The organism is Fodinicola acaciae, from assembly GCF_010993745.1.
Lineage (GTDB): Bacteria > Actinomycetota > Actinomycetes > Mycobacteriales > HKI-0501 > Fodinicola > Fodinicola acaciae.
Map to the genome: position 1 here is coordinate 1310527 of NZ_WOTN01000002.1, position 57671 is coordinate 1368197.

The 57671-nt window shown below is 67.2% G+C and carries 51 protein-coding genes and 1 riboswitch (2 of these 52 only partly in view); of the genes, 30 read left to right on the top strand and 21 right to left on the bottom strand.

All coding sequences use genetic code 11. From position 1 onward, the window contains the following. Positions 1-584, top strand: partial view of a DMT family transporter gene (locus GNX95_RS21385; RefSeq protein ID WP_163509168.1) — the 3' portion only. It extends 334 nt beyond the left edge of the window; only the last 584 of its 918 coding nucleotides appear in the window; its start codon lies off the left edge, out of view; its stop codon occupies positions 582-584. A gap of 160 nt (positions 585-744) precedes the next feature. Here the strand turns inward: GNX95_RS21385 and GNX95_RS21390 are convergent, their stop codons facing one another. From GNX95_RS21390 to ngcE, 5 genes are all read right to left on the bottom strand, one after another. Beyond that, on the bottom strand, positions 745-2163 hold the full coding sequence (locus GNX95_RS21390; RefSeq protein ID WP_163509169.1) for an alpha-L-fucosidase: 1419 nt from the start codon (positions 2161-2163) through the stop codon (positions 745-747). 100 nt (positions 2164-2263) lie between these two features. Beyond that, positions 2264-3502 (bottom strand): PucR family transcriptional regulator, encoded by a 1239-nt coding sequence (locus GNX95_RS21395; protein WP_222853799.1) that lies wholly within the window; start codon positions 3500-3502, stop codon positions 2264-2266. A gap of 91 nt (positions 3503-3593) precedes the next feature. After that, the gene (locus GNX95_RS21400; RefSeq protein WP_163509171.1) at positions 3594-4673 is read right to left on the bottom strand and encodes a PucR-like N-terminal domain-containing protein; all 1080 of its coding nucleotides are present in this window, start codon (positions 4671-4673) and stop codon (positions 3594-3596) included. A gap of 188 nt (positions 4674-4861) precedes the next feature. Then, positions 4862-5785 (bottom strand): NADP-dependent oxidoreductase, encoded by a 924-nt coding sequence (locus tag GNX95_RS21405; RefSeq protein ID WP_163509172.1) that lies wholly within the window; start codon positions 5783-5785, stop codon positions 4862-4864. A 102-nt stretch (positions 5786-5887) separates the two neighbouring features. Then, a complete protein-coding gene (ngcE, locus tag GNX95_RS21410) occupies positions 5888-7309 on the bottom strand; it encodes an N-acetylglucosamine/diacetylchitobiose ABC transporter substrate-binding protein (protein WP_163509173.1) in 1422 nt (473 codons plus the stop codon). Between the two features lie 182 nt (positions 7310-7491). On the opposite strand from ngcE, the gene GNX95_RS21415 reads away from it, so the two are divergent. Together GNX95_RS21415 and GNX95_RS21420 are read left to right on the top strand one after the other, a co-directional pair. Further along, a complete protein-coding gene (locus GNX95_RS21415; RefSeq protein WP_246281692.1) occupies positions 7492-9105 on the top strand; it encodes a Na+/H+ antiporter in 1614 nt (537 codons plus the stop codon). Between the two features lie 81 nt (positions 9106-9186). Next, on the top strand, positions 9187-10071 hold the full coding sequence (locus tag GNX95_RS21420; protein WP_281356935.1) for an LLM class flavin-dependent oxidoreductase: 885 nt from the start codon (positions 9187-9189) through the stop codon (positions 10069-10071). Positions 10072-10207: 136 nt separating this feature from the next. On the opposite strand, the gene GNX95_RS21425 is transcribed toward GNX95_RS21420, so the two are convergent. Continuing rightward, the gene (locus tag GNX95_RS21425; protein ID WP_163509176.1) at positions 10208-11287 is read right to left on the bottom strand and encodes an amidase; all 1080 of its coding nucleotides are present in this window, start codon (positions 11285-11287) and stop codon (positions 10208-10210) included. Continuing rightward, positions 11284-11703, bottom strand: coding sequence for a DUF1772 domain-containing protein (locus GNX95_RS21430; protein WP_163509177.1), 420 nt, complete (start codon positions 11701-11703; stop codon positions 11284-11286). Before GNX95_RS21430 ends, GNX95_RS21425 begins: the two co-directional genes overlap by 4 nt. 154 nt (positions 11704-11857) lie before the next feature. Here GNX95_RS21430 and GNX95_RS21435 point away from each other — a divergent pair, with 154 nt between their 5' ends. Beyond that, the gene (locus tag GNX95_RS21435) at positions 11858-12550 is read left to right on the top strand and encodes a GNAT family N-acetyltransferase (protein WP_163509178.1); all 693 of its coding nucleotides are present in this window, start codon (positions 11858-11860) and stop codon (positions 12548-12550) included. On the opposite strand, the gene GNX95_RS21440 is transcribed toward GNX95_RS21435, so the two are convergent. The 3 genes from GNX95_RS21440 to valS are packed head-to-tail and all read right to left on the bottom strand — an operon-like array spanning position 12519 to position 16876. Continuing rightward, positions 12519-13142: a class I SAM-dependent methyltransferase gene (locus tag GNX95_RS21440; protein ID WP_163509179.1), complete on the bottom strand. Its 624-nt coding sequence runs from the start codon at positions 13140-13142 to the stop codon at positions 12519-12521. The two genes, GNX95_RS21435 and GNX95_RS21440, sit on opposite strands and share 32 nt — an antisense overlap. Positions 13143-13199: 57 nt before the next feature. Beyond that, a complete protein-coding gene (locus GNX95_RS21445; protein WP_163509180.1) occupies positions 13200-14333 on the bottom strand; it encodes an acyl-CoA dehydrogenase family protein in 1134 nt (377 codons plus the stop codon). 8 nt (positions 14334-14341) lie between these two features. Continuing rightward, entirely contained in the window at positions 14342-16876 is a 2535-nt protein-coding gene (gene valS / locus GNX95_RS21450; RefSeq protein WP_222853800.1) for a valine--tRNA ligase, read from the bottom strand. An 855-nt stretch (positions 16877-17731) separates the two neighbouring features. Here valS and GNX95_RS21455 point away from each other — a divergent pair. Then, a complete protein-coding gene (locus tag GNX95_RS21455) occupies positions 17732-18217 on the top strand; it encodes a heme-binding beta-barrel domain-containing protein (protein WP_163509181.1) in 486 nt (161 codons plus the stop codon). Here GNX95_RS21455 and GNX95_RS21460 read toward each other — a convergent pair. Both GNX95_RS21460 and GNX95_RS21465 read right to left on the bottom strand, forming a co-directional pair. Then, the gene (locus GNX95_RS21460) at positions 18201-18920 is read right to left on the bottom strand and encodes a maleylpyruvate isomerase family mycothiol-dependent enzyme (RefSeq protein WP_163509182.1); all 720 of its coding nucleotides are present in this window, start codon (positions 18918-18920) and stop codon (positions 18201-18203) included. The two genes, GNX95_RS21455 and GNX95_RS21460, sit on opposite strands and share 17 nt — an antisense overlap. Continuing rightward, positions 18869-19459, bottom strand: coding sequence for a D-alanyl-D-alanine carboxypeptidase family protein (locus GNX95_RS21465; protein ID WP_163509183.1), 591 nt, complete (start codon positions 19457-19459; stop codon positions 18869-18871). The genes GNX95_RS21460 and GNX95_RS21465 overlap by 52 nt, the downstream gene beginning before the upstream one ends. A 153-nt stretch (positions 19460-19612) precedes the next feature. On the opposite strand from GNX95_RS21465, the gene GNX95_RS21470 reads away from it, so the two are divergent. The 5 genes from GNX95_RS21470 to GNX95_RS21490 all read left to right on the top strand — a co-directional run bounded on the left by GNX95_RS21470 (position 19613) and on the right by GNX95_RS21490 (position 23172). Then, positions 19613-20317, top strand: a complete 705-nt coding sequence (locus GNX95_RS21470; protein WP_163509184.1) for a phosphatase PAP2 family protein — start codon at positions 19613-19615, stop codon at positions 20315-20317. Positions 20318-20324: 7 nt separating this feature from the next. Continuing rightward, positions 20325-21014: a response regulator transcription factor gene (locus GNX95_RS21475; RefSeq protein ID WP_163509185.1), complete on the top strand. Its 690-nt coding sequence runs from the start codon at positions 20325-20327 to the stop codon at positions 21012-21014. Continuing rightward, on the top strand, positions 21011-22438 hold the full coding sequence (locus tag GNX95_RS21480) for a sensor histidine kinase (RefSeq protein ID WP_246281693.1): 1428 nt from the start codon (positions 21011-21013) through the stop codon (positions 22436-22438). The genes GNX95_RS21475 and GNX95_RS21480 overlap by 4 nt, the downstream gene beginning before the upstream one ends. Continuing rightward, entirely contained in the window at positions 22435-22899 is a 465-nt protein-coding gene (locus GNX95_RS21485) for a hypothetical protein (RefSeq protein ID WP_163509186.1), read from the top strand. Before GNX95_RS21480 ends, GNX95_RS21485 begins: the two co-directional genes overlap by 4 nt. An 87-nt stretch (positions 22900-22986) precedes the next feature. Further along, positions 22987-23172, top strand: a complete 186-nt coding sequence (locus GNX95_RS21490) for a hypothetical protein (RefSeq protein WP_163509187.1) — start codon at positions 22987-22989, stop codon at positions 23170-23172. 266 nt (positions 23173-23438) lie between these two features. On the opposite strand, the gene GNX95_RS21495 is transcribed toward GNX95_RS21490, so the two are convergent. After that, a complete protein-coding gene (locus GNX95_RS21495) occupies positions 23439-24635 on the bottom strand; it encodes an ROK family transcriptional regulator (protein WP_163509188.1) in 1197 nt (398 codons plus the stop codon). Between the two features lie 110 nt (positions 24636-24745). Between GNX95_RS21495 and GNX95_RS21500 the strand changes: the two genes are divergently transcribed. The 6 genes from GNX95_RS21500 to GNX95_RS21525 all read left to right on the top strand — a co-directional run bounded on the left by GNX95_RS21500 (position 24746) and on the right by GNX95_RS21525 (position 32099). Further along, a complete protein-coding gene (locus tag GNX95_RS21500; protein ID WP_222853801.1) occupies positions 24746-26074 on the top strand; it encodes an extracellular solute-binding protein in 1329 nt (442 codons plus the stop codon). A gap of 7 nt (positions 26075-26081) precedes the next feature. After that, positions 26082-27026 (top strand): carbohydrate ABC transporter permease, encoded by a 945-nt coding sequence (locus GNX95_RS21505; protein ID WP_222853802.1) that lies wholly within the window; start codon positions 26082-26084, stop codon positions 27024-27026. Further along, positions 27023-27880, top strand: a complete 858-nt coding sequence (locus tag GNX95_RS21510; RefSeq protein ID WP_163509189.1) for a carbohydrate ABC transporter permease — start codon at positions 27023-27025, stop codon at positions 27878-27880. The genes GNX95_RS21505 and GNX95_RS21510 overlap by 4 nt, the downstream gene beginning before the upstream one ends. Further along, positions 27877-28803, top strand: a complete 927-nt coding sequence (locus tag GNX95_RS21515; RefSeq protein ID WP_163509190.1) for a carbohydrate kinase family protein — start codon at positions 27877-27879, stop codon at positions 28801-28803. The genes GNX95_RS21510 and GNX95_RS21515 overlap by 4 nt, the downstream gene beginning before the upstream one ends. A gap of 64 nt (positions 28804-28867) precedes the next feature. Beyond that, entirely contained in the window at positions 28868-31606 is a 2739-nt protein-coding gene (locus tag GNX95_RS21520; protein ID WP_163509191.1) for a glycosyl hydrolase 2 galactose-binding domain-containing protein, read from the top strand. A gap of 193 nt (positions 31607-31799) precedes the next feature. Next, positions 31800-32099 (top strand): hypothetical protein, encoded by a 300-nt coding sequence (locus GNX95_RS21525; RefSeq protein ID WP_163509192.1) that lies wholly within the window; start codon positions 31800-31802, stop codon positions 32097-32099. A 43-nt stretch (positions 32100-32142) separates the two neighbouring features. Here the strand turns inward: GNX95_RS21525 and GNX95_RS21530 are convergent, their stop codons facing one another. Next, positions 32143-33054, bottom strand: a complete 912-nt coding sequence (locus GNX95_RS21530; protein ID WP_163509193.1) for a TetR/AcrR family transcriptional regulator C-terminal domain-containing protein — start codon at positions 33052-33054, stop codon at positions 32143-32145. 158 nt (positions 33055-33212) lie between these two features. Between GNX95_RS21530 and GNX95_RS21535 the strand changes: the two genes are divergently transcribed. Then, a complete protein-coding gene (locus GNX95_RS21535) occupies positions 33213-33881 on the top strand; it encodes a DUF2306 domain-containing protein (protein WP_163509194.1) in 669 nt (222 codons plus the stop codon). A gap of 31 nt (positions 33882-33912) precedes the next feature. On the opposite strand, the gene GNX95_RS21540 is transcribed toward GNX95_RS21535, so the two are convergent. Beyond that, positions 33913-34905: a substrate-binding domain-containing protein gene (locus tag GNX95_RS21540; RefSeq protein WP_163509195.1), complete on the bottom strand. Its 993-nt coding sequence runs from the start codon at positions 34903-34905 to the stop codon at positions 33913-33915. 92 nt (positions 34906-34997) lie between these two features. On the opposite strand from GNX95_RS21540, the gene GNX95_RS21545 reads away from it, so the two are divergent. The 10 genes from GNX95_RS21545 to GNX95_RS21590 all read left to right on the top strand — a co-directional run bounded on the left by GNX95_RS21545 (position 34998) and on the right by GNX95_RS21590 (position 46782). Further along, positions 34998-35624: a PadR family transcriptional regulator gene (locus GNX95_RS21545; protein ID WP_163509196.1), complete on the top strand. Its 627-nt coding sequence runs from the start codon at positions 34998-35000 to the stop codon at positions 35622-35624. A gap of 465 nt (positions 35625-36089) precedes the next feature. Then, positions 36090-36220: riboswitch (cobalamin riboswitch) on the top strand. 30 nt (positions 36221-36250) lie between these two features. Next, positions 36251-37159 (top strand): cobalamin biosynthesis protein, encoded by a 909-nt coding sequence (locus GNX95_RS21550; protein ID WP_163509197.1) that lies wholly within the window; start codon positions 36251-36253, stop codon positions 37157-37159. Continuing rightward, positions 37156-38664, top strand: coding sequence for a cobyric acid synthase (locus GNX95_RS21555; RefSeq protein ID WP_163509198.1), 1509 nt, complete (start codon positions 37156-37158; stop codon positions 38662-38664). The genes GNX95_RS21550 and GNX95_RS21555 overlap by 4 nt, the downstream gene beginning before the upstream one ends. A 35-nt stretch (positions 38665-38699) precedes the next feature. Further along, positions 38700-40589 carry a magnesium chelatase subunit D family protein gene (locus GNX95_RS21560; protein ID WP_222853923.1) on the top strand — a complete coding sequence of 630 codons (1890 nt, stop codon included), beginning with the start codon at positions 38700-38702 and terminating at the stop codon, positions 40587-40589. After that, positions 40589-41203: a cob(I)yrinic acid a,c-diamide adenosyltransferase gene (gene cobO / locus GNX95_RS21565; RefSeq protein ID WP_163509200.1), complete on the top strand. Its 615-nt coding sequence runs from the start codon at positions 40589-40591 to the stop codon at positions 41201-41203. The genes GNX95_RS21560 and cobO overlap by 1 nt, the downstream gene beginning before the upstream one ends. Beyond that, on the top strand, positions 41197-42516 hold the full coding sequence (locus tag GNX95_RS21570; protein WP_163509201.1) for a cobyrinic acid a,c-diamide synthase CobB: 1320 nt from the start codon (positions 41197-41199) through the stop codon (positions 42514-42516). Before cobO ends, GNX95_RS21570 begins: the two co-directional genes overlap by 7 nt. Continuing rightward, entirely contained in the window at positions 42513-43892 is a 1380-nt protein-coding gene (gene cobC / locus GNX95_RS21575; protein WP_163509202.1) for an Rv2231c family histidinol phosphate aminotransferase CobC, read from the top strand. The genes GNX95_RS21570 and cobC overlap by 4 nt, the downstream gene beginning before the upstream one ends. Continuing rightward, positions 43889-45517, top strand: a complete 1629-nt coding sequence (gene cobT / locus GNX95_RS21580) for a nicotinate-nucleotide--dimethylbenzimidazole phosphoribosyltransferase (RefSeq protein ID WP_163509203.1) — start codon at positions 43889-43891, stop codon at positions 45515-45517. Before cobC ends, cobT begins: the two co-directional genes overlap by 4 nt. Further along, positions 45514-46314, top strand: coding sequence for an adenosylcobinamide-GDP ribazoletransferase (locus tag GNX95_RS21585; RefSeq protein ID WP_187369671.1), 801 nt, complete (start codon positions 45514-45516; stop codon positions 46312-46314). Before cobT ends, GNX95_RS21585 begins: the two co-directional genes overlap by 4 nt. Positions 46315-46365: 51 nt before the next feature. Next, on the top strand, positions 46366-46782 hold the full coding sequence (locus GNX95_RS21590; RefSeq protein ID WP_163509204.1) for a nuclear transport factor 2 family protein: 417 nt from the start codon (positions 46366-46368) through the stop codon (positions 46780-46782). Here GNX95_RS21590 and GNX95_RS21595 read toward each other — a convergent pair. Further along, positions 46760-47506, bottom strand: a complete 747-nt coding sequence (locus GNX95_RS21595; protein ID WP_163509205.1) for an SCO4651 family lipoprotein — start codon at positions 47504-47506, stop codon at positions 46760-46762. The genes GNX95_RS21590 and GNX95_RS21595 overlap by 23 nt on opposite strands. A gap of 205 nt (positions 47507-47711) precedes the next feature. Here GNX95_RS21595 and GNX95_RS21600 point away from each other — a divergent pair, with 205 nt between their 5' ends. Continuing rightward, entirely contained in the window at positions 47712-48230 is a 519-nt protein-coding gene (locus GNX95_RS21600) for a VOC family protein (RefSeq protein WP_163509206.1), read from the top strand. A gap of 85 nt (positions 48231-48315) precedes the next feature. Continuing rightward, a complete protein-coding gene (locus GNX95_RS21605; protein ID WP_222853803.1) occupies positions 48316-48894 on the top strand; it encodes an alpha/beta hydrolase in 579 nt (192 codons plus the stop codon). A gap of 169 nt (positions 48895-49063) precedes the next feature. On the opposite strand, the gene GNX95_RS21610 is transcribed toward GNX95_RS21605, so the two are convergent. The 5 genes from GNX95_RS21610 to GNX95_RS21630 are packed head-to-tail and all read right to left on the bottom strand — an operon-like array spanning position 49064 to position 56916. Then, entirely contained in the window at positions 49064-49822 is a 759-nt protein-coding gene (locus GNX95_RS21610; protein ID WP_163509207.1) for a BPL-N domain-containing protein, read from the bottom strand. Continuing rightward, entirely contained in the window at positions 49819-51291 is a 1473-nt protein-coding gene (locus GNX95_RS21615) for a heparan-alpha-glucosaminide N-acetyltransferase domain-containing protein (RefSeq protein ID WP_163509208.1), read from the bottom strand. Before GNX95_RS21615 ends, GNX95_RS21610 begins: the two co-directional genes overlap by 4 nt. Further along, a complete protein-coding gene (locus GNX95_RS21620; protein WP_163509209.1) occupies positions 51288-52013 on the bottom strand; it encodes a BPL-N domain-containing protein in 726 nt (241 codons plus the stop codon). The genes GNX95_RS21615 and GNX95_RS21620 overlap by 4 nt, the downstream gene beginning before the upstream one ends. Then, positions 52013-52804 carry a dimethylarginine dimethylaminohydrolase family protein gene (locus tag GNX95_RS21625; protein ID WP_163509210.1) on the bottom strand — a complete coding sequence of 264 codons (792 nt, stop codon included), beginning with the start codon at positions 52802-52804 and terminating at the stop codon, positions 52013-52015. Before GNX95_RS21625 ends, GNX95_RS21620 begins: the two co-directional genes overlap by 1 nt. Beyond that, complete coding sequence (locus GNX95_RS21630; RefSeq protein WP_163509211.1) at positions 52804-56916, bottom strand: Pls/PosA family non-ribosomal peptide synthetase; 4113 nt, start codon at positions 56914-56916, stop codon at positions 52804-52806. The genes GNX95_RS21625 and GNX95_RS21630 overlap by 1 nt, the downstream gene beginning before the upstream one ends. Before the next feature lie 490 nt (positions 56917-57406). Between GNX95_RS21630 and GNX95_RS21635 the strand changes: the two genes are divergently transcribed. Continuing rightward, positions 57407-57671 carry the 5' portion of a hypothetical protein gene (locus GNX95_RS21635; RefSeq protein WP_163509212.1) on the top strand. It continues 338 nt past the right edge of the window, so 265 of the gene's 603 nt are visible here — the first part of the coding sequence; its start codon is at positions 57407-57409; its stop codon lies beyond the right edge, outside the window.

A 57671-nucleotide genomic window follows, 5' to 3' on the forward strand; every position in this document is an offset into this window, starting at 1 on the left:
CCGGATCCGCCGAGCGGCTCACCAAAACCCGGTGGACCGGCCTGCTGATCGGCCTCGCCGGCGTCGCATTGCTGGCCGCGCCGGACCTGCGCGTCGGCAGCATGTTGCCGGTGTTGGAGGTGTTGCTGGTGGCCGTCGGATACGCCAGCGCGCCATTGATCGTCGCGCGAAAGCTGCCGGACGTGCCCAGCATCACGATGAATTTCGTCTGCCTGACCGGCGCTGCGCTGGTCTACACACCGGCGGCGATCGCGAGCTGGCCGGCGCAGCTGCCGAGTTTTCGCGCGTTGGCGGCGTTGGCCGGGCTCGGCGTGCTCTGCACCGCGATCGCGCTGGTGATTTTCTTCGCGCTCATTCGCGAGGTCGGACCGACGCGGGCGATGGTCATCACCTACTTCAACCCGGCGATTGCCGTTGTCGCCGGTGTTTCCCTGCTCGGAGAGCCGTTGACGGTGCCGATCGTGATCGCGTTCGCGCTCATTCTCGGTGGCTCGTTTCTGGCCACCTCTCGTACGCGCGAACCGGTCGACGGCGCCGCGATCTCAGGAGAGCCGGAGCCGGGGCTGGCCGAAAAGTCCGCCTAAGGCGTTTCTCCAAAACCAGGCACGCGATAGCCGAGCCCAAACGCCGGCTGCCAGCACCGGACGATGACCCACCATAGCGCTGCTATTTGGGCCATCGTCCGGCGCAGGCAGGCCGACGTTGGATCTCGACTCTCGAGCACCTGGATTTTGGAGACACGCCTTAAACCGGATCGGTTGCCGCGGTGGCCGGATGGAGCTCGACGGTCGTCGCGTACGGATCGCGGTGGCCGTCCGGCAGCCAGATCCGCGTGCCCTGCGGCGACTGCTGCCAACGCAGGTCGCGACCGTCCATGGCGCGGACGCGTGCGACGACCGGCAGGCGGACGTCAATGTCCACTGTGGACGACGGCGGCGAGCCTAGTACGGTCGCGTAGAGGCTCGATTTCGCCGTCGTGTAACGGATGTCCTGACCGTCGGTGGTGGCGCCCTTGGCACGGCGCCACGGCCGGCTGCCGTAGATGGCCTTTCCGTTCGTACGCAACCACCGCCCGAGACTCAGCAGCGGCACGGCCTGCCGCGCGACGATCTCACCTGTCTCGGTCGGTCCGACGTTGATGAGCAGGTTGCCGCCGGCGGCCACGATGTCGACGAAGAGGTGCAGCAACGCTCTCGCGTCCAGGTAGGTGCTGGCGTCCTCCTGGCGGTTGTAGCCAAACGAATAGCCGATGCCACGGCACGCCTCCCATTTCCGGCCTGCCGGCCCGTTGGTCTGCGCGTATTCCAACGTGACGAAGTCGGCGCGTGCCTTTCCGGTGCTCTGCCGGCCGACGTCGAAGCGGTCGTTGACAATGCCGTCCGGCACGGTTTTGGCGTACGCGCCGAAAAGCGCGTCGAGCCCATCATAGGGTTGGAAGCCGTAGTCGCTCCACAACACGCTCGGCCGATATTTGGCGATCAGCTCGCGCCAGTGAGCGTCCGCGTAGCGCAGATATTCCCTGCCGCGTGGCACAGCGGCGAAAAGCGACTCGCTGTCGACGATCGGAATGCCACCGAACGTCCAGTCCATCCCGGTCGAGTAGTATGTGCCGAAGCGGAGGCCGCGCTGCCGTACGGCCACCGCCAGCTCGCCGACGATGTCCCGGCCGGCCTGCCATTTCGCTTTGCGAGGATTGGCGTGCGCACTCGGCCAGAGCAGAAAACCATCCTCGGTCTTGGTCGTCAGCACGGCATATTTCGCGCCGTACAAACGAAACTGCTCGGCCCAGGCGGCCGGGTCGACGGCCGCGATCGACCGCAGGCGAAATCGCTCGACGAACGCGTCGTATGGCAGGCCGCCGTATTTTTCCTGGTGGTGCCGGCCGGTTTCACTGCCTGGCACCGCCATCGTGTTCTGATACATCTCGGCATACGGCAGCGCGCGCCACAGCTGTTGTTGCTGCCAGCGCGGCACGGAGCCGGGATCGCCGACGCTGGCGAGATTCGGCCGGACCAGCGGCGCGAATGCCGGAATGGACGCGGCGTTCCAGTGTATGAAGACGCCGAGTTTCGCGTCGTCATACCAGGAAGTCGAAGCGCTGGAGGGAATGGCCGTTGCCGCGATCCCGACCGCCGAAACTCCAAGAAATCCGCGCCGTGTCATCGGAAGCTGGGGGATATGCATAAGAAGTGACGATAGGATGGTGGTCCGTCGCGGAGAAAGCGCGATACGTCGGCCGATCGGCGACGATCGAAGTCTTGTGCTATCGACCGGAAGCTGGTAGGGCGTCCAACAGCCGCAAAGCGCGCAGTGACAGCTCGATGTCGAAGCGTTTGTTGGGATCCTGCAACCGGTCGCCGAACAGACCCTCCAGCTGGTGAAGGCGATAGCGTACGGTCTGCGGGTGGACGCCGAGCCGGGTGGCGATTTCCGGAGCACCGCTGTTGGTCTGCAGCCAGGCAAGCAGCGTCTCGGACAGCCGGAGCCGTTGTTTGTCGGTCAGTCCGGCCAGTGGCGCGAGCGCCTGGCTGGCGAGCGTACGCAGCAGCAGCTCGTCGGAAAGCATCAACAGCACGGAAAGATGGTCGGCGCAGTCGGTCACCGTGCGGTCCGGCAGTTGGCCGCGCTGCATCGCGTGCAGGGCGCGCTGGGCAAGCTGCCACGATTTCCTTGACTCGGCAGGAGAAACCGCCGGACCGACGACCGCGCGCCAGCCTGGCAGCTCGGCCGGCAGGTCGCCGGCGAACAGCCGCGGATCCTCGGCGATCAGGCACGGGTTGGTGCCTTCGAGGTCGACCAGCACGGCGTCGTCGAATGTCGGTGCCAGCTGCTCGCTGGCAGGTCGGCAGCGGTCCAACACCACCACGGAAAGGCGGTGCGGCAACGGCCAGTCCGCGGCGACAGCCAGATCCGCGAGTGCTTCCGGCGATGGCGGGGGATCGGCCAGCAACAGGTCGACCAGCCGCTTGCGACGACGGTGGATCGCGCCGGCCGTGCGCGCCTGCGCTGCCGTGTATCCTTCCACCGACAGCGTCGACAACTCTTCTATGTAAGCGAAAATCGACTCGGCCAGCAGGCAGAGAACGGCGGTCGGTACGCCGACCCGCTGGCACACCTCGGCCATCCGCCGCCACGCCGTACGCGCGCCGATCCGGTAGGCGGCCTGCAGGCTGTCCAGGCTGCGCCCCTCGCTGAACTCGAGTTTTCCCAGTGTGCGGAACAACTCCGCCTCGTCGGCCGGCAGGCCTTCGCGGCGGCCGAGCCGGTCGATGAACTGGACGATGGCCGACTCGACGCCGGCGGTGATGACCTCGCCGAACGGACCTTCCAGCGGACGCGCGTATTCCGGCACGCCGCGCTGGATCTCGCGGATGATGTCGCGCGCCGAGTCGGCCGCACGGGGCCGGAAAACCTTTCCGAGGTCAGCTGGCAACGCGGCCCACAGTCGGCGGGTGCGGTCCTCCCGCGCCGCGTCGGCCTCGATCCCGTTCGTCAGTCTCACCGCCATGGTGAACCAAATCTCCCCTGTGCACCTTATGCCAGGTACGTGGCGAGACTATTTTCCGATCAGCGGGAAGTCAATGCCTGCCGAGTCAGCCCAGACCCGGCATCCGCTTCTCCGCGATCCGCAGCGCGTACAACGGATGGTTGGCACCCAAGGCCGCTGGTGCCGCGTGATGCGAGTGTCCACTGTGGTCGGTCGGCCGGTGCACCGGTTCGGTGACCCACGGCACCAAAGTCTCACACAGCCTGGCGCGCTGGCGCTCCGACAACGCTCCGAGCGGCGTCGGCGACCGGTCGGTGGACGTGCGCCGGAGCAACGGATGCAGGTCGCACCAGATGACCGGCTGGTCGGCGAGTACGCCGCGGTCGGTCAGCTCCAAAGCACGGATCGCGGCGGCCCAGGACTCGCGCGCCGCCGTCACCGGCAGCAGTGGACCGACTACGATCCGGCGGATCTTTCCTTTGCTGGCAAGCCTCGACAGCGCGCGCGGCTCGGCGGTGATCAGCCGCGCCGGCGTGCTTTCGTCGTCGAACAGGCTGGAGTGGCCGGGGTCGAACTCGTCGCCTTCGACCAGGACGACGGAGATTTCCGCTGGCAGCGGCCATTGTGCGGCGGCCGCCAGGGCCAGCAGCACGTCGGCGTCCGGTGGCGATGGCGCTAGCAGCTGGCGGAGCAGCGTTCGCCGGAATGCGGGCAATTCCCGACCGGCCGGCGCGGTGATCGCGCGATAACCCTGTGCGGTGATGGTAAACAGCTCGTTCGCGTACCGATACGCCGCGTCACTCAGCTCGCACAAGGCGGCACCGGACAGGCCGAGCCGCTGGCACTCGCCGGACAGGTGCCGCCAGCCGATCCAGGCACCGGCCAGAAACGCGTTATGCACGGTTTCCAGGGAGAAACCGTCACGGGCCTGCTCGGATCCGAAGTGGCGCAGCCAGAAAACGTCTTCCGCGCGGCGTACGGCCGGATTCTCCAGTCGGTCGATGAAGCCGCTCAGCGCCTTTTCGATGACCTGTTGGCGAACACCGATCGACCGGGGCGCACGCCAGCATTCCGGCATCCGCTCGGCGAGGTGCGCGGCGATCTCGGCCGCCACCAGCGGAGCCTGCCGGCGTAGCGCGGCTGGCAGACGAAGCGAGACGACCTCTGCGACCGCGGGCTGCGCCATGGACCCCCTCCACCCGAAACGGCCCGAGCGGGGGAAGATTTTCGCTCGGAGCCAGGAAATCGTAAAATCGGCCGACAATCCGTGTCAACCTCGCAAAAAGCGCGCGGGCCTGCGGACGTCCGACGGGTGGAAACCACGCAGTGTGGTGCGGGATCCGGGGACGAATGTGTGTCCCCGGATGACAAAAACTACGGTACGAGCACGAGCTTGCCGCGGGTGTGCCGCTTCTCCAGCTCGCGGAAGGCGTCCTGGACCCGCTCGAGCGGATACGTCGCGGCCACCGGAATCTTCAGCTTTCCGGCCACGATCAGCTCGGCGAGCTCGGCCAGTACGTCCGCCGTCGAGGCCGCCGCGTTGCCGTCGGCCTTCACACCGTGCTTCTCCACCGCGGCGAAGTTGATGATGGTGTCGACTCGTTCCGGCCGTACGCCGAGCTCCTCGACCGCGATGTCGACGTAGTCGGCGCCGTACGTGTCGATGAACGCGTCGAGCTTGCCGCCGGCCGCTGCCAGAATGCGCTGCGCGACGCCTTCGCCGTACGCGACCGGGACCACGGCGTGCTCGGTCAACCAGCTGTGATTCGCTTCACCGGCAATGCCGATCACGCTCGCGCCGGCGTTACGTGCGAGCTGCACGACGACCGAGCCGACGCCGCCGGCCGCGCCGGAGACGGCGACCGTGTCGCCCGGCTTGAGGTTGACCGCGGCCACCGCGGCGTACGCCGTCGTGCCGACGACATAAAGTCCGCCGGCAGCCTCCCAGGACACGTCGGCCGGCTTCGGTGTCACGTTGGCCGCTTCGACCACCGTGTATTCGGCGTGACTGCTGCGATTTTCGACGAAGCCGATCACCTCGTCGCCGACGTTGATGCCGGACACTCCGTCGCCGGTCGCGGCGACGACGCCGGCCAGATCACTGCCTTGCCCACTGGGAAAGGTCGCCGGCCAGCGCTCGTGCAGGGCGCCCTTGCGGATCATCGCCTCGCCGGGGTTGATCCCGGCGGCCTTCACCTCGACGAGCAGCTGTCCCGGCCCCGGCGTCGGCCGCGGCACGTCGACCACCTGAAGCACGTCGATGTCACCGTATTCGCGGAACCTGACCGCTTTGGTCATGTCGGTCTCCTTTGCGTCCGTACTCGTGGACGGCAAACAGCGACCGGCGGCGAATCATTCCCCGAGGGTGACGCCGTTAAAGCGTCACCCTCGGCGGGGTTGTCAGTGCTTGAACTTCTTGATGGAGGAATCCTTGGCCGTACGGTCGGAGAGCGCCTGCGCGCGCGTGATCCAGTCGGCCACCGAGAGCTGTTTGTTCATCAGCAGGCCGGTGTTCTGGCCGATCTGCTTGGCCATCGGGCCGTACCAGGTGGCGACCTTCGGCTGGATGGTGTTGTCGCCGGCCGCTTTCAGTGCCGCGTCGGCCGACTTGACGCCAGGTGGGAGGTTGCCGCCCCCGGCGTCCTGAACGCAGGTCAGCGCGCTCACCTTCTGCGAGAAGTTTTGCGCCTGTGCCTTGGAAAGCATGACGCGCAGGAACTCAAGGCCGCCGAGCTGGTTCTTCGCGTCCTTCGGCACGACGAACATCTCGGTGGAGGACGACCAGATGGTGCCGTACGGAAGTTTGTCGGCGGCGGAAACCGACGGCGGCGCCTGTACGGCCATGCCGAAGTCGGCCGGCGTGGTGCTCTTCGACTCGTTCTCCACCCACGAGCCGTTGGGAATGAACGCCGCTTTTCCTTGGTTCCACGCGGTTTGCGACTCGATGTGGGTCAGTCCCGCGCTGCCGGCCAGCACATATCCCTTGGCGGCCAGCTCGGCGTAGGGCTCCAGCGCCGACTTGACCGCCGGATTCTTCCACGCGTTGGGCTCGAGGTTGTCGATGGCGATCATCGCCTCTTTGCCGCCGACCTTGGCGATCTGCGTCCACAGCGAGAAATGCATGTAGTCCGGATACTTGCCGGCGTACGTCCAGCCGGCGATGCCTGCTTTCTTGAGCTTTTCGCAGGCTGCCAGCATCTCCTGCCAGGTCTGCGGCGGCGTGATGCCCTGCTTCTGCAGCAACGTCGAGGAATACCAGATGCCGTAGACGGCCTGCACGTAGTTGAGCGCGTAAACCTCCTTGCCGCCGTACTGGCCGTTTTCGACGATCCCCGGCCGCAGCGTGTCGCGTACTTTCTTGTTGGGATCGTCAAGAGACGGCGCGTCGAGCAGCGGTGTGAGGTCGGCGAGCTGACCCTTGCTGGTCAACGCGTTCATGTCCATGCTCTGCGCGCCGGAGTTGTCGATCACGTCCGGCGGGTTGCCGCCGACGAAACGCGGCGCGAGCTGCTGCTGGATCTGTTGCGTGCCGGTGTGTTTGATGGTCGCCTTCGGATATTTCTTCTTGTACGAGTTCTCCGCGTCGATCGCGTACTGGTCGCCGTAGCCGCCCTTGAAGATGACCACGTCCAGCGGTCCGTCTTCCTTGACACCGAGCGGGTTTTCCTTGCTGACCGCGCCCTTCAGCTGACCGCCGCCGGAGCCAGAACCGCCGCCGGCCGCGCAGGCGTCCAGCACGGCGACTCCGGGGACGGCTAACGCGCCGAGTGCGGCCGCACGGCCGAGCAGGGTTCGCCGGGACACGTTGGTCGGTTCTGCCATCTCGTACTCCTCGTGCCTCCGGAAGCTTTTTGACCTGGCCTCCGTGTGGTGGAAAACATAATGCCGCTCGTGGCCGGTACGCGTCAGGCATTGCCAGGTGTTGACCGTTCCCGGACGTGAACATGACCGCGCGGCTCGTGACCGGTCGTGGCAGACTGCCGGCAAATAGTCGTGAATGCGAGGTGAGAACGATTCAGCTCCTGCTCGTGGTGGTCGGCGCCATCGCGGTCGCGGCAATCGCCAACCGGCGCGGCATGCAGCCGTCACTGGTCGTCGTCATCCTGGCGGCGGCCGTCTCCTTCGTCCCCGGCCTGCCGCGTTTCACGCTGCCGCCGGAGCTGATCCTCGGCGTGGTGCTGCCGCCGCTGCTCTATTCGGCCGCGCTGGACTTCTCGTTTGTGAGTTTTGCGCGCAACCTGCGGCCGATCCTGTCGCTTGGTGTCGCGTTGGTGCTGGTGTCCACCTTCGCCACCGGACTGGTCGCGTGGTGGGTCGTGCCGGGACTCGCGTTCGCGCCGGCGCTGGTGCTCGGTGCGGTGGTGGCGCCGACCGACGCGGTCGCCGCGATCGCGGTCGGCAAGCAGCTCAGCCTGCCGAAGAAGCTGATGGCGATCCTGACCGGCGAGAGCCTGGTCAACGACGCCGCCGCGTTGACGATCTTCACGCTGACCGTCACGGCGGTGACCGGCGGCGCGACGGCGGCCGGCGGCCCGGTCGGTCTTTTCGCGTACGAGGTGGTCGCCGGCGTGCTGGTCGGACTCGCGGTCGGCGGTTTCGTCATCCAGATCCGCCGGCGACTGCTGGACAGCGGGTTGGAGACGGCCTTCGGCTTGGTCGTGCCGTTCGCCGCGTACCTGGTCGCCGAGCAGGTGCACGGCTCTGGCGTACTGGCCGTCGTCGCCGCCGGTTTCATGCTTGGCCACAACGAAACCAGTGCCGGATTCGCGACGCGGCTGCAGGGGCGCGGTGTGTGGCAGAGCGCGGACGTGTTGTTGGAGTCGTTTGTTTTCGCTTACATGGGGCTGCAGACGCGGTTTGTCTTCGAGGATCTGGCCACTGCCGGCATCGACTGGCGCGATTTCGTACTCGGCGCGGCGATCCTGTTGCTCGTGGTGATCCTCGTGCGGCCGTTGTGGGTTTTCCTCACGTACGGAAACAGCGTGCTGCTGCGCAGAATCACGCGGCGAAAGCTGCCGGATGCGTTGCCATGGCGTTACGCGGTGGTGATTTCGTGGTCGGGAATGCGTGGCGTCGTGACGCTGGCGGCGGCCGCCGGCATCCCGACCGTCATCGCCAACGGCCAGCCTTTTCCCGGCAGAGCACTGATCCAGGCGCTGGCGTTCGTGCTGGCGATCGGCACTCTGCTCGCACAGAGTCCGACCCTGCCGATGCTCATCCGGCGGCTGCGGATCTCCGCGCCGGAGGAGCAGCGGCGGCAGAGCGAGGCCGTACGAAAGGCACGGAAAATCGCCCGTGACGCCACCAGCCGCGCATTGGCGCAGGCGATGAAACACCCACCGGAAGGCGCCGATCCGAAAATGATGGAACGGTTTGCCAGCCGGATGCGCGCGGCGCTGGCCGAACGACAGCGGGGCTCGGACGCCGACGCGGTCGAGGCCGCGGAGAATTCCACCGCCCGTGCGACGATGTGGGTCGTACGCCAGGAACTGCTTGCCGCGCAACGTAAAGCGCTCATCCGAGCGCGCGACGAGCGTAAGCTCGATGACGATGTGTTACGGCGGGAGCTGGAACGCCTCGATTACGAGGAGGCGGCCGCCGCCACTTCGATGGAATGAGCCGGCGCGTTACAGAAAATACAAAATGTTGGCGATCACACAGAATCCGCCGGCCGGCCGGAGCGTCGCCTAATCTTCGCCTTGATGAGGATCAGCGTGGCGACCGGCCTGACGCCGCCGGTCGACCGGGGGATGGCCGAGTTGCGCGCGTACGAGCGGGCCGGCTGCTACGACGCGGTCTTTCTGCCCGACGATCCGGAAATTCTGGACGTTTTCGCCACGATGGCGGCTGCCGGCATGGTGACCGAGCGGATTCGTTTCGGCACCGCGGTCAGCGATGTGATCCGGCGCCATCCGGTGTTGCTCGCGCACCAGGCGGTGACCATCGACCACCTGACCCGCGGCCGGCTGATCCTCGGCGTCGGTGCCGGCAAGGCGGAGAACCTGCTGCCATACGGTTTCGACCTGGCGCGGCCGGTGGACCGGCTGGCGGAGGCGCTCACTGTCGTCCGCAAGCTCTGGCGGGGCACCGAGCCGGTCGACTTCGACGGCGAGTTTTACCAGCTCAGAGGCGCCGAGAGCGCGCTGAGGCCGTACACTCCGGGCGGTCCGCCGGTGTGGATCGGCGCGCAGGGTGCGCTGATGCTCGACCTGGTCGGCCAGCACGCCGACGGGTGGCTGCCGGCGCTGATGCCGGTCGACGCGTACGAGGACGCCATGGACGAGATCGACGACGCCGCGCTGGCCGCCGGTCGCAACCCGTCGTCGATCACGCGCGCGCTGTTTCCGGTCATCGCGCTGACCGACGACCGGGACCAGCGGCCGGTCACCGATCTCACGTTCGACAAGCGGACGCAGGCGTCGGCGATGTGCGGCACGGTCGACCAGGTGGAGGAGCGGCTGCGCGCATACGAGAAGGCCGGCTGCGAGCACGTGGTGATGGTCAACCTGACCCCGGTCGCGTACCCGGACCAGGCCGCGCACGCCGGCGGCCTCTTCGACACCCTGGCCAGCCGCTTCGCCTGACGGCGTTTTGCCCGATTGCCGCTTTGTTGACGCTCTGAATCGGTGCAGCAGGTCAAGAAGGTGACAATCGGTCGGCGCCGGGCGGGGTCCGATTGTCACCTGGCGAAGCATCAGTGCTGGTCAGGCGGATGCGGCGCTAGGTAGCCTCGATGATGGCGGCCCCGGCGAGCAGGTCGGCCTCGGTGTCGGGAGCGCCGACAAGCTGCACCGACGCGTACGGAAACGCGCCATCGGCCGGCACGCACACGGCCGGCAGGCCGGTGCCGTTGACCGCCCCGTTGGCATGCGGGAAGCGCGAGCCGGCGGCGCTGACCAGCGGTGGCGCATCCAACACGGCCGGCAGCGCGATGACGACCCCTGGCCGCAACAGCGCCACCAGCTTCGCGCGCCACACCGACAACATCTCGCGAGCCGCGGCCTGCGCCTCGGCCGAGACCGTCGAGCCGAAGTCCCAGGCCTCGGCGACCGCAGGGTCCACTGTGGACAGTCCGGCCACCAGCGGCCGTTGCACGGCGTACGCCTCGGCGTCGCTGAGCGTGCCGGCGGCGATGCCGATGTCCCACCACTGCGGCAGCGCGAGATCGCGCACCTCGAAGTCGGCCAGCGCCTTGTCGACGGCGGCGTCGATCTCCGGATGGACGCTGCGTCCCGGGGTACGCAGCCGCAGCACCACCCGCGGCGGCTCGCCGGCGGCCTCGTCCGGCACCAGCCAGCCATAGCCGAGCCGCAGGCCGGCGACATCGCGAGCGAGTACGCCGACGGTGTCGCAGGTCGGCGACAGCGGAAAGACACCGTCGAGCGGCACCTTGCCGTTCGTCGGCTTCAGCGCGGCCACGCCACAGGCAGCGGCCGGGATGCGGACCGATCCGGTCGTGTCGGTGCCGTACGCGACATCCGCCGCACCGGTGGCGACCGCGACGGCCGAGCCGCTGGACGATCCACCGGGCACCCGCAGCGGATCGATCGGGTTGACCGGCGTGCCAAAAGTCGGGTTGATGCCGCTCGCGCTGTGGCACAGCTCGGAAAGGTTGGTCTTGCCGACGACCGTCACACCGGCCGCGCGGGCGCCGGCCAGGCAGGCCGCGTCCTTCGTCGCGGGCTCGGCGCCAAGCCGCGGATTTCCCACTGTGGTCGGCAAACCGGCCACGTCGATGCAGTCCTTGACGGCCAGCCGCAGACCGGCCGGACCCGGCCGCACCTCGCCGATGAAGCTCATTTCGTGGCCCAGTGAAAGGTGATCGCGGCCAGCGCGGTCGCCCCGATGCGTGCGTAGTTGATCCGGTGCCAGCGTGCCACGGCTTCGTCCGATGTGGACTCGCCTTTGAGCATCGGCACGTTGACCGTACGCACCAGATAACCGGTCATGCCGACCGCGGCCGCCGTGCTCGCCGCACTCGCCACGATCGCCGTTTTGTTTCCCGTACGCCATTTCCGTGCCAACGCGACACTGGTGGCGCCGATGGCAAACGGCGCAATCGGCGCGAAATACCGTAAAGGCGAGCCGACCGCGAGCAATCCCGGCGAGCGGCGTTCCCGCGCCGCGACCAGCAACTCCGGCACGCCGGCGGCGGCTTCGTAGACATTTCCGCACAACCAGGCGGCCTGTCCGAGCTTGCCGAGCGTCCGCCACATCCGCGCCTCCAGTGACCCAACCAGATGTCCTCGGATTGGATCCTAGAGGTCGCGTAGACAGGGGAGCGGGCGATAGCTGGATCTCGACTCTCACCCGCTCCTCTGTCTGCGCGACCTCTTAATGATCCGCCGCCGCCTCGATACGGTGTGGAGCATGGCAGATCTGGACAGGGCGATCCGCAACGCGGCGACTTTTTGGACCGCGCAGGCGCAGGCGCGCGGAAACGAGCTCGTCATGCGCGACGGTTTGCTTGTCGCCAACGGTACGAAACGTGCCGGCCAGCGCATTATGGTGCTGTCGCCGGACACGCGCACGGATGACATCGCCGCGGTGCTCGTGCCGACCGGCCGTGCGGTCGTGGAAGACGCATACAGCACACTCGATCTCAGCCGTCTCGGCCTGACCTCACGGCAACTGCCGGTGATGATCCGCGATCCGGCCCCGGTCCCCGAGCCGTCACGTGAGGTCACCAAAGTCGAGTCGGTCGACCAGCTCGAGCTGGCCGAGCGGATGATCGTGCACGGCTTCAGCCTTGAGCAGTTCCAGCCGTACGAGCCCGGCGAGGTGTTTCCGAAGAGCCTGCTCGACCGGCCGGAGTTCGAGGTCTTTCTGGCCGGCGAGGCCGGCGCGTGCATTGCGGTGCACAGCGGTGACGCCAGTGGCGTCTATTACGTGACGACCATGCCGGAACATCGTTCGCGTGGCATCGGGCGCGCGCTCATGCACGCGATGCTCGCACGCACCGAGTTGCCGATGACGTTGACAGCGTCGACCTCCGGCCGGCCACTCTATGACTCGCTCGGCTTCCGTACGGTCAATCTTTCGACGTGGTGGTCTCGCGCCTAGCGCGCAGCACGGCGTCGCGGATTTCGATGCCATGGTGCGTACGCGCCGGCGCGGCTGCCGTGACGATCGTCCAGTCGTCGGAGAGAAGCGCGGCAACGTCCTCGGCCGTGTAGTAGGCGTCGGCGAACTGCGGCCGTTCCACGTGCGTCTCCAGGTCCGACGGATGGTGGCCGACGATCAGCAGCGTGCCACCGGGAGCGACCGCGTCGGCGAGCCGGCGAAACAGCGGATCGCGTACGGCCGGCGGAAAATGCACGAAGTGCGCGGTGACCAGGTCGTACGCGCCAGCTCCCGGTGTCCAGGAGCGCAGGTCGTGCTGCTGCCAGGAGATCTCCAGGTCACCGGCCGCCTCGGCGGCGCGGCGCAGCCCGGCCGCCGCGAAGTCGACGGCAGTGACCTGCCAGCCACGGCTGGCCAGCCAGATCGCGTCGCCGCCGCTGCCGCAGCCGGCGTCCAGCGCGCGACCCGGCGTGAGGCCGGAGACCTCGTCGACCAGCGACGGATTGGGGTTGCCACTCCAGGCGTTTTCCCCGGACGAATAGCGCTCTTCCCAGTATGCCGCGTCAAACTGTTCGGAAATGTCGTGTGTCATGCGTGCATGATGCGCCGGCCATTCCGGAAAGCGCCAATCCTGTTGCCGGAATGGCAACTATTCCAGGGCCAGGAAGACCCATTTCTGGCCCTCGGCCAGGCCGGCGAGCTCACGGCCGGCCTCGGCGAGCACTCCGTTGGCCGACAGGATGTGCTGCGTGCCGGCGTGCATGTCGCGAAACAGCCGCTGCATGACGCCGTCGCACAGTGCGCTCGTGCCGCCGTTCTTGTACGCCCACTGGCTGACTTCCTGCGTCGTCCAGGTGATGTTGGTCAGCGCGATCCGCAGCAGCGTACGCTGCCGGGTCGTCAGCTGGTCGCCGGCGCTGAGCGTGTTCCACACGTCGTGCCAGGTCTCGAACACCAGCGCTGCGGCAGCCCGGAACTTTCCCTCCATGGTGCCGAAACCGAGGTGGAAATGCTCGCTGCTGGCGAGCTGGCCGGGTCGGCCGGCCTTCTTCCGCGCCGAGGCCGCCAGCTCGTCGAGGATCCGCCGGCCGATGCCGAGCGTCCAGCCGGAGTGGCAGATCAACGCGATCTGCACGACGCCGAGGTCGTAGAACGGACCACCGCGTGTCGACCCTTCGACCAGTCCGTCGTGCGACCAGCCCGGCGGGATGAAGACGTCCGTCATCGTGTAGTCGATGCTGCCGGTCGCCACCAGGCCGAGCACGTCCCAGTTGTCGATCAGCGTCGCTTTTTCCAGCGGCGCAACGCAGACGCGAAACTGCTCGGTGTCGGTCGTGACGACCGCATTGTGCGTGTAGCTGGCGTGCTTGATGCCAGACGCGAAACTCCACGAGCCGCTGATGTCATAGCCGCCGTCGCGCGGCACCGCCGTGCCAGGACGCGTGCCTTGTCCGCCGAGCACCGGAAAACGCTCGCCGGCGAACAGCTCGGCGACGGCCTCGTCGCCGAGATACGCGCCGGCCGTGCCGGTTTCCAACGCGGTGGCGGCGAGGACCCAGCCGGCGGACGGCTGTGCGTAGCTCAACGCCTCGAGGACGCGCAGCGCCGAGATCGGGTCGAGCTCGCTGCCGCCGAGCGAACGCGGCACCCACATGCCGTAGAGGCCGCGCTCGTGGTAGGCCGCGTCGATGTCGTCGGTCAGCCGGCCCAACCGTTCACATTCCGCGGCTCGCTCGTCCAGCAGCGGCTGCAGCTCACGCGCCTGCTTGACCAGGTCGGACATCGACACTCCTAGCTCGTGGGTGAGCCCCCAGTCTCCATGACTACCGCGAAACTCGGCTCGCCGTCGCCGGTTTCGGTCACGATCTGCGCGATCGTGCCAGCGGCGCGCAGATCTTCCAACGCTGGCGCCAGATTTGCCAGGTACGCCACCGGCGCGGTGACGGTCAGCCGCTCGACCGGCTGCCGCATCGACAGCCGCCGGTCCGACTTTGCCTTGCGTACGGCCCCGATCGCGGTCGACGCGGCGGCGAGGACGGCCGGATCCGCGCCGGGCCGCACAAGCTCGTCGGCGGTCGGCCACGGCGCCCGGTGCACCGAGCCGTCCTGCCACCACGACCACACTTCCTCGGTGACGAAAGGCAGGAATGGCGCGAAAAGCCGGAGCAGTGTGGAGACCGCCAGCGTGAGCGTGGCGCGTGCCGAGCCGCTGGCGCCAGCACCGTACGCACGTGCCTTCACCAGCTCCAGGTAGTCGTCGCAGAACGACCAGAAGAACTCCTCGGTGCTCTCCAGCGCCGAGGTGTAGTCGTACGCCTCGAAACTCGCGGTCGCCCGCTCCACCAGGCCGGCCAGGCCGGACAGCAACGCGAGGTCGATCGGCTCGGTGATCTCGTCGTCGGACGGTCCGAAACCGAGCGCGAACCGGCTCGCGTTGAGGATCTTCGTGGCCAGCCGCCGGCCGACCTTCATCTGCGCGGTGTCGAATGCGGTGTCGGTGCCTGGTCGGCCTTTCGCGGCCCAGTAACGCACCGCGTCGGTGCCGTGCTCCTCCAGCAGGCCGAGCGGTGTGATCACGTTTCCCTTGGACTTGGCCATTTTCTTGCGGTCCGGGTCGAGGATCCAGCCGGACAGCACGGCGTGCCGCCACGGCAGCGAACCCTGCTCCACGTGTGCCCGCAACACCGAGGAAAACAGCCAGGTGCGGATGATCTCGTGCGCCTGCGGGCGCAGGTCCATCGGAAAGACGCGCCCGAACAGGTCGTCGTCGGTCGTCCAGCCGGAGACCAGTTGCGGGGTGAGCGACGAGGTGGCCCAGGTGTCCATGACATCCGGGTCGGCGACGAAACCGCCGGCCACGCCGCGCTGGTCGGCGGTGAAACCGGGCGGGGCGTCGCTGGACGGGTCGACCGGCAGGTTTTCGTCCAGCGGAAGCAACAACTCGCCGCGCTCGCCGTTGTCGTCGAGCCGATACCAGACCGGGATCGGTACGCCGAAAAACCGCTGCCGGCTGATCAGCCAGTCGCCGCTCAGCCCCTCCACCCAGTGCTCATAGCGCGTACGCATGAAATCCGGATGCCACTGCAACTCGCGACCGCGGTCGAGCAATGCTGTGCGCAGCAACGGATCGCGGCCACCGTTGCGGATGTACCACTGCCTGGTGGTGAGGATCTCCAGCGGCTTGTCGCCTTTTTCATAGAACTTCACCGCATGCGTGATCGTCCGCGGCTCGCCCTCGAGGTCACCGGCGTCGCGCAACATCGCCACCACGCGCTCGCGCGCGGTGAACGCCGTCGCACCGGCGAGCGGCGCGTACGCCTCAGCGTCCACATCGGACGGTGGGGTGGCGACGAAGCGGCCGTCGGAGCCGACCACCGTACGCGTTGGCAGGTCGAGCTCGCGCCACCAGACAACGTCAGTGGTGTCACCGAAAGTGCACACCATCGCGATGCCGGATCCCTTCGACGGGTCGGCCAGATGGTGTGCCTTCACCGGCACCTCGACACCGAAGACCGGCGTACGCACCGATTTTCCGAACAGCGACCGATAACGCTCGTCGCCCGGATGCGCCACCAGCGCCACACAGGCCGGCAGCAACTCCGGCCGGGTCGTCTCGATGGAGATCTTTTCACCGTCGGGACCGTGAAAACTGATCCGGTGGAAGGCGCCGGGACGCTCGCGGTCCTCCAGCTCGGCCTGCGCGACGGCGGTCTGGAAGGTCACGTCCCACAATGTCGGCGCGTCCGCCTGATAGGCGTCACCGCGCGAAAGTGAGCGCAGGAAGGCGCGTTGCGAAATGGCGCGCGCCTTGTCGCCGATCGTCTGGTAGGTCATCGACCAGTCGACCGACAGGCCAGCGCGCCGCCACAGCTGCTCGAAGGCCTGCTCGTCCAGCTCCGTCATTCGCTGGCACAGGGCCACGAAATTGCGCCGCGAAATCGGCAGCTGGCGCTTGCCCGGCTCGGCCGGCGGCACGAAATCCGGGTCGTAGGGCAGGCTCGGATCGCACCGCACGCCGTAGCGGATCTGCACCCGCCGCTCGGTCGGCAGGCCGTTGTCGTCCCACCCCATCGGATAGAACACGTTTTTCCCGCGCATACGGTGGAAACGTGCGATCACGTCGGTGTGCGTGTAGGAGAAGACGTGGCCGACGTGCAGCTCGCCGCTGACCGTCGGCGGCGGTGTGTCGATGGAATATACCTGCTCGCGGGTGGTCGACCGGTCGAACCGGTACACCCCCGACTCCTCCCAGCTGCGCGACCATTTCTCCGCCAGCCCGTCCAGTGACGGCCTGTCCGGCATATTCACGGCACGTAGCGAGGTCATGCCCAGACGATACAGAGCACCGCAACCCAATTCGGCCATCGCGACGGTCACCTTCGCAACGGGTCCGGAGCGCGCTCCTCGGGGCTTTTCCGCCACCGAGGAGCGCGCCGGTCCGGAGGATTGGGGAGGCCTCCGGTGTTGGTGCTCTCCCGGAAACCAACGGCAGGGATCGGTTTCCGCGAGTGTGATCACCCTAGCGAGCGCCGCTGACAGATCCCTTTCATTGCACTTTCATGCCAGGGTGGTGCCGGTGTGACTGCTGTGGCTGACAATGCAGGTGAGGCGGCTCGGCTGCGTAATACTTGTTTAACAAGATATCAAAATGGACATTTTTGCCAACCGGCAGTCACAACAGCATTACCAGCCTCAGTAGTCACACCCGTCACAGCATCCGGAGATCACGGCGGCGTGAAAGCCTTGTTCCTTGCGTCCAACGCAAGTAACTCGACATTCATGCCATCCGCGACCGTCGCAAGCCGGACATTTAGCGCTCCACACGCCTTCGCATCCCACATACTGGACCTTCACGTCACCCACCGAGACGCCACCGCGGCTCCGGCGCCCCAGCCACACTCCTGGACCACGCCACGCACGAAACCGCACCCGCCGCACCCAACCCAACCAACAACGAAACCCCGCGCGCCCCTCCCCTTGAGGTCGCCCGCCGCGCAGGCGCCACCACCGCCAAAACGCAACAAACATGAAAACCCGCCCTACCCCAACGCAACAATCAGAAACGCCCTACCCCCAACCGCACCAATCAGAACCGCAACGCCCCCGCCACCGGCGAGCGCGGCGAAGGGCAGCTCGGATCACCGCACACTGTCCCAATCATCGCGATAAACTCCCGGCCTCATGACGACGGAGCTCAATCCAGCCTGCCGGCCGCTGCGGTCACTGCTTGGAAAGTGGCGTGGCGACGGCGCGGTCGACTATCCGACGATCGACGGTCCGCGGCGGTTTTCGCAGGAGATCACGGTCGCCCACGACGGACGGCCGTTTCTGTCGTACGAGTCGCGCACCTGGCTGCTCGACGCGGACGGCACCGTCGTACGTCCGGCGGCGCGTGAGGTCGGTTGGTGGCGGCCGCAGCCGGAATCGGTGGAGCTGGTGCTGGCTCACTCGTCCGGCATCGTCGAGGTTTTCTACGGAAAATTCACCGGCGGCGGTTGGCAGCTGCAGACGGACGTGGTCGTCCCGACGCGTACGGCCAAATCCGTGGACGCGGCCACCCGGCTCTATCGGATCTCAGATGGTGTCCTGGAGATCGCCGAGCAACGCGCGATGGTCGGCCAGCCGCTGCAGCCGCACACGTCGGCGCGGCTCACCATCGCACCTTAACCAGGTCCCGGCACTGGTTGTCGAGCTGTTTTCGGTTCCACAGCTGCAAATAAAGCTCGGCCGCCGGTCCATCGACCCGTTCGTCGGCCGGCTGCCGCTGGTCGTGCCGTGCCGCTGTCGCCGGTCCGTCGCCGAAGCGTACGAGCCAGTGACCACCGGTGTCGGTCGTGTCGACGGCGAGCGTACGAGGCGCCTGGTCGCGTGCGCGCCGGCCGCGCGGCAGAAAGCCGGTCAGCAACTCGTCGATCCCGTCGTGTGCCAGATCAGCCGGCACCTCACTGGACCTGCCGGCCGCCAGCTCGGCGTCGACCCGGTGGACGGTCGCCTCGTGCGCCTGCCGCCGCGACCAGAAATCGCGGCCAGGCATGGAAAGCTGGAACGTCCAGCACTCCAGGCCAGCCGGCGCGCTGGTCAAGGCGCGCACCAACGCGGTGTTGCTGTCCAGATACCAGTCGAGCAGGTCAGCGTCCGCCGGCAGCGCGTCGACGGCCTCGGTCGGCTCCGCCGGATCCCACGGCTCGGTGACCGGAGTGCGTACGATCGTCGCGGCCCAGTGGTGCACGGCGCCGGTGTGGACAAGCAGGTCACGCACCTGCCAGCCGGGACAGCTCGGCACCTGCGCGGCGAGGCCGGCTGCCCGCGCGGCGGCGGTCAGTGCGACACCGGCGTCCGCGACCGCCGCGATCCACTCTTCGGTGTCCATGCGGCCGATACTAAGCCCGGATGAGCCAGCCGCGTGGGTCGTTGCCCGCGGTATTCGAAGTGCCACCATTCGTTGTCATAGATGCGATAAAGCGAGTACGGTCCACCGTTTTCCTCCAGCCAGCGCGCGCCTTCGGTCGGCCGGATGTCCAGCGCGGTGCCCAGTACGTGCGCCGAGTCGGCCGGCCGCAGGATGCGTTTTCGCGCCCGTTGCGGCGATCCCGACCGCCGCACCTCGGCGGTGAACAGCCGCAGCTGCTCGCCCGGATCGCGATAGCCGGAGGTGAGGCCGATCAGCTGGCCGTCCCGCCAGAATGCCTCGGTACGCGCCGCGGCGAAGGCCGCCGCGGTCTGCGGGCTGAGACCGTCGAGGTTCTCCGCCGGATAGCGCACGGCCAAAGCCCACTGACACGCCAGTTGGCGTGCGCGCCGCGGCGCGCGTACGAACGCGAAAGGAAGGAAAACTATCGCCAGCGCCTTGGTGCACACCGCGTAGACACGGTCGCGCCGGCGGTCCGGAGTCGCACAGGGTTCGGTCATGACGTTCACAGTCCACGCCGACTGTGCGCTGCCAATGTTGGCGGTGTGACAGCTCCACCACGGCTTTGTAACAGTTCGGCACGGAGGCGACTGTTACACAACCATGACATTGCGCGGACCGTACGGACGACTGGGCGCACCAGGATTGCCGGCATGACACAGACATCCCTGTCGCCGGCCGCCGGTTACCGGCCGGCGACCGCGACATACGGCCGGCCACGGTCGAGCGCCGGACATCTGCTCGGCGTCGCGATCGTGTGCCTGGTCGCCTTCGGCATGACCTGTTACGTCTTCGTCTGGTTGCCGGCCGGTCAGCAGGCCGACCAGTCGCTGCTCACCGCCGCCAAGTCGTACGCGCAGGACTCCGCGCTGCTGACCACCGCGGAGGCGATGCTGCGGTTCTTCGGCAACCCGCTGGTGCTCGCGGTCATGCTCGGGGGAGTGCTGCTGCTCGGGCTGCTCAGCCGCCGGCCGCTCGCCGGAGTCGCCGGTGTCGGCGTCTTCGTCGGCTCGGTCGCGCTCGCCACCATCCTGAAGACGGTGATCTCGCGGCCGGACCTCGACGTCGCCGGCTCGACGACACACAACAGCTTTCCGAGCGGTCACGTGTCGGCCGCGGCCGGCCTGCTGTTCGCGTTTCTGCTCGCCGCCCCACTCTGGCTGCGCTGGCTGCTGGTCCTGCCGGGTCTCGGCGCGGTGGGCGCGGTGGCCGCCGCGACCATGCTCGCCGGCTGGCACCGCTTCAGCGACGCGGTCGGCGGCGTCCTGCTCGCCGGCGCGCTGTGCTGCCTGGCGGCCGCCGTGCTGGCTGGCGTGTCGCAGGCGGGGACCGCGCGACACAGATCCGTTTTGCGATAGTAGGCGCATGTCTCGCGTGTTGTTGATCGAGGACGACCCGGCCGTACGCGACGGGTTGCAGCTGGCGCTCACCCGCCAGGGCCACGCCGTCGACGCGGTGGGGACCGGCGAGCGGGGGCTCGACCGGCTGCGCGAGTCGCCGGCGGACGTGGTCGTCCTCGACCTCATGCTGCCGGGCATGGACGGCTTCGAGGTCTGCCGGCGGATCCGCGCCACCGGCACGCTGCCGATCATCATGCTGACCGCGCGCAGCGACGACATGGACGTGGTGGCCGGCCTGGAGGCCGGCGCCGACGATTACGTCGTCAAGCCGGTGCAACCGCGCGTACTGGAGGCCAGGATCAGAGCCGTGTTGCGCCGGGTCGGCGCCGAGCAGCCGCCGGCCGAACCGAAACAGCTGGAGAAATACGGCGATCTGGCGATCGACCGGGTCGGCCTGGTGGTCAGCAAGGCCGACGCGCCGGTCGCGCTCGCGCCGACCGAGCTGCGGCTGCTGCTCGAGCTGTCACGCAAGCCGGGCCAGGTGCTCAGCCGCCAGCAGCTGCTGGAATCGGTGTGGGAACACGGATATCTCGGGGACTCGCGGCTCGTCGACGCGTGCGTACAACGGCTGCGCGCGAAAATCGAGGACGACTCCACCGCACCGGTCTACGTGCAGACCGTACGCGGCTTCGGCTATCGGTTTGGTCCGTTGTGATCGCTCGCTGGTGGAACGCGGTGCGCCATTCCGGCCTGCGCGCGCGGCTCGTCCTCATTTTCGCCCTGCTCGGCGTGGTGACCGCGGTGGCGGTCTCCGGCGGCATGTACATCCAGGCGCGTACGGCCATCCTGCAGACCGCGCAGGACACCAGCGCCAACCAGCTGATCAACAGCATCACCGCGGTCGTCTCGATCCCCAACCTGCCACCGACCCAGAGCGATCTGGACACCATCGCCAACAGGTTGTCCAACCGCAACAACGACGTACTGGTCGTCTACAGAGGACGGACGTCCCGGCAGAACACGTTGACTCTCGGGGAAATTCCACCGGAACTGCAGGACCGGATCGGCGGCGGCAGCGTGGTCTGGCAGCGGGTTTCCCGGTTTCACCAGACATATCTGCTGGTCGGCACCAGGGTCGGCGTACGGATGGCCAACGGCCGGGTCGTGCTGTCGGAGCTGGAGGTCTACTCGGCGCGCAGCCTCAGCGCGGAGCAGGCCAATGTCGACGCGTTGGCCGTGCAGGCCGCCCTGACCGGTCTCCTGTCGCTGGTTTTCGCCGTACTGCTGGCTTTGCTGGCCGCCCGCGGTGTGCTGCGGCCGGTGCGCCAGCTCGGCCAGGCCGCCCGCCGGCTCGGTGAAGGCGACCTGAGCACGCGCGTACCGGTGCGCGGGTCGGACGAGCTTGCCAGCGTCGCGAGGACTTTCAACAGCACGGCGGAGGTTTTGGAGCGATACGTCGGAGATCTGCGCCGGATGGAGGCCGACGCCAGGCGCTTTGTGGCGGACGTGTCGCACGAGTTGCGAACGCCGCTCGCGGCGATGACCGCGGTCACCGACGTGCTCGACGAGGAGGCGCCGCACATGCCCGGCGACGCGGCCCAGGCGGCCAACCTGGTCAGCCAGGAAACTCACAAGTTGACCAGGCTGGTCAACGATCTGATGGAGATCAGCCGTTTCGACTCCGGTGCCGCCGCGCTCGCGCTCAACGAGGTCGACATGGCCGAGATCGTCCGCGCGTCGCTGCGCGCTCGCGGCTGGTCGGACAAGGTGCAGACCGACCTGCAGACCGGCGTGATCGCGTCGGTGGACCCGCGCCGGATGGACGTGATCATCGCCAACCTGGTGGGAAACGCACTGAAATACGGTGAGCCGCCGGTGACCGTACGGCTGCACGCGGACGGTATCTGGATCACCGTCGAGGTGTCCGACCATGGCGACGGCTTGGCGCCGGAGGTGTTGCCGCGGGTCTTCGACCGGTTCTACAAGGCCGACTCGGCGCGTCCGCGCTCGGAAGGCAGCGGTCTCGGATTGGCGATCGCCTGGGAAAACGCCAGACTGCACCGCGGCGTACTGGCGGCCGGCAACGGTCCGGACGGCGGCGCGGTGTTCACGTTGCGACTTCCGGTGGAGCCACGGTGAAAATCCTGTCCATCCTGTTGGCCGTGCTGTTGGTCGCCGGCTGCGGCGTACGCGCAAGCGGGACGATCCCCGGTGGTCCGGCACCGAACGTATCCGCCGTCGGCATCGCCCTTTTCTTCGTCTCCAACGGAAAAGTGAGCCTGGTGCTGCGGCCGGGACCGGAGCCACCGCTGCCGGAGATTCTCAACACGCTCGGTGCCGGACCCAACGCGTTCGAACGCGCCGCCGGTTTCAGCACCGCGATCCCGGCCAAAGCCGCGCCGATCACCGTGATGATGGACGAAAGCTCCGTCGACGTCCACATTTCGATGGCTCCGTCGGCTCTTTCCGAGCTGGCCGTCGAGCAACTCGCCTGCACCGCCCTGGCCAACCAACCGACCGTCGCGCCCGGCGGAGAGGTCCGGCTGGCCGGCGACGGCCAACGTATCGACATCTCCTGCCCGCAAATCTCCCTGCGGTGACGCGGCTCGCGCCACCGGCCTTCGCCGCGGCGCCTCCCCTGTGGACAGTCGCAGCGAGCGGACGGTGACAACCAGGATGATGGATATGTGAGCGAGCAGTTGCGCGGCAGCAGAGGCGAACATCTGCCCTCTCTGCACAAGCTCAACGGCGGCACCGTGCCGCGCGGCCGGCTGCTCGGACCAGATTATGCGCGAGCGTTCTGCAACGTCTACCTGACCGCCGGTTCGCTCCGCGACACGGATGCTGTTTTGGCCGCGGGCTGGCTTCTGTAGGACCAGACTGTGTGCTGAGTCATGTGACGGCTGCACTGGCCACGTCGCGGCGCGAGTCGATCTCGGCATAAAGATGTTGAAGATCGCGATCGAATACGACGGTTCGCATCAGATGACGCCGGAGCAGCAGCGTGCCCGACGTACGCCGCCTCCAGCGGTTGCAACGGCTGGATTGGCTCGTTCTCCGCTACGCACGAAGATCTCGCCAGCTCACCCACTCGAATCATCGACGAGGTCCGCGCGGCCATCGACTCGCACCAGGCCGCTTACGGCACCGCGCGGATTCCGCGGCGGAACAACGCATCCCGGGCCTCGCGCAGCGCGATCGCCAGCGCGCCATGCAAAGCCGCCTGTTCACGCAACAAACTCGTCTCGATCCGCGCCATCAGCGGCACCAGTGCGGCGGTCGTTTCGCGTACCGGTCGCAAAAGTGCCGGATTGGAGCCAATCCCGCCGCCGAGCACCACCAAAGCCGGATCGAGCATCGCGCAAACAGCGGCGATCGCCGTACCGACGTGTTTCGCCTCGTCCTGCACGATCTCCTGCGCCGCGGGTTCATCGGCGGCACGCGCGAAAAGCTCCTCGACGGTCTGGGGCCGGTCGCCGATCCAGTCGGTACGCGCCGCCGCCGCAGCCATCACCCCGGCCGCCGCGACCTCGTCCTCGAAGGCGCCGTGCATCCGGTGCCGGTCGTCGAAAGGGTCGGCGGTGAAAGGCAAATAGCAGATCTCACCAGCCGCGCCGTGTGCACCGCGTACGAGCTCGTCGGACAGCACGATCCCCATGCCGACACCGGCACCGATGGAAACAAAGACAAAGTTGCTGACACCGGTCGCCAGGCCACGCCACTTCTCGCCGATCGCGGCGAGATTGATGTTGTTGTCGACCAAAAGTGGCACGTCATAGCGGTCGCGGATCAGCGCCAGCGGGTCGTACGCGCCGTCCGGGCTGATGTTGTATGCGAGTGAGGTGACCCGGTGCGTCACCGGATCGACCACCCCGGGCGTGGAAACGCCGAGGCCGAGCAGTTGGCCATGGGTGGCGCCGGCGGTACGGATCGCGTCGCGCACCATTTCGTACACCTGCCGCGCGACCGCGCGAGTGCTGTCCTTGTCGGTCGGCTGCTCCTCGGACGCCAGCTTCTCGCCATAGATGTCGACGGCGGCGACCCGCAGATTGGTGCCGCCGATGTCGACGCCGACGACGAAACCGGCGGCGTTGTCGACCGCGTACGACACCGGCGAGCGGCCGGGTTTGCCGGGCCGGACCCCCATCGGCCGCACCAGGCGGGCCTGCACCAGCCGGCGTACGGCGTCGGACACCGTCGGCTTGGACAGGCCGGTGTGCTCGGCGATCTCCGGCCTGGTGATCGGGCCGTCCCGGAAGATCACTTCGAGCACGGCCTGGTCGCTGAGCTCCCGCAACAGGTTCAGCGAGCGGCCGCCAGAGTCCGACTGGGTCATGCTCGCACCCCTTTTCGACAGGAAGCTTACCTATCAACTATTACCCATGAACCCCTTGACCACACAAGTCCTACGCGGCTACGGTGCTCATTTATTCGGAGCCTTAACGAATGGCAGCGGCGCGGAGGGACGGCATGGCGATGCGGCCTGACCACAACCACAACCTGACGATGAGCCGGCGGGGGTTTCTCACCGCCGCCATGGGGGTCGGCGCCGGCGCGGCACTGGCGGCCTGCGGCAGCGGCTCCGGCGGCAGCGGCGCAAAGGTGACGATCCGCGCGTTGCACCAGCAACAGGCCGGTTACAGCGCGTCCGACATCCAGGGCATGACCGCCGCGTTCATGAAGGCCAATCCGAACATCAAGGTCGAAAACACACTGGTCGCGTACGACGCGCTGCACGACAAGATCGTGGCCGCTGCGCCGGCCGGCACGTACGACGTGGTGCTGATGGACTGCATCTGGCCGGCCGAGTTTGCCAAGAAGCACATCGTCGCCGACATCTCGGCCAAGGTGAAGGGCCTGTCCGGGCTGGACGGCATCTTCCCCGGCGCGATCGAGACCGCGCAATACCAGGGCAAGTATTACGGCATGCCGTGGTTGCTCGACACGAAATATCTCTTCTACAACACCGAAATGCTGCAGAAGGCCGGCATCAAGCCGGACCAGCTGGCCACCTGGGACGGGGTGAAGGCGGCCGCGCAGACGTTGAAAGCCAAGAACATCGTGCAATATCCGATCACCGGCAGCTGGCAACAGGCCGAGGCGGTGATCTGTGATTACGCGGCGCTGGTCGGTGCCTTCGGCGGCCGTTTCCTTGACGACGCGGGCAAACCGGCGTTCACCAGCGGCGGCGGTGTGCAGGCGCTGCAGTTCATGGTCGACCTGGTCAAGTCGGGCCTGGCCAACCCGGCCGCGCGTACGTCCGTCGAGGACGACGTGGTGAAGACGTTTTCGCAGGGAAACGCGGCAATGGCGCTCAACTGGACGTTCATGTACGGGCTGGCCAACGATCCCAAGCAGAGCAAGATCGCCGGCAAGGTCGGGATGGCGCACACGCCGGCCGGTCCCGGTGGAAAGGCGCCCGGAGTCAACGGCGCCTCCGCGCTGGCGATCACCTCCGGCAGCCAGCACCAGGACGCGGCCTGGGAATACGTCAAATATCTGACCAGCAAGGCCGTGCAGGACAAGTTCGCGACCAGCTCGCTGCCGATCTGGAAGGCGTCTTACGACGATCCGGCCGTGCAGAAAGCCGGCACGCCGGCGGTGGTCGCCGTCGCCAAGACCCAGCTGCAGGACATGATCCTGCGGCCGCAGGTCGCCAACTACAACTCGGCCTCGCAGCAGTTGCAGGTCAGCATCCAGAAGGCCTTGCTGGGTCAGGAAACCCCGCAGGCCGCTCTGGCGGAAGCCGCCAATGCCTTCACGGCTTCCAGTTAGGACACCGGTGAGCGGCGCCGTGGTCGCGCCGGCGCCGCTCACCGGTCCCCAGAAACGACCCTGGCGGGTCCGCACGCGCGAGGCGCGTTTCGCCACGATGCTGCTCATTCCGAGCGTGGTGGTGGTTTTCGGGATCGTCCTCTATCCGATCCTGCGTACGCTCTACACCTCGTTCTTCGACGTGGAGAGCGCGCTGCCGGGCGACTTTCCGTTCGTCGGCCTGGAAAACTACGGCAAGATCATCGGCGACGGGGCGGTCTGGTCGGCGGTCGGCCGGACGGCGTACTTCACCTTCTTCTCCACCGCGCTGGAAATCGGCCTCGGCATCGGACTCGCGGTGCTGCTCAACGCGCCCTTGCGCCTGCGTTGGCTTTTCCGTGCGATCGTTGTGCTTCCATGGGCATTGCCGACGATCGTCAACGCGCAGATGTGGCGCTTCATCCTCAACTCCGAATACGGCGCGCTCAACGCGCTGCTGACGCAGCTGCACATCATCGACACCTACCAGTCGTGGCTCGGCAGCCCTTTTCTGGCGCTGAACATGGTGGCGCTGGCCGACGTGTGGAAAAACACGCCGCTGGTAGCGTTTTTCCTGCTGGCCGGTCTGCAGACAATTCCGTCCGACCTACATGAGGCGGCCGTCGTCGACGGTGCCTCGGTGTGGCAGCGGTTCTGGCGGATCACTATGCCGCTGCTCAAATCCTCGATCCTGGTGGTGCTGGTGTTGCGTACGATCGAGGCCTTCAAGGTCTTCGACATCATCTACGTGATGACCCGCGGTGGTCCGGCCAACGGCACCCAGAGCATCGCCTATTTCACTTACGTACGCGCGTTTTCCGACCAGAACTTCGGCTACGGATCGGCGCTGTCGTATCTGATCGTGATCGTCATCCTTGTCCTCGCGGTGTTCTACATCCGCGCACTTCGCAGCACTACGGCAAACGAGATATGAGTGCACTGACGCCGTCCCGGCGATACCGAGTGTTCGTCCACCTGATGGCGGTGGTCGTGAGCGTGCTGATCCTGGCGCCCTTCGGCTGGCTGGTCATCGCGAGCATCGCCAACGACAACGACCTGCTGTCCAAACCGCTGCACTGGATCCCGCAGCATCCGACCTTCGACCGTTATCTGCAGATTTTCACCGCACAGGGCGACAACGTGTTCGCCGGTTTCCGCGCCGGTCTGCTCAACAGCGTCATCGTGGCCAGTGTGACCGTGCTGGTGTCCACTGTGGTGGGTGTGTTCGGCGCGTACGCTTTCGCGCGACTGCGGTTCCGCGGCCGCCGTGCGGTGTTGCTTTTCTTCCTGTCCACCTACATGGTGCCGCCGATCGCGCTGGTCATCCCGATGTATCTGGTGATGGTGCAACTGCACCTGCTCGACACCACGCTCGGCCTGATCGTCGTCTACAGCTCGTTCGCGACGCCGTTCGTCCTTTGGATCATGGGAAACTACTTTCAGACCATTCCGGTCGAGCTGGAGGAGGCGGCCCGCATCGACGGCTGCAGCCGGCTCGGCGCGCTTTTCCGGGTCATCCTTCCACTCGCTCGGCCGGGCCTGCTCGCGATGATGCTGTTCGCGTTTCTGATCGCCTGGGACGAGTTCCTTTACGCGCTGATCTTTACCTCCACCGCGGCGTCCAAGACGATTCCGGTCGCGATCAGCGAGTTTACCGGCCGCTACACGACAAACTTCGGGCTGCAGGCGGCCGGCGGTGTGCTCGCCGCGCTGCCGCCGGTGATCCTCGCGGCGATTTTCCAGCGACAGATCGTTGGCGGGCTGTCCGGCGGGGCGGTGAAGGGATGACCGTCAGCGTCATCGGCGCCGTGCAGCTGGACGTGATCGCCAGTCCGGTCGGTGAGCTGCCGGCGCCGGGAGCCGCACTTTTCGTCGACACGATGGCGATGCGGGTCGGTGGCGCCGGTGCCAACGCGGCGCTGGCGATGGTCGAGCTCGGCCTGCCGACCCGGCTTTTCGGCTGTGTCGGGGACGATTTCGTCGGCCGGCAGTTGCTCGCGGAGATCGGCGACCTTGCCGCGGACGTGCTCGTCGTGCCCGGCCAGCCGACCGGAGTCACGGTGGCCTGCGAGAAGCCCGGCCGCGACCGCTCGTTCGTCACCTTGCTCGGCGTCTGCGGGACGTACGACTTTTCCATGATCCCAACGGATGCACTGCGCTCGGAGAGCCTGTTGGTGTGCGATTACTTCTGCGCGCCGGCGCTGCGTGGCGAGCCGACGCGCAAGCTGTTGGAAGGCGCGCGTGCGCAAGGAGCGCGGACTTTCTTCGACACGGCTTGGGATCCGGACGGCTTCGGGGCGCAGGCGCGCGCGGAGGTGCACGACCTGCTGCCGCTGGTCGATGTCTTCCTGCCCAACGAAGACGAAGCGTGCGCGTTGTCCGGCGGTTCGGATCCGCACCGCGCGGCGCACCTGCTTCAGGAGGTTTCCCACGGCTGGGTGGTGGTGAAGCTCGGTGCCGCCGGTTGTTACGCGGTCGGTCCCGGCGGTGTCACTTTCACCGAGCCGGCACCAAAAGTCGAGGTCGCCGACACCACCGGTGCCGGCGACACGTTCAACGCCGGACTGGTGGCTGGCCTGCGTGACGGCCAGGCACTGGCGCAGGCGTTGCCTGCCGCTCTCCGTTCCGCGATCCGGTTCGCCTCGGCCGTGGTGTCCCGGCCGTCCAGCGAGCGTTACGCATCCCGTACGCGATCATCTGAGCCTTCGTAGGAGGGGCTGAATGTCAGCACGCAAACCCAGAAGAGGGGCCGTACTGGCAAGCGTCTTGTTGGCCGTGGGGCTGTTACCCGCGGCCGCGTGGGGGACGAACACCAGTGGTGCCGACACGGTCCTCGGCAGCGCCACTGGCACGACCGAGCTGACCAAGGGCTGGACCGTACAGTCGTCCGCGGTGGCCAAGGAAACCGGCGACCAGGTCTCGCTGCCGGGCTATTCCACGGCCGGTTGGCTGAAGCTCTCCAAACCGGAGACACTGATGGCGGCACTGCTGGAAAACGGTCGCTATCCAGACATCTTCTATTCCAACAACCTCACCTCGGTGCCGACCGCGCAGTTCGACGTGAACTGGTGGTATCGCAACCAGCTCACCGTGCATCCGCGGCCGGGACAGCACACCTACCTGATCATGAACGGCATCTCCGGCCGCGCCAATCTCTGGGTCAACGGCAAGAAGGTCGCCGACCAGGCGCAACTGCAGGGCTCGTACTCGCAGCTGGAATACGACATCACCTCACTGGTGACCAACGGATCCAACGCGATCGCGCTGGACGTCTACAAAAACGACGACTCGAAATACCTGACCAGTGGCACGATCGACTGGAACCCTAAGGCGCCGGACCGCAACACCGGCCTGGTATTCGCGCCACAGCTGGCACAGGACGGTGCCATCTCGGTACGCGACACGCATGTGTTGCAGGACAACGCGAAGGATCTGAGCACCTCCGACCTCACCGTCAAGACCAACCTGCGCAACAACGCCGACACGGCACAGACGGCCACCTTCGCCGGCACGATTTCGCGGCCAGGGACACGGATCCCGTTCGCGAAGAAGGTCACCGTGCCGGCCGGCAAGACGGTGACGGTGACGGTGACCAAGGCGGACGCGCCAGGTCTGCACATCGTACGTCCGGCGGTCTGGTGGCCATACCAGATGGGTGACCAGCCGCTTTATCACTTGGACAGCAACGCTTTCGCCAATGGCGAGCGTGCCGACGGCTATTCCACCGACTTCGGCATCCGTACGGTCACGTCGTATCTGACCAAGGTCGTCCCCGGAAAGACGCACGGTCCGTACGGCTATCGGCAGTTCGTCATCAACGGTGTGCCGTTCGTGATCCGCGGTGGCGGCTGGTCGCCGGACATGTTCCTGCGCTATTCCGCGCAGAACATCGCCGACCAGATCAGCTACATCAAGAACCTCGGCCTGAACACGTTGCGGTTCGAGGGAAACTTCACGCCGGACGACATGCTGCGGCAGATGGACCGTGCCGGCCTGCTGGCGATGGAAGGCTGGCAGTGCTGCGACCGCTGGGAGGACCCGTCCAAGACGTGGCCGGCCGAGCTGAAGGCAAACGCGGCCAACCAGGCCTTCCACGTGGCCCAGATGCTCCGCGACCACCCGAGCGTTTTCACCTTCTACCACGGAAGTGACAACGAGCCGGACGCCGACAAGGAAGCCATCTACCTGACCGCGTTCACCGCCGCCGACTGGCAGACGCCACAGATCGCCAGCGCCGAATACAAGTCATCGGCCAAACTCGGGCCGTCCGGTTCGAAGGAAGGTCCGTACAACTACGTGCCGCCAAACTACTGGTGGGCCAACGGTACGCAGACCAAGCCGACCGACGACGACACCTTCACCAACGCCGGCAGTGCCTACGGTCTGGACACGGAGTCCAGCGCTGGCAACACGATCCCGACGACCAACTCGTTGAACCGGTTTCTGAGCAGCGCCGACCAGGACAAGATCTGGGACCTCAGCTCCACCAACGGCGGTGGCTCCGGGCCGGATATTTTCCACGTGTACAAATACAACAACTACACCAAGACCGGTCGGCTGGGTCAGTACAACACCCCGCTGTGGAACCGCTATGGCAAGTGGTCGGACCTCGCGTCGTACCAGCGGATCGCGCAGGTCGGCGAGTACGAGATCGCCCGCGCCCAGTTCGAGGCATATCTGGGAAACTCCAAGGACGAGGCCAACCCGAGCACCGGCCTGATCTACTGGATGATGAACAAGGCTTGGCCGTCGCTGCAGTGGAACATCTATGGCTATGACTTCGACCAGTCCGGTGTGTATTTCGGCACCAAGAAAGCCGGTGAGCCGGTGCATGTGATGTACGGCTACGACGACGGCTCGATCCGGGTGGCCAACCTGACCAACGACCGGCAGTCCGGCCTGACGGCCACCGCGAAGTTCATCGACATCAACGGAAAGGTGCAGGGCACCAGCCAGGCGGCCGTGCCGGCGCTGTTCAGCCAGGACGTACGCACGGTGCTGATGCCCAAGGTGCCGGCGGGCATTTCCAAGACCTACTTCCTTGAGCTGACGCTGACTCGCGGCCACGCGGTGGTCAGCCGCAATGTCTACTGGCTGTCCACCAAGAAGGACGACATCGACTGGAAGAAGACGCTCGGCGAAGGTTTCGGTGTCACCTATGGCAGCGGCGGTTATGCCGACCTGACCGGGTTGCAAAACCTGGGAAAGGCGACGGTCAAGGCGGCCGCGCACACCAGGATCGAGGGCCGTGACGCGGTGACAACGGTGACGATCCGCAACGTCAGCGGCGACCGTACGCCGGCGTTCTTCACCCGTGCGGATGTGTTGCGTGCGAACGTTTCCGGTGACAACCAGGTGTTGCCGATCCAGTGGAGCGACAACGAGGTCACGCTGTGGCCCGGTCAGCGCCAGACGATCACCGCGCGCTATCGGTTGTCGGAGCTGAAAGGTGCGAGCCCGCTGGTCAGCCTTTCCGGCTGGAACATCGGGAACCAGACAGTGCGAGCTCGATAGATCTGTGACGCAGCTCACAATCTGATCGATGGCGGTCGCGCCGTGGGACCTCCGTTTTCACTGGTGGTGTCCCGAAAACGGCGCGGCCGCCAGCTCGCTGTCGGCAAGTCCGTGATCTGCGAACGCGCCAGGCCGCCACTAACGTGGCTGATCTGCAGGATTTGTTGGACAGCGAGGAACGGAAGAGGTACGCATGCTTGTTCTCACGCCAACGGCCGCGCAGCTTGTGCACAACATCACCTCCGCACAGGGCGCACCGGACGGCGCCGGCCTGCGGATAGCACCAGCTGGTGACGCCCCACAGGACAACGCGATGGAGCTCCGGATCGCCACGGTGCCGGCCGAGAACGACCAGGTCATCGCCTCGGAGGATGCCAAGATCTTCCTTGCGCCGGAAGCATCGTCCTATCTGGACGACAAGATCCTGGACGCCGGCCTGGACGACAAGGGCAACCCGGCCTTCGTGCTGGCCGAGCAGAAAGCGCAGCAGTAACAACTAGACTCTGGCGAACTGGCTCGGCTGCCGAGCCGGTTCGCTATCTCCCGGCCAGATACGCGGCCAAGCCGTCAAGGTGTTGCCGCAGGCCAAACTCGAAAAGTGCGTCGATGTCGCTGGCCTCCTCGTCGGTGACCTGGAGCGTTGCGACCAACGGGAAACGGCCACCCGCGAAGATCTCGTCGACCAGCGGCTGCAGCCGGCCCCACTTCTGTTCGGTGCTGACACCGGAGTTCAGCTGGTTTTCCAGCTCGATGCCGCGGCTGAGCGCCAGGCCGCCCACGTAGACGTGCACGCTGGTGATCGCTCGCAGTTTCTCCAGGTCTGACAGCGCCAGGCCGGCCATCCCGTGGAGTTCCCATTCCACCTGGGAAATGCCGCTCGGCAGCAGCGGTGGCCGGCTGATCGAGCCGAGGATCACCGAGGCGGCCCAGGGGTGGCGGCGATACGTCCGCCAATGCAGACGCGCGACGGCGTCGAGGTGCGCCCGCCAGCCGGCCGGCCGGGGATCTGGCAGCGGCTCGGCGCCGAGCACGGTGTTGGCCATCCGCCGCTCGAGTTCTTCTTTGCTTGGCACGTAATGGTAGAGCGACATCGTGCCGACACCGAGGTCGGCGGCGATCCGGCGCATGGAAAGCGCTGACAGGCCTTCCGCGTCGGCCAGTGCGATGCCGGCGCGTACGACCGCGTCCACCGTCAAGGTGGGTGATGCCAAGGATTTCGCCAGCGGCGGCGGCGTACGCACCGCCGTCCCGGCTCCGGGCCGGGTCTCGACGAGTTCTTGCTGCCGCAGCCAGCTGAGCACCTTCGTCGCCGTCGCCATCGCGACACCCCAGTCCGCGGCGATCCGCCGCGTCGACGGCACCCGGTCTCCGGGTCGCAGCTCACCGCTCTCGATCTGCCGGCGGATTTCCTTGCCGATGACCACATACGGTGGATCGTCCGTCGCCATCGTCGTCTCCTCGCGTACTAGTGCGCTTTGCGTCTGACCATATCAGCGTACTAGTGCGCACTGCTACCTGAGGCGTAGTTTCTGCTTGCTGTCGCGGCAAAAGGCGATCGCGTTGGTACGGTGTACGAACAATCGGCCGGACCAGAGGATCGGGACGTATGACGACCACAGTTCAGGGAAAGTCCATCGCGGCGGGACCCCGGCGGTCCTGGTGGCGCCGGCCGTGGATCGTGCCGTTGGCCTTGCTGGCGTTGCTGTTCCTCGCCTTCTCGTTGCCGCCGTACGCGACGCTCAATCCGGCGCTTTCGCGCGTCCCATCCTCGTTTCCGTTGCACTATCCGCTGTTGGTCGCGCACGTCGGCTTTGCCACGGTCGCGATGGTGACCTGTTGTTTCCAGGTGTGGCCGTGGTTTCGGCAGCACTATCCGGTGGCGCACCGCTGGCTCGGCCGGACGTACGTCTTCGCCGGTGTGTTGCCGGCTGGACTATGCGGCCTGATCATCGGCGCGGGCACGCCATTTGGCCTCGTCGCCGCCGGAAGTGACATCTCGCTCGCGTTGTTGTGGCTGTTCTGCACGATGGCCGGCTATCGCATGGCGCGGCGGCGCCGCTTCGCCGATCACCGGCGCTGGATGATCCGCAGCTTCGCGCTCACGTTTTCCATCATCACCAACAGGATCTGGGGGATCATCCTGTTCATTGTGTTCCTGCCGCAGGCGACCGGACCGGAGGCGGCACAGCAGATCGGTCCGCTCGGCGCTTGGCTGGGCTGGACGACCGTGTTGCTGTTCACCGAATGGTGGCTGGTCGAACGCCGGAAAGCCTAGTGTCCCGAGTCTGACTCGGGACACTAGATCACTAGACTCGGTGCGTCTCCAGGGATTCCGGTGCGAACAGCTCGGCCGGCGTCAGCAGCCGCTCGGCCAGGCCCTGCTCGTACGAATAACGCAGGAAGGTGCTCAGCGTCTTTTCGTTGGCGCGCAGGCCATACGGCCAGAAGTCGGCGCCCATCACGCGGCGCGTGTGCTCGACCGCGTCGTAGAGCCACGGCAGCATGTAGCGCGTCGCGGCCGTTTCCGCCAGCTGCGCCTGGACCTCGTGTTTTGCCGCCGTGAACGCCTGAAAGAGTGACCGTGCCAGCCAGCGGTGCTGGTCGTAGATCTCGCGCCGCAGCACGATCACATGCATGATCGGGAAAATCCCGGTCTCGGCGAAGTAGGCCTCCTCCGCCAGCCGCGGTGCCGCCAACAGCCGGCGCAACGACCTGTCACCGTCCAACATGGACGGTGGCGTACGCGGACTGTAGAGCGCGTCGATCTCGCCGGCCAACAGCATCTCGGTCAGCGTACGGTCAGCCGGAATCGGCTCCACCTCGACACCACCTGGCAGCCGCAACTCGATTTTCTCCACGCGTCCCGGCTGGTGCAGGCCACCGGTCCGATAGCGAACGGATTCCACCGGCACATCGTGAAACTCGGCCAGGATGCCGCGCTGCCAGACGGCCGCGGTGACCTGGTATTCCGGCACGCCGACGACTTTTCCGCGCAGCTGCGCCAACTCGTGCATCGCATTGTCTGCACGTACGTAAATGCCGTTGTGCCGGAACGCGCGCGACGGAAACACTGGGATGGCGACGAACGGCGCGGCACCAAAAAGAGACAGGACGTACGACGAGAGCGACATCTCCGCGGCGTCGAACTCCTGATAGCGCGCCATCCGGAAGAAGGTCTCCTCGACCGGCAGCCGCAGATAGGTCAGATCGACCCCCTCGGGCCGGATCCGGCCGTCCGCGAGCGCCTGCGTGCGGTCGTAATCCCAGCATGCCAACGTGATCGGCACTCGTACGCTCACCGCGCCTCCAGGTAGGTCGCCGGGTATATGCCTATGCGTCGTAGTATTACCGGAACCAACTGAGCGTCCGGCCGGAACAGGAGGAGCGGACGGTGTCGCTGCGCCACGCGTTGCTCGCTTTGCTGGAGGCCGAGCCGATGAGCGGTTACAGCCTGGCCAGGTTTTTCGAGCAGTCGGTGGCCTACGTCTGGCACGCACCGCATTCGCAGATTTATCCGGAGCTGCGGCGGATGCACGAGGCGGGGCTGATTTCCGGCCGGTCGGAAGCGCGCGGCACCCACGCGACCAAGACGATTTACACGCTCACCAAAGAAGGACGCGCGGAGTTGGCGCGCTGGGTCGAGGAGGTCACGCCGTCGCAGCGCGAACGGGACGCCGGCTATCTCAAGGCGAGCTATCTGGAATACGCCAGCTTTGCCAGTGCGCGCAAGCAGTTTGAGGCACACCGCGCGCATCACGAGGAACAGCGGCGGCGCTGGGAGGCGCACGTACGCAACCTGGAAAACCGCGACACCGACCTGCTGCGCATCCGGCTCGCGCAAAACGCTGAGCTGGCCGACGCGGTGGTCGCGTACAAGGTGCACGTCTATCACGGCCTCATCGACCGTGCGAAACACGAAGTCCGCTGGGCCACCGCCGGCCTGAAGCTGGTCGACGAGCTGGAAGCCGGATTTCGCGCCGGAAAGAAGGCGGCGCCGCGCAAACGCAGGACCGGATAGCCGGCGCGCCCTGGCGTCTGGTTTCGCGCATCCAAGTGCCTCCCGACCCGCCGACGACTCAAGATATACGTATCGAGTGACCTAAACAACGCGGTGCGTAGTCTTTGCGGTGATTTCACGCGCTATGTCCGCGGAGACTGTTGTTTATGTCTCGCCATACCTATATCTTGGAATACGCGCCGGACCGGGCCCCCGACCGGCCCGGCGCACTCGACCGATGGTGCTGCCTGGTCGTCGGGCACGACTTCCATGGCGGATCGGTCATCGTTGTTTTTCCTGGGGTCGGAGCCCCCGGACCCCCGTCCGTGTGGTCGGGTCGCGTCGGGTGCCTGCGAGTTGGCGGCAGGCCTTTCCCCGCGTCGGATCGGATGGTCCGGTTCCGTTGGAAGTGGTGCGGCGATCGTCGATGGCGGCGCGGGCGTGTGATGTGGTCGCGGCGCGGGGCTCCTTGACACTGCGGAAACGGCTGTGGTTGCGTACGAGGGTTCGTCGACGGCAGTGGAGGAAGCCGGTGTGAATCCGGCGCGGTCCCGCCACTGTTAGCCAGGCCACCCAGCCCGGCAGCCAGGAACTCCGGCCGTCGATCCTTCGTCCCGAGGCGTGGACACCTCGAGGAAGGCGTGTCGATGCTGCGTGGCGTGCCGCTCGCACTGCTCGCGGGTACGTTGCTCGACGGCGTTCTCGGCGACCCGCGGCGCGGCCACCCGGTCGCGGTTTTCGGCCGCGTCGCGGCATCCCTGGAAAACCGGATGTGGGCCGACAGCCGACCACGCGGCGCGGCGTACGCCGCAACCCTCGTCGGCGGCGCGGCCCTGGTCGGCGTCGCCGGACAGCGGTCGTGGACGATCACCGCGGCGGCGACCTGGACCGTTCTTGGCGGCACCTCGCTCGTACGCGAAGGCCGGCACATGCGGACTTTGCTGGCCGGCGGCGATCTCCCGGCGGCACGGCAGCGGCTGAGCCACCTGTGCGGCCGCGACGCCACCGAGCTGGACGCGTCCGAGCTCAGCCGGGCGACCGTCGAATCGATTGCCGAAAACACCTCCGACGCGGTCGTCGCGCCGCTGTTCTGGGGTGCCGTGGCTGGACTGCCGGGCCTGCTGGCATACCGAGCGGTCAACACCTTGGACGCGATGGTCGGTCATCACAACCCGCGCTACGCGCGTTTTGGCTGGGCTGCGGCCAGACTCGACGACCTGGCCAACTGGCTGCCGGCGAGGATGACCGGCTTTCTCGCCGCGGCACTGGCCCCGACGGTCGGCGGCAATCCCGTCCACACCTTGCGAACGATGTTTCGGGACGGCGGCGACCATCCGAGCCCGAATGCCGGCCGGTGCGAGGCCGCGTTCGCCGGCGCGCTCGGCGTACGGCTCGGCGGCGCCAACCGCTACGGCGATCGCGTGGAGATACGCGGAAATCTCGGATCCGGCAGGGCACCGACGGCCGACGACATCGCGCGTGCTGCTCTGCTTTCCCGCCTGGTCGGCGCTGCGGCGGCGGTTTTGTTCGCGTTTACGCGAAAGGTGCTGTCATGAGCGGCGCGTTGTTGGTCGCCGGCACCACATCGGACGCCGGCAAGAGCATGGTGACCGCTGGCCTGTGCCGCTGGCTTGCTCGCCAGGGGGTCAAGGTCGCGCCGTTCAAGGCGCAGAACATGTCGCTCAACTCCGCGGTTACCCGCGATGGCGCGGAAATCGGCCGCGCGCAGGCCGCGCAGGCGGCCGCCGCCGGGATCGAGCCGGAGGCCGCGATGAACCCGGTACTGCTCAAACCCGGCAGCGACCGGCACAGCCAGGTCGTGTTGCTCGGCCGGCCGATCGCCGAAGTCAGCGCACTTTCCTACCATGAGGTGAAAGCGCGGCTCCGCGACGCCGTACTCGACTCGCTCGCGGACCTGCGCTCACGCTATGACGCGGTGATCTGCGAAGGCGCCGGCAGCCCGACCGAGATCAACCTGCGCGCCACCGACATCGCCAATCTCGGCCTGGCCCGCGCCGCTGGCCTGCCGACGCTGGTGGTGGGTGACATCGACCGTGGCGGTGTTTTCGCAGCCATGTTTGGCACATTGGCGCTCCTCGAACCCGCCGACCAGGCGCTGATCTGTGGTTTCGTCGTCAACAAGTTCCGCGGCGATCCAGGCCTGCTCGGTCCGGGTCTGGCCGGCCTGCGGCAGTTGACCGACCGCCCGGTGGCAGGCGTGTTGCCGTGGGTACGTGGACTTTGGCTGGACCTCGAGGATTCACTGGCGCTCGCCGCGGACCTGCCGGCCGTAGGACCGCCGGTCGGTGCGGACATGTTGCGCGTCGCGGTCGTACGTTTTCCGCGGATTTCGAATTTCACCGATGTCGATCCATTGGTCGCCGAGCCAGGCGTCGCCGTACGTTTCGTTACACGCCCGGAAGAACTGTCCGACGCCGACCTCGTCGTGTTGCCTGGCACACGCGCCACAGTCTCGGATCTGTCCTGGATGCGCGACAACGGCATCGCCGACGCGATTTCGCGACGTGCGGCGGCGAGGCAACCGGTGCTTGGCATCTGCGGTGGTTACCAGATGCTCGCCGGTGTCATCCACGACGATGTGGAGAGCAGACAGGGGAAAGTCACCGGGCTTGGCGTCCTTCCCACGGCTGTCCACTTTGCAGCCGAAAAGGTGCTCGGGCGGCCGACCGGACGCGCGTACGACCAGGATGTCGATGGCTACGAGATCCACCACGGCCGCGTTTCGGTCTCCTCCGGTGATTCTTTTCTGGACGGCTGCCGGTCCGACAGCGTCTGGGGGACCAGCTGGCACGGAATCCTCGAAAACGACGGGTTTCGGCGATGCTTTCTCGCCGAGGTCGCGGCGGTCGCCAACCGCCGCTTCGTCCCGGCCGAGGTGAGCTTTTCCGCCGTACGACAAAGATCGCTGGACATCGCCGGGGATCTGGTGGCCGACAACCTGGACACCGGTTATGTGCTGCGACTGCTGGAAGCCGGTCCGCCGGCCGGACTGCCGTTCGTGCCGCCAGGTGCGCCGGACCTTGAGGGGGAAAGCCCGTGACTGCGCCGATCTTTCCGCTCAGCGCGGTCGTCGGGATGGACGACCTGCGCCTCGCGCTGGTGCTGAACGCGGTTTCTCCGGCGATCGGCGGTGTGCTCGTACGCGGTGAGAAAGGCACGGCGAAGTCCACCGCTGTGCGCGCGTTGGCAGCGGTCCTGCCGGCGGTGGCCGTCGTCGGCGGCTGCCGTTTCAGCTGCGATCCGGCCGATGCCGACCCGTCATGTCCGGACGGGCCGCACTGCTCGACGGATCCGGCCGAGAACCGTCCGGCGCGGCTGGTCGAGCTGCCGGTCGGCGCGAGCGAGGACCGGTTGGTCGGCGCGCTGGACATCGAGCGTGCGCTGGCCGAAGGTGTCAAGGCGTACGAGCCGGGCCTGCTCGCGGCGGCACATCGCGGGATTCTCTACGTCGACGAGGTCAACCTGCTCGGCGACCATCTGGTCGACCTGCTGCTCGACGCGGCCGCACTCGGCACGTCCTATGTGGAGCGAGAAGGGGTGTCGGTGCGGCACCGCTCGCGTTTTCTGTTGGTCGGCACGATGAATCCGGAGGAAGGCGAGCTGCGGCCGCAGCTGCTCGACCGATTTGGCCTGACCGTCGAGGTGGCCGCGCCACGGAAGGTCGACGACCGTGCCGAGGTGGTCCGCCGGCGGCTCGGATTCGACGCGGATCCGGCCGCCTTCACCGCTCGTTTCGCTGAACAGGAACGAAAGTTGTCGGAGCGGATCGTACGCGCGCAGGCGTCGCTGTCCGATGTGGACCTGCCCGATGCCGCGCTGCGACAGATCGCGTCGGTGTGTGCCTCCTTCGAGGTGGACGGCCTGCGCGCCGACATTGTCATTGCTCGCACGGCAATCGCGCACGCGGCCTGGCAGGAGCGGCAGACCGTCGACGCCGAGGACGTCCGTGTCGCGGCTCGGCTCGCGTTGCCGCACCGGCGTCGCCGGAATCCGTTCGACGCACCGGGACTGGACGAGGAGCAGCTCGACAATGCCTTGTCTGAAGCCGATCCGCCGCCGGGGCCTGCTGGGCCGGACGACGACGGACCTGGCTCCGGCGCCGCCGCCAGCGGAGAAAATGCGATGGGGCCGTCCAAAGAGTCGGTCGCAGCGCCGACCGAGACCTTCCGTACGCGCCGGCTGGAAGTGCCAGGTGTCGGCAGCGGCGTCGCCGGCCGCCGGTCGCGCGCGAAGACCGACTCCGGTCGGGTGACCGGATCTCGTCCGTCCACCGGAAAATCCGGTCGTCCGCATCTGGTTGCGACGATGGCCGCCGCGGCACCGCAGCAGAAGGCTCGGGGACGCAGCGGCACTGGACTGGTCGTCCGGCGGGAGGACGTGCGGCTCGCGCGTCGCGAAGGACGCGAGTCGAACCTGGTGCTTTTCGCCGTGGACGCCAGCGGATCGATGGCGGCGCGAGCCCGGATGAGTGCGGTCAAAGGCGCTGTCCTGTCGCTGCTTCTCGACGCCTACCAGCGGCGCGACAAGGTCGGCCTGGTGACTTTTCGTGGTGACAGCGCGGAAGTGGTGCTGCCACCGACCTCATCGGTGGATGCCGCGGCGGCTCGGTTGACCGCATTGCCGACCGGCGGACGTACGCCCCTGGCGGAGGGTTTGTTGCGAGCACGCGAAGTCCTGCGGGTCGAACGCCTGCGAGACGCGCGCCGGCGGCCGCTTCTCGTCGTCGTCACCGACGGACGAGCGACGGGTCGCGCCGGCAGCCCCCTGGAGGACGCGCATCGCACGGCCGCGTTGTTGGCCTCCGAAGGCGTCGCGGCCGTTGTCGTGGATTGCGAGAACGGTCCGATCCGGTTGGGTTTGGCGGAAAAGCTGGCGACGGTGCTGGACGGTCCGGTGCTCCGGCTGGAGGAGCTGGCGGTCGAGACACTTGCTGCCTCGGTGCGTACGCTCACCGGAGCGGCCTGATGCCGCAAGGAAAACCGAGCGTGGTGCCGGACGACGGCCTGACGACGCGCCAACGGCGCAACCGTCCGCTGTTGATCGTCCACACTGGACAGATGCGCGGCAAGTCCACGGCCGCCTTTGGCATGGCGATGCGCGCCTGGAACCAGGGATGGTCGATCGGCGTCTTCCAGTTTGTCAAGAGTGCCAAGTGGAAGGTCGGCGAGGAGTCGGCTTTTCGCGCGCTCGGCGCGATGCACCGGCAGACCGGCGAAGGTGGACCGGTCGCCTGGCACAAGATGGGTGAGGGTTGGTCGTGGATCCAGCGGCCAGGCAGCGAGCAGGACCACGCTGCCAGTGCCGCCGAGGGATGGGCTCAGATCAGGCGGGATCTGGCGGCGGAGACGTACGACTTCTATGTGCTGGACGAGTTCACGTATCCACTGAAATGGGGTTGGGTCGACGTTGACGACGTGGTCGCGACGCTGCGAGACCGGCCGGGGCGCCAGCATGTCGTGATCACCGGCCGCGATGCCGCCGCGCCACTGGTCGAAGCCGCCGACATGGTGGTGGAGATGACGAAGATCAAGCATCCGATGGACAGCGGCCAGAAAGGTCAGCGAGGCATCGAATGGTGACCGTCCCCCGGCTGGTCGTCGCGGCACCGGCGTCGGGACACGGCAAGACGACGGTGGCGACCGGTCTGATGGCGGCCTTGACTGCCAGCGGACTTTCCGTGTCACCGCACAAAATCGGCCCGGACTACATCGACCCCGGCTATCACGCACTGGCCGCCGGCCGGCCGGGCCGCAACCTGGATGCCGTGTTGTGCGGCGAAGAACTCGTGGTGCCCCTGTTCCTGCACGGCGCAAGCGGTTGTGACATCGCGATTGTCGAAGGTGTCATGGGGTTGTACGACGGACGCGGCACGACCTCGTACGGATCGACGGCGCACGTGGCCAGTCTTCTGGACGCTCCGGTGCTGTTCGTGGTGGACGCCGCCGCGCAGGGTCGATCGGTGGCCGCGGCTGTCGCGGGTTTTCAGGCGTACGACCAGAGGATCCGGATTGCCGGCGTCGTCCTCAACCGCGTCGGCTCCGACCGGCACGAGGAGATCCTGCGCACCGCACTGAGCGAGCTCGGCATTGCGGTGTTGGGGGTCCTGCGGCGCGACGACGCGATTTCGGCGCCATCGCGCCATCTCGGACTGGTGCCGGCCGCCGAACGCGCCGCGACGGCGGTGTCCACTGTGGACAACCTCGGCGCCGCGATGGCGGCATCCGTCGACCTGGCCGCGGTCGTGGGCATTGCGCGCTCCGCCGGCTCGCTGGCTGGCCGGCCGTGGCAGGCACCGGTCCGTCAGGTGTCGCGACGACCGATCGTGGCGATCGCGGCCGGACCGGCATTCACCTTCTCGTACGCCGAAACCGCCGAGCTGCTGACGGCAGCCGGTGCCCAGGCGGTGCCCTTCGATCCGCTGCACGATCCGCAGCTTCCGCACGGCACCGCCGGACTGGTGATCGGTGGCGGGTTTCCGGAGATCCATGCCGAAACGTTGTCTGGCAACGAGCCGCTTCGGCGCGCGGTCGCCGCGTTCGATGGCCCGATCGCCGCCGAGTGTGCCGGTTTGCTGTATCTGTCCAGAGAACTTGACGGCCATCCGATGTGTGGCGTGCTGGATGCCAAAGCCGCGATGACGCCTCGGTTGTCGCTGGGTTATCGAGACGCGGTGTCGGCGACGGACTCCGTGCTGTTGCCGCGCGGCGTTTCGGTCACCGGGCACGAGTTTCACCGCACGGCCGTCGAACCGGCGGCAGGACCGGCGGCCTGGTCGTACGACGGACGATCCGAAGGTTTCGCGATCGGCTCCGTCCATGCCTCGTATCTGCACCTGCACTGGGCCGGCCACCCGGAGATCGCCAGCCGGTTCGTCCAGGCAGCGGCCGGATGAGCGCGCTCGTCGTCGGCGTCGGATGCCGGTCAGGCGCGACCGCGGACGACATCCTTGCGCTGCTCTCCAATACGCTCGCCGAGGCCGGGCTGTCGATCGGCGCCGTCAGCCAACTGTCCACTGTGGACGTCAAGGCGACGGAGCCGGCCGTGGTCGAAGCGGCCCGGCGTTTGGGCGTGCCTGTTGTCGCCTGTCCGGCGACGACGCTGGCCAGTATCGAGGTCTCGCAAATGAGCGACGCGGCGGCGTGTGCGGTCGGCACGGGCAGTGTCGCCGAAGCGGCTGTCCTTGCCGCCGGTGCGGAGATCGTTGTGCAGCGTGAGAAATCGGCCGTCGCGACCGTCTCGGTGGGACGGCTGACATTTGACCTGTCGCATCACGGTGACGCCGACGCGGAGCCGGGTTTGGTGGACCTCGCCGTGAACGTACGCGCCGGCGCACCGCCGGGCTGGCTGCGCGACCAGTTGACCCAGGCGCTGCGGGAAATCTCCGCGTATCCGGATGTCACGACCGCTCGCCTCGCGGTGGCGCGGCGGCATAGCCGCGACCCGGCCGAGGTGCTGCTGACCGCTGGTGCGGCGGAAGCCTTCGTATTGCTGGCAAGGACGACACGAGCACGCCGGATCGTCGTCGTGCATCCGCAGTTCACGGAGCCGGAGGCGGCGATGCGCGCTGCCGGTCACCGTGTCGAACGGGTCGTATTGCCGGCCGAGTCGGGATTTTTCCTTGATCCTGCCCTGGTTCCGACGGATGCGGATCTCGTGCTGGTGGGGAATCCGACGAACCCTACGTCGGTGCTGCATCCGGCCGCCACCCTGCGCCAGCTGGCACGTCCAGGCCGGATGCTCGTTGTCGACGAGGCGTTCGCCGACACCATCGCCGGCGAACCCGAGTCGCTGTCCGCAGATGCGGACGTGCCGGGCCTGGTGGTGTTACGCAGCCTGACAAAAACCTGGGGCCTGGCCGGCCTGCGGGTCGGTTACCTGCTTGCCGAACGTTCCGTGGTGTCCACTGTGGAGCGTGCACAGCCGCTGTGGTCTGTGTCGAGCCTGGCAGCCGTCGCCGCCGAAGCATGCTCCACACCGGTCGCGGTCGCCGAGGCCGCCGCCGCGGCTGAGGTCCTGGCACGCCACCGGGGCTATCTCGTGAGCCGTTTGCGCGCTCTGGGAATTGACTTGCCGGTGGAGCCGGCGTCGTCGTTCGTGTTGCTGCGGCTGGCCGATGGCCCCGGCGTACGCGATCGGCTTCGCAAGCGCGGTTTCGCGGTCCGGCGCGGTGACACTTTTCCCGGTCTGGGACCGGACTGGCTGCGGATCGCGGTGCGCGATCCGGCGACGACCGACGCCTTCGTCGGTGTTCTTGCGGAGGTCTTATGAGTGCCGTGCTGGAGGAGACGTTGGCCGCGATCCGGCCGGCGGACCAGGCCGCGATGCGAGCCGCGCAGGAGCGGCAGAGCCGGCTCACCAAACCGCCGGGATCGCTTGGAGCGCTGGAAACCGAGTCGATCCGGCTGGCCGGCCTGGCCGGCGAATGTCCGCCGCCACTGGCGGAACCGGCCGCGGTCGCGGTGTTCGCCGCCGACCACGGCGTCCACGCGCAGGGCGTGTCGCCGTGGCCGCAGGAGGTGACCGGCCAGATGGTGGCGAATTTCGCCGTTGGCGGCGCCGTTGTGAACGCGATTGCTCGGCAGAGCGGCGCGGAGGTCATGGTCGTGGACGTCGGTGTCGCCGCGGAGCTGCCGCCGGCAGTTGGCGTGCTGGCGCGGAAAGTGCGGCCAGGCACCGCGGACATCACTGTGGAGGCAGCGATGTCGCGGGCGGAGGCCGTACGAGCCATCGAGGTCGGCATCGAGGTGGCGCGCCTGCTTTACGACACCGGCAATCGGTGCCTTTTGACCGGTGACATGGGGATCGCCAACACGACGGCCTCCGCCGCGTTGATCGCGGCCTTCACCGGCGCTGACCCCGCGGCGGTGACCGGCCGCGGCACCGGCATCGACGATGCCATGTATGACAGGAAAATCCAGGTCGTGCAGCGCGCGCTTTCCTTGCATTCTCCCGATCCTGCCGATCCTGTCGGCGTACTAGCCGCGGTCGGTGGCCTGGAGCATGCTGCTCTGGCCGGATTCGTGCTCGGTGCGGCCGCATTGCGGGTGCCTGTCGTGCTCGACGGTGTGATTGCCTGCTCGGCAGCGCTTGCCGCACGAGCGGTTGCCGCGGACTCTGTCGCGGCGATGGTGGCCGGCCATCGCTCGGCCGAGCCAGGTGCGGCGATTGCCCTGGCCAGCCTCGGACTGCGGCCACTGGTCGACCTCGACCTGCGGCTCGGCGAAGGCTCCGGCGCGGTTTTGGCTCTGCCGTTGGTGCAAAGTGCCGTACGCGTGCTGCGTGAGGTAGCCACCTTCGACAGTGCCGGTGTCACCGACAAGAACGTGTCGCCGGCCGCGGCCGAGGGTCCGCGACCGGCAGGCCGGCGCGTGCTCGTACTCGGCGGTGCGCGGTCAGGCAAATCCGCCGAAGCGGAGGCACTTCTGTCCGATGTGGACACGGTCGATTACGTCGCGCCTGGACCGCTGCCGGCGGCGGACGATCCGGAATGGACCGCCCGAGTGGCCGCACATCGCGCCAGCCGGCCGGCTTCCTGGCGTACGCACGAGACGCGTGATCTGGTGCCGCTGTTGGCCGAGGACACCTCCGTGCCGCTGATGGTCGACTGCCTGTCGACCTGGCTCAGCGGGGTGATGGACGACTGCGGTCTGTGGGCGGAGAAACCGGACGCTGACCAGATGTTGGCCGACCGAGTGGATTCCCTGGTGTCCGCCTGGCAGACGACCGGTCGTCAGGTGGTCGCGGTCAGCAACGAGGTCGGCTCCGGCGTGGTGCCGCCGACGCCGGCCGGTCGACGTTTTCGCGACGAACTCGGACGTGTCAACGCGCGGATCGCCGCGGTCAGTGATCAAGTGGTGCACATGATCGCAGGAATACCGACCAGGCTCAAATGAGTGCCGTACGTCGCGGCGTCGTTTCGCTGTTGCTCGCGGTGACGATGTTCACCGTCACACCGGTCCCGGTGACCGCGACGGTGCGCGCCGACCGGCGTACGGCTCGGTTGGCGATCGTGTGGCTTCCGACCATCGGGATCGCATTGGGCGCGGTGGCGGCGGCGGTGCTCTACGCCGTCCATTTTCTCGCGCTCGGACCGATCGGCGACTATCTCGCCGCGACGTTGGCGATCTCGTTGCTGGCGGCCGCGACTCGATGCCTGCACCTTGACGGACTCGCCGACACCGCGGACGGCCTCGGCTCGCGAGCAGCACCGGCACGTGCGCTGGAGATCATGCGCCGGTCCGACATCGGTCCGTTTGGCGTCGTGACACTGCTTCTCTTGGTGATCGTGCAGATTTCCGCGCTGGCGCAATGCATGCACCTCGGCTGGCAGTTTGGGATGCTGGCGGTGATCGCCGCAGTCGTCGCCGGCCGGATCGCGGTCGTGGTGGCGTGTTCGCGGCACGTGCCGTCAGCGCGGCCGGACGGTTTCGGCGCATTGGTGGCCGGGAGCCTGAGCCGTCTGGTCGGCTGGTCGTGGAGTCTTGTCGTGCTCGGATTGGCCTGGACCGGTGGAAATCTCCTCGACAAGGGGATAGTGACAGTCGCCGCCGTGCTCGCTGGTTTGGTCGCGGCGGCGATCCTGCGCGGACTGGCGGTGCGTCGGTTCGGTGGCGTCACCGGCGATGTCTTCGGCGCATTGGTGGAAACCACGACGACTGTCGTCCTCGTCGTACTGGCTCTCGGCGGTTAAACGAGTGCTTCGCTACGCGTGCGATCCCAGAGCTCCGGGTAGGCTGTTTTTATGAGTGAGGCAAACATTGACTTGGCACTCCGCTATCACGAAGCAGTGGCCGCTGGCGCTGTTGGTGACGAGTTGTCGGCGTTTTTTACCGCCGACGCGGTGCATCACGAGCTGCCGAATTCGATCATACCAGCGGGTGCGCGACGTGACCTGGAGGGCATTCTGACCGCGGCTGAGGGAGGCCAGCAGGTCGTCAGTGAGCAATCCTTCGACATCGAGAACGTGTTCGCCGCTGACGACCAGGTGCTGGTCGAGTCGTTGTGGACCGGAAAACTGCGTAACGCGATGGGAGATCTGCCGGCCGGCCACGTGATACGGGCACATATCGCGACCGTCCTGCGGATCCGTGACGGACGCATTGCCGAGCAACGAAACTACGACTGTTACCAGCCGTTCAGCCAACCCGCGGAGCGGTGACGGTGACCGGCGTTCCGTAGTCGAAAAATGCGACCGTTCCGTCGCTGACCAGGTCGGCGCCGCGAGCCTTCGCGTCGAAACGGTATTTGATCTGCGCGAGCCGGCCCTGGTTGTCGAGCCAGATGTCGATCGGCGCGGTCGTGATGCCGCCGGACTGGACGCTTTGCAACAGGCTGTTCGCACCACCGGGCGAGTTCTTGACCGCTTTGGCGAAGTCGACGGTGACTTTGTAGCCGGTGGCGGGCGATCCGTGTACGTCGGTCGTGCCGGTCGAGGTGACCGGACCGGTCACGCCTTTCAGGAATCCCAGATAGTCGACCGGATTGTTGGAGCTGCCGCTGGTCTTGCTGGTGTCCAGCTTCGACCATTTCTTGTCGGTGCCCTGAATGTAGACGTCCCTGCCGATGGTGATGATGTGGACGTCGGTGCCTTTGCCTTTCAGGGTGGAGTCACCGGCCAGCGGATTGAACTGGATGCTGCCGTCACCGGTCAGGCTGATCTTGTTGCCGCTGATCGTCGTGTCGAGCAGCGCGCTGAATTTCGCGGTGTTGGCGGCCAGTGTCTTGTCGTACGCGGCGGCGATGGCGTCGGCCGGATTCGCCGCGACCGCCGCTTTGGGCTGGCCGGCCGGTGCACTGCCGGTTTTGCTGGCGGTCGGTCCGCAGGCGCTCAGCGCGAGTGCAGCGGTGGCGGCCGCGATGATGACCGCGACTGTGCGGCGCATGGACGTTCCTCTCGGTCGGTGTGGCGAGCGACTGCCACGATATGTGCGGCACACCATGACAAACAGGAGGATTGCCCTAACGGACCGCGGTCGCGGCCCGATCAGTCGTCGATCTCACCGACGGCTATCGCCGGCAAACGGTGTGTTTCGGCCGCCGGTCGGCGGTGCTATGTTGAGGCTGGCCAGCCAGGATGGGGAAGTGGACATGCCGCAACCACAAGGCGAGGAACTGGAAAAGATCCGCGCGCGGCGCGACGAGCTGCGCGACCGATATCTGCGTCCGGCCGGTGAGCGTCCGACGACTGCGGTGCGAGGCGTCCACCACATCGCGTTGATCTGCCGGGATGTCGAGGAGACGATCAGGTTCTATCAGGAGTTCCTTGGCTTTCCGCTGGTCGAGCTGGTGGAAAACCGGGACTACAGCGGCTCCAGCCATTTCTTCTTCGACATCGGCAACCGCAATCTGCTCGGTTTTTTCGACTTTCCCGGTCACGGCCACCCCGACTTCAGCGAGACGATCGGCGCCGTGCAGCACCTGGCGTTGTCCACCTCACCGGAGAACTTCGTCCGGATCAAGGAGATACTCGACGCCGAGGGGATCGAATACCTCGGTCCGGACCGTGGGGTGGAGGACAGCCTCTACATCCGCGATCCCAACGGCATCGGCCTGGAGTTCTATCGCGAGGAGCTCGGCACCTTCAACGGCCAGAAAATTCTCGGCTAGGGTCTGTGTCGATGTTCCGAGGGGATGAGAGTCGTTTGGGCTCGGCTATCGCCCCGCGGAATATGGAGACAGACCCTGGACCGCGGTGGAGGCAAGCCGCGAGGTGCTCAGCAGGCCGGCCGCGCCGCCGGACCTGACCCTCGCGTACGGACCGCATCCCGACCAGGTGGCGGACGTACGCGCGTCGGCCGCGACAGGTCCACTGGTGATGTTCTGGCACGGCGGTTTCTGGCGCGATCCGATCACACGTGCGTACACCGGCCCGCTCGCCGTCGACCTGGCCGGTCGCGGTTTTACGGTGGTCAGCGTGGAATATCGGCGCACCGGCGGTGCCGGCGGATGGCCGGCGACCTTCGACGACGTCGAACTGGCGGCGCGGCAGGTGCCGGATCTCGTCGCGGCCGCAGGAGTGTCGTTTGCCGGTGTCATGTACGCCGGCCATTCCGCCGGCGGCCACCTCGCGGTCTGGGCCGCCGCGCAGGACCTGGCAGCCGACATTCTCGGCGTGGTCGCGTTGGCGCCGGTCATCGATCTCGTCGAAGCATCTCGGCGTGATCTTGACGAAGGCGCGGCACGTGCGTTGCTCGGCGCCGGTCCGACGACGCGCCGGAGCGCTATGCGCTCGCCGACACGGCGCGGATTCGGGCGCCTCGCGTGCCGGTGACGCTGATCCACGGAGACCGCGATACGCGCGTGCCAGTGGAAATGTCACGCGCGTACGCGGAAAAGACCGGCCATCGACTGACTGAGCTGCCTGGCGTCGGTCACTTCGAGATCGTCGATCCACTCAGCAAACCGTGGCGCGTTGTGGTCGACGCATTCGCCAAAGCGGGTTATCTGGTCGGAGCCGGCGCCGGCAGGTGCACCGTCGTCTCGATCAGGTCATAGCCGAGATCCGGCCGTACGCCGTCGGGGTTGTCCAGCCGCGCGTCGGAATACCAGGACTGGTCGGCCTCCGGATGCGGACCGACGACGCCGACCCTGCCGCGGCCGTACGTCGTCGCCACGGCAGCGGCCGCGCCGGTCGGATACGTCGCCAGCACCGTCGCGGTGGATCCCCGTCTCAGCTGGAAAATCGGTCCATCCTGGAAGTACATGTGCCGCCGCTGCCCGCGCCAGGTCACCGCGACGACCGTGTCGTCGGAGCTGGCGACCGTGGCACCGCGCGAGTCGATGTAGGCGTTGGTGTCGCCGGGAAGCAGGCCGAAACCCGGTGTCGCGCCGGCCAGATAGCCGCCGAGGCAAAAGCCGAGATACGTGCCACCGCCGCGGACCCACGCCCGGATGTCGTCGGCGTAATGTCGCATCCGCCGCCAGGCCGGGTCAAGGCTGCCACCGCCTGGCTGCGCGTAGACGACGGCGGTTTTCAGCGTGGCGGCCGAAAGTGGCTGGTCGCCGTCGGGTCCGACGAACATTACGCGGAAATGGCTCGGTGAGTTTCGCAGCAGCTTGGCGACCGCGTCCGCGCAGCCGGAACAGGCCGCCGGTCCGCGATAGACCAGTGCCAGCGGACCAGATTGCTGCTGACCGCCACATGCCGCCAGAGCCGCCACCAGCGCGGCTGTCAGGGCCAGTGCGATCCAGCGTCTCATTCCTTGGGTTTCTCGTCGAAGATGTCCAGCAGGTATTCCGACCTTATCGCCGGCATCTCCATGGTGGTCTCCTCGGCGGTGGCCACCGCCGAGACGAACCGCAGTGCCGGCAGCTCCATCGTCATCTCCGGATCGAACCGCTGTGCCGTCGCGGCATCGACGACGGGCAGCGGAATCAGCTCGGTCGCATCGTCGGACGGCCGCGGGACGACCGCCGGACTGACCGGCGCCGGCCTGGGTTTGCGTGGCCTGGCAAGGCGATCGGCGACCCAGCGCCGGCTTCGGCCGGACAATGCCGAAGTGAGCGTCTCCAGCGGACCTTTTCCAGCGGTGGCCCGCCACGCCAGCCCGATCGCCAGCACGGCGATGACCTGCAGCGTGTAGCCGACACCGGCCGAATACACGTCGTAATCGGAGTTCAGGAACCAGATGTGCGCGGTGTAGAAGGTCAGCGTCATGCCGCCGGCGGCGGCGAGCGGCGCCATCAGCACGCGGATCACCGGTCGCAGATAACCGAGACCGACGTGCCCGAGCAGCAACATCGCGCCGAGCAAGGCCATCGCGGCACCGATCGTGCCGACCATGTCGGGCGTCGTTCCGGTGTGCGGCGAGTCGACGGCGAGCCACCACCAGGTCGACGACGGTACGGTCCCGTCGGCGCCGAGCGAGAGCACCTCGCTGGTTTCCGCGGCGGTCCAGACACTGCCGGGCTGCGCCATCCAGATCTGCGACAGTCCGCCATATTGGTGCAGCAGGACCCAGGACGCGTACGCTGCGCCGGCCGCCAACACGATTCCGGTGCCCAGCAACGAAACCGCGACGCGGATCTTCTGCAGCGACAGCCGGCCGACGACAATGCCGGCACACGCGTACGCCAGCCACGACAACGCCGGATACTCACCGGTGATCGTGAGCTCGGTGAGGATCGTGACCGGATGCCGGATGACGTCGATGAACTCCGGGTTGTCCAATGACGGCACCGCAAGATGGGGCAGCCACAGATGTGTCAGCACGGGGACGCCGCCGGCGGCCGCCACACCGACCACCGCGACCAGCCAGGTCGGCATGAAGACGAGCGGGATGGCGAGGACGAAAAGCACGGCATAGTACGGCAGGATCACCGCGGCCAGCCGCGCGTCCGCGTAACCCATGAAAAGTCCGATGGCGCCAATGACCAGCGCGCGTACGAGCAGGCCAGTCGCCACCGCCGGTCCGGACCGCAGCGGCACGCGTTTGCGTCCGGTCATGAAGGCGATGCCGACGCCGGCCAGCACGGCGAAGGTGGCGGCCGCGCGGCCGCCGAAGATCGCGAACGACAGGGTCGGCGAGCCGTCCGGATTGGACTCGTACAAGGAATGGACGGCCATCATCCCGAGCAGCGCCACACCGCGGGTGGCGTCCACGGCGATCAGCCGCTGCGCCTTCGCGGCGACGGAGGTCGTCGTTTTCCGTACCGGCAGGTCGGTCATCGCGCCATCACGGCCGAGACCAGGTCGTGGCCGAGGTCGAGCGCGAGCGGTCGCGGCACCGGCAGGCCGGCGTCGGTGAACCAGTCACGGGTCGCCTCCGGATGCGGTCCGACGACGCCGACCTTTCCACGGCCGAAAGGCACGACCGCGGCGGCGACGGTGCCGTTGGTGTAGGTGGCGAGCACGTTGGCCGACCGTCGCTTGATGTCGAAATGCGGGCCGTCCTGGAAGAAAACCGTGCGGCGCCGGCCGTTCCAGACGACCTCGACCAGTGTGTTGCCGTCGTCGTCGATGGTCGCGTCGTCGGTCTCGATGTACTGGTCGGTGTCGCCAGGCAGCAGGTCGAAACCCGGCGTCGCGCCGGCCAGATAGCCGCCGACGCAGAAACCGAGATATTTTCCACCGTCGGCGATGAAATCGCGGATCTCGTCGCGGTGGTGCTTCATGTGCTTGTACGCGCGTTTCAGCGTGCCGCCACCCGGCTGCGCATACAGATCGGCCTCGGCCAGCGAGTCCTCGGACAGCTCGTGGTCTTTCGGTCCCACGTAACGCACGTGGAAGCCGGCCGGACTCGACTCCAGCAGCGCGGCCACCGCCTCCGGACATCCCGGCAGGCTGGCCGGTCCGCGATAGACCAGCGCCAGCGGGCGGTCACCGGACGGCTCGTCGGAGGACAGCAGCGAGTCGAAGGCTCGGCGGACGGCGGCAAACGGCCCGGACATCAGGCGTTGTCCAGTGTCAGAGCCGTGCACCTGATCCCGCCGCCGCCTTTGCGCAGCTCGGTGGTTTCCAGTTGTACAACGGTCTTGCCGCGCTCGCGCAGCCGCGCGGCCAGCACCGGCGCTCCGGTCGTCATCGTCACCGTCGTCCCGTCACTCACCAGGTTCAGTGCGAAATTGTCCGCCTCCGCGCGCGAAACCTCAATAAGGTCCAGGCCGGCGGAGTGCAACTCGGCCAGGCTCGGCTGGTCGAAGGCCTCCGGACAGTAGGCCAGGGTGTCCGCGTCGATGACCGACAACGCCAGATCCAGGTCATACCAACGCGCGCTGACCGTACGCAGCGGAACGACGCGATAGTCCAGAAAATCGGCCAGCAGGTCGAGCGTACGCCGGTCGGTGCGCTGGCCGTGTCCGGCGAAGAGCAGGTCACCGCAGGCAAGCGCGTCGCCTTGGCCGCTGAACGCGTACGGTGCCTGGACAATCCGATAGTCGCGCTCGGCGAACCAGGCGCGGTGGTAGGGCGTTTCCGCCTGCCGTTCCGGCGGCAGGTTGGCCAGCACGACGTGGTCACCACGGACGACCGCGGCATTGGCCGTGTAGACCATGTCCGGGCAGTCCGGCGCCGCGGCGACGTACTCGACCTTGCGGCCGGCGGCCAGGTGCGCGGCCACGATCGCCTCGTGTTCGGCGGTCGCCGCGGCCAGCTCTGGCTGCGTTTCGGTGTGCATGTAGGGATTGATCTCGTAGTCGATGCGGAAGTGTCGCGGGTCGCACACGAGCAGTCGGGAGTTCATCAGCGGACCGATTCTGTGGTGGAGCGAGAGGACGGGATCGCACGCCGCCGTCCGGCGCGGTGTACGCCACGCACGGCTTTGTCGGCGATCACTTTGAAATCCAGGTGGACGGCGTCGCCGGCGCCCTGTGCCGGAATGCCGATCCACCGCGTGCCTGGGGTGAGGTGCTCGCCTTTCATCAACAGCGACAGCGATCCGAGCGTCACCTCGCTGTCGACGACCGCGTCGTAGAGGACCACCGAGCGCGTGCCGACGCTGGCGCCGCGTTTCACCGTGACCTTGGACATCTTCATGACCCGGTCTTCGAAAAGGTGAGTCTGCAACGAAACACCAGTGCCGATGGTCGCGTCGTCGCCGATCTCGACCAGGTCGAACTCGGTGAGAAACGTGGTGCCGATCCAGGTGCGCCGGCCGACCGACGCGCCGAACCAGCGCAGGATCGGTGGCAGGAAAGGCGTACCGACCAGCATGCCGACGCCGGCCGGCACCGCGGCGGCCTCGAACATGCCGGTGACGAACTCGCTGCGGCGGACCCACGGACTCCACAGCGGCTCGACCCGCGGCACGTAGGTGCCGATCAGGTTTCGTTTGATGGCAACGCAATAGACGATCACCGCGACACTCGCGACGATCGCCATCAGCGGCGAGGCCAGCGCCGGGACCGGCAGGTCGCGGCCGTGCGCGACGCCGGACAGCGCGAGCAGGTAGAGATAGAAACTGAGGCCGAGCACCGAAGCCGGCAGCGTCGCGCGGAAGAACTCGATCGCGAGCCGCTGCCACACCAGCCGCCGGATCGGCCGGAACGTCTCCTGTTCGGAGTAGGAGCCGCTGTCCTGCCGCAGCGGCAGGTGCATCGCCGGGGAGCCGAGCCAGGAGGTGCCTTCCGGCACTTTTTCCTCCGGTGGTACGGTCCCGACGCCGACCAGCGACCCGTCGCCGAGGTTGGTGCCGGCCGGCACGAACGCGGCGTTGCCGACGAACGCGCGGCTGCCGACCTCGGTCGGCAGGAAGGCGACCCGGCCGTTGGCGAAGGTCGCGGCGCCGACGCTGGCCATGTCGGCGACGAAACTTTCGTTGCCGAGCACCAGAAGATCCGGGTCCAGGTGCGCGGCCGTGGAGACCTCGGCGCGCCGGCCGACGCGTGCGCCGAGCATCCGCAGCCACGGCACGGTGTAGAGCGTCGCGTAGAGCGAGTTGGTGAAGGTCAGGCTGAATTCCAGCAGCTTGTCGGAAATCCACTTCCGTACGCCGAGACCGGACCGCACGGGATGGATGCCGATGGGCGTGTTCGGCATGATGACGCGCTTGCCGACGGCCACCACACCGCAGACGGTGAGGACGAAAACCGGCCCGGCGATGACGGTCGCGATCATGCCGGCGAGCACACCCCAGGCCAGCAGGGCCCACCAGACCAGCGCGACGCCAGGCACGATCATCGCGATCGCGCCGACCTCCAGGCCGGCCAGGCCGAAAAATGCGCCGAGCAGGTGCCAAAACCGCCAGCCGCGGGTTTCCTGGTGGCCGCGCATCATCATCTCGACGACGACATCCAGCTCGTCGGTCGGCTGCGCAGGTGAACCCGACCAGCGCTGGCCGATTGGGACCCATTGGCCTTCGCCGATCACGGACTGCTGCGCCAAGGAAGCGCCGGCGTCGATGGTGCTGCCGGGTTCGAGAACGGCGTTCGCGCCGACGAATGCGCCTGGTCCGACGGTGATGGGCGCGACCGTCACCAGGCCATCCTCGACGCGCCACGGCCGCAACGTCACGCCATAGCCGATGGACGCGTCGGCGCCGACGTAAACCATGCTCGGCATGGCGATCGCGCTGGTCTCGATGGTCGTACGCCGGCCGACGTGCGCGCCGAGCAGCCGCAGATACGTGGACGTCAAAGGAGAACCGCTCACCACCGGCAGTGGACCGATGGCCAGCAACATGTCCAGCGCCCACAGCCGCAGATAGGTCAGGCCCCACAACGGATATCGGCCCGGCTTGATCCCCCAGGCCAGCGGCCGCGCCACCACCAGCGGCACGATCCACCGTACGCCGAGATAGCTGACCAGGATCGCGCCGAGCAGCTGCACCAGCACGTCGACCGACACGTCACCGTTGTTGACGGTGTAGACGTACGACACCGGCAACGTGATGACGAGCAACAACAAGTAGATCACCACGGCCTGCGCGGCACCGGCGCGCGCGATCCGGCCGGTGCGGTGCCGCATGCCCGGCGCCTTGGCGGCCGCCGGTGCGGCTCCGCGCTGTTGCCGTTCCTCCAGATGTGCCGCCAGCTCGCGGACCGTCTGGTTGGCGTAGAGGTCGCGTACGGCCGGGTTGGAGCCGATGTTTTCGTTACGTAGGAAGGAGACCACCGTGGCGGCGAGCAGCGAGTGGCCGCCGAGGTCGGTGAAGAAGTTGGCCTCGACCGACAGATCCTCGGCCGCCAGGCCGAAAGCCTGAGCCCACGCGTCGCGTACGCGCGTCTCCATCTCGGTTTGCGGTGCCACCACTGGCCCCGACGACAACGCCAGCCGGCGGCCGCTGGGCAGCGGCAGCCGCTTGCGGTCGACCTTGCCGCTCGGCATCGTCGGCAGCGACGCGACGACGTCCAGGAAGGACGGCACCATGTATGGCGGCACGCGGTCCTTGAGCTGACCGTGCAGCCGCCGCACGATCGCATCCTCGTCGCCGTGGCCGGCCAAAAGGACGACGTACGCGGAAAGTTCCTTTGCGGCGTCCGGTTCAGCGCTCACCGGCATCATCGCGGTCACCGCTTCGGCGACCGCGTCGTCCTCCATCAGTACGCTCTCGATCTCGCCGAGATCCACCCGGTGGCCCCGAATTTTCACCTCGGAGTCGGCCCGACCGAGGTATTCGATCTCGCCGTCCGCGGTCAGCCGGCCGAGGTCGCCGGTGCGATAGAGCTTGCTGCCCGGCGGTGCGCACTCGTGCTCGATGAACTTGTCGGCGGTCAGGTCCGGCCGGCCGACATAGCCGCGCGCGACTCCGGGACCGCCGAGGCAGATCTCACCAACCTCGCCGTCCGGCACGAGTTTGCGGTCCTCGTCAAGCAAAACGGCGGTGTACGTCGGCACCGGCCTGCCGATGACCACCGGGCGGCCCGGATAGAGGTCGCACCAGATGGCCGTCACGGTCGCCTCGGTCGGGCCGTACGTGTTGAGGATCCGCCGTCCCGGCCGGCTCCACCGCTCCACCAGCTGCCCGGGGCAGGCCTCGCCACCGACCAGGATGTTGCGGATTTTCGGCAGCTCACGGGGGATGGTCGCGAGCAGCGTCGGCACGCAGTAGAAGACCGTGATGCCGGCGCTGTCCAGGAAGTCGGCGAGCTCGGCGCCGAGCCGTCGCGAGTCGGTGGGGCCGACGACCAGCGTCGCGCCGCGTTCCCAGGTCGGCCAGATCTCCTCGATGGAGAAGTCGAAGGAGATCGTCATGCCCTGGTAGACGCGGTCGGTCGGCCGGACGTCGTAAAGCGTCGGCACCACGTCGAGGAAGTTGCAGATGCTCGACTGCGCGACCAGCACGCCTTTGGGCCGGCCGCTGGAGCCGGAGGTGTAGATGATGTACGCGTCCGGGTCGGGGTTGCCGGCGTCGTCGAGGCTGAGGTCCGGCCGGTAGGCCGGTTGCGACCGCAGTTCGTCGGCCGCGGTGTCGACCTCGAGCACGGCACAGGGCAGCCCGCTGGCCGCCGCGGACAGATCCGACGATGTGACGATCAGGTCGACGCCGGCGTCCTCGACGATGTAACCGACCCGGTCGGGGGGAGAACCCGGGTCGATCGGTACGAACGCGGCCGCCGCCTTGCCGATGCCGAGCAGCGCGACGTACGTCTGCAGCGACCGGTGCAGCAGGATCGCGACCCGCGATCCGTCGCCGACACCGGCCCGCCGCAACCGGTGTGCGAGCTGGTTGGCCAGCGTGTCCAGCTCGCGATAGGTGACCGCGCGCTCGTCGGTCCGCACGGCGACGGCTTCCGGCGTGCGGTCGACGCTCGCCTCGAAGACATGGTGCAGCCGGCGAACGTTTGCGCCGGAATATCGCGGCTGTGAATAGTCTGTGGACGGATGCGCCACCACCCTGGTGGTTTCTCCAGCCATGTCAATGGACATACGTCTCCCCGAGCCGAACAGTGGGCCCTCGCGGCACATTTCGGCTGTATTAACTATGCACGGAAAGAGCCCGTTCCGTATCCTCCGATTGTCCAGTCGGGCCCGGAAATCGGCTCGCACACAGGAGAAACCCTTTCCCTCCCGGAACCGTTCAGCTGCCCGACACGTTAATGTCGGCGGAAATTGGGTAAGACAAAGAAATAGCTGTGTTTACGCGACGAACCGCATGCCTGCCATCCACGATGGGACAAGGTCATGCCAACATCCACCCAGTCGGCACTGTTGGTGTGAAGATGCTCACGGCCGGTGCGTCAAGGTGGCGAAAGTCGGTGCGGGAGGAGCTTTCGACTCCACACCGTACACAGTCACACGCGTGCGGTGGTCACCGGGGTGACCAAAGATACCCCTGACTCTGCCCGAAAAACCCTGCCTGATCGGCGGTCCGAACGGCCGGTCACCTGCCGATTACGCTGCAACGATGGACAAAATCAGCGACCAGGCCCTGCTCGCGCGTGCCGATTCGCTCACCGCGGAGGCGGCCGAGGTGGTCCGCGCCGTCGACTTCTCCGGCCATTTCAACGTTTTCGGCGATCCGGTGGTGATCGGCAGCGCGGTCTCCGGCCTGATGGTGACCCGCGACCTGGACGTGATGTTCACAGCGCCGTACGTGACGACCGCTGAGGTTTTTGTCGCGCTTGCCGGGATTTCTGGTGACGGTCGGTTGCTGGCCGCTGACTTTCGGG

Excerpts from the sequence above, each read along its gene's own strand:
- GNX95_RS21390 (WP_163509169.1), bottom strand. The coding sequence starts at position 2,163 with ATGACACGGCGCGGATTTCTTGGAGTTTCGGCGGTCGGGATCGCGGCA.
- GNX95_RS21400 (WP_163509171.1), bottom strand. The coding sequence starts at position 4,673 with ATGGCGCAGCCCGCGGTCGCAGAGGTCGTCTCGCTTCGTCTGCCAGCC.
- GNX95_RS21405 (WP_163509172.1), bottom strand. The coding sequence starts at position 5,785 with ATGACCAAAGCGGTCAGGTTCCGCGAATACGGTGACATCGACGTGCTT.
- ngcE (WP_163509173.1), bottom strand. The coding sequence starts at position 7,309 with ATGGCAGAACCGACCAACGTGTCCCGGCGAACCCTGCTCGGCCGTGCG.
- GNX95_RS21425 (WP_163509176.1), bottom strand. The coding sequence starts at position 11,287 with ATGAGCTTCATCGGCGAGGTGCGGCCGGGTCCGGCCGGTCTGCGGCTG.
- GNX95_RS21430 (WP_163509177.1), bottom strand. The coding sequence starts at position 11,703 with ATGTGGCGGACGCTCGGCAAGCTCGGACAGGCCGCCTGGTTGTGCGGA.
- GNX95_RS21435 (WP_163509178.1), top strand. The coding sequence starts at position 11,858 with ATGGCAGATCTGGACAGGGCGATCCGCAACGCGGCGACTTTTTGGACC.
- GNX95_RS21440 (WP_163509179.1), bottom strand. The coding sequence starts at position 13,142 with ATGACACACGACATTTCCGAACAGTTTGACGCGGCATACTGGGAAGAG.
- GNX95_RS21445 (WP_163509180.1), bottom strand. The coding sequence starts at position 14,333 with ATGTCCGACCTGGTCAAGCAGGCGCGTGAGCTGCAGCCGCTGCTGGAC.
- valS (WP_222853800.1), bottom strand. The coding sequence starts at position 16,876 with ATGACCTCGCTACGTGCCGTGAATATGCCGGACAGGCCGTCACTGGAC.
- GNX95_RS21455 (WP_163509181.1), top strand. The coding sequence starts at position 17,732 with ATGACGACGGAGCTCAATCCAGCCTGCCGGCCGCTGCGGTCACTGCTT.
- GNX95_RS21460 (WP_163509182.1), bottom strand. The coding sequence starts at position 18,920 with ATGGACACCGAAGAGTGGATCGCGGCGGTCGCGGACGCCGGTGTCGCA.
- GNX95_RS21465 (WP_163509183.1), bottom strand. The coding sequence starts at position 19,459 with ATGACCGAACCCTGTGCGACTCCGGACCGCCGGCGCGACCGTGTCTAC.
- GNX95_RS21470 (WP_163509184.1), top strand. The coding sequence starts at position 19,613 with ATGACACAGACATCCCTGTCGCCGGCCGCCGGTTACCGGCCGGCGACC.
- GNX95_RS21475 (WP_163509185.1), top strand. The coding sequence starts at position 20,325 with ATGTCTCGCGTGTTGTTGATCGAGGACGACCCGGCCGTACGCGACGGG.
- GNX95_RS21495 (WP_163509188.1), bottom strand. The coding sequence starts at position 24,635 with ATGACCCAGTCGGACTCTGGCGGCCGCTCGCTGAACCTGTTGCGGGAG.
- GNX95_RS21500 (WP_222853801.1), top strand. The coding sequence starts at position 24,746 with ATGGCAGCGGCGCGGAGGGACGGCATGGCGATGCGGCCTGACCACAAC.
- GNX95_RS21510 (WP_163509189.1), top strand. The coding sequence starts at position 27,023 with ATGAGTGCACTGACGCCGTCCCGGCGATACCGAGTGTTCGTCCACCTG.
- GNX95_RS21515 (WP_163509190.1), top strand. The coding sequence starts at position 27,877 with ATGACCGTCAGCGTCATCGGCGCCGTGCAGCTGGACGTGATCGCCAGT.
- GNX95_RS21525 (WP_163509192.1), top strand. The coding sequence starts at position 31,800 with ATGCTTGTTCTCACGCCAACGGCCGCGCAGCTTGTGCACAACATCACC.
- GNX95_RS21530 (WP_163509193.1), bottom strand. The coding sequence starts at position 33,054 with ATGGCGACGGACGATCCACCGTATGTGGTCATCGGCAAGGAAATCCGC.
- GNX95_RS21535 (WP_163509194.1), top strand. The coding sequence starts at position 33,213 with ATGACGACCACAGTTCAGGGAAAGTCCATCGCGGCGGGACCCCGGCGG.
- GNX95_RS21550 (WP_163509197.1), top strand. The coding sequence starts at position 36,251 with ATGCTGCGTGGCGTGCCGCTCGCACTGCTCGCGGGTACGTTGCTCGAC.
- GNX95_RS21555 (WP_163509198.1), top strand. The coding sequence starts at position 37,156 with ATGAGCGGCGCGTTGTTGGTCGCCGGCACCACATCGGACGCCGGCAAG.
- GNX95_RS21560 (WP_222853923.1), top strand. The coding sequence starts at position 38,700 with ATGGACGACCTGCGCCTCGCGCTGGTGCTGAACGCGGTTTCTCCGGCG.
- cobO (WP_163509200.1), top strand. The coding sequence starts at position 40,589 with ATGCCGCAAGGAAAACCGAGCGTGGTGCCGGACGACGGCCTGACGACG.
- GNX95_RS21570 (WP_163509201.1), top strand. The coding sequence starts at position 41,197 with ATGGTGACCGTCCCCCGGCTGGTCGTCGCGGCACCGGCGTCGGGACAC.
- cobC (WP_163509202.1), top strand. The coding sequence starts at position 42,513 with ATGAGCGCGCTCGTCGTCGGCGTCGGATGCCGGTCAGGCGCGACCGCG.
- cobT (WP_163509203.1), top strand. The coding sequence starts at position 43,889 with ATGAGTGCCGTGCTGGAGGAGACGTTGGCCGCGATCCGGCCGGCGGAC.
- GNX95_RS21585 (WP_187369671.1), top strand. The coding sequence starts at position 45,514 with ATGAGTGCCGTACGTCGCGGCGTCGTTTCGCTGTTGCTCGCGGTGACG.
- GNX95_RS21590 (WP_163509204.1), top strand. The coding sequence starts at position 46,366 with ATGAGTGAGGCAAACATTGACTTGGCACTCCGCTATCACGAAGCAGTG.
- GNX95_RS21595 (WP_163509205.1), bottom strand. The coding sequence starts at position 47,506 with ATGCGCCGCACAGTCGCGGTCATCATCGCGGCCGCCACCGCTGCACTC.
- GNX95_RS21600 (WP_163509206.1), top strand. The coding sequence starts at position 47,712 with ATGCCGCAACCACAAGGCGAGGAACTGGAAAAGATCCGCGCGCGGCGC.
- GNX95_RS21610 (WP_163509207.1), bottom strand. The coding sequence starts at position 49,822 with ATGAGACGCTGGATCGCACTGGCCCTGACAGCCGCGCTGGTGGCGGCT.
- GNX95_RS21615 (WP_163509208.1), bottom strand. The coding sequence starts at position 51,291 with ATGACCGACCTGCCGGTACGGAAAACGACGACCTCCGTCGCCGCGAAG.
- GNX95_RS21620 (WP_163509209.1), bottom strand. The coding sequence starts at position 52,013 with ATGTCCGGGCCGTTTGCCGCCGTCCGCCGAGCCTTCGACTCGCTGCTG.
- GNX95_RS21625 (WP_163509210.1), bottom strand. The coding sequence starts at position 52,804 with ATGAACTCCCGACTGCTCGTGTGCGACCCGCGACACTTCCGCATCGAC.
- GNX95_RS21630 (WP_163509211.1), bottom strand. The coding sequence starts at position 56,916 with ATGGCTGGAGAAACCACCAGGGTGGTGGCGCATCCGTCCACAGACTAT.